We start from the raw sequence: 49,389 nt of genomic DNA on the forward strand, positions 1-49,389 counted from the left end.
AACAATCTTAGTCATGCTTGGGCATGTCGACACGGAACACCGTGCCCTTACCCTCTTCCGTTTCAAACGAAATGGCCCCACCCAACTGTTCGATCAATGTGCGCACGATGTTCAACCCAAGGCCAGAACTGCCCACGGTTTGATCATTGCCCCAGCTTGCTTTTGTGAATCGCTCAAACAGGTTGTCTCGCAGGTCAACCGGGATTCCGGCTCCGTGATCACGAACGAAAACCGCGACACTTCCATCTGACGCTTGCGCCCAAATTTCGACGGAATTACCGCGCTCGGATGCTTTCACAGCATTGGACAATAGATTGGACAGAATTTTTGTCAGTTGAGATGGAACAGCACAAACGGACAGCGCCGCATCCGTGGGGCGCATCTGAACATCAACACCGTGATAAGAGCCGTAACCTTGATGGGTGACGACAAGACTTTCCAGTAGCGGCGCAATTTTGATCACCTCGCTCTCACGAATGTCGCCAATTTGCGCGTTTTCACTCAGGTCAAGAATTTCCTGAATGAGATCAAGCATCCGGTCACTGTTAGATCCCGCGATATTTAGAAGCATTTGTGCTTTTTCTGTCAGCGGACCAACCAAGCCGGATTTCAACAGATCAAGCGCCCCTTTGATACTGGTCAATGGCGTGCGCAATTCGTGAGTGATAACCGCATTCATTTCTCTGCGAAGATATTCTATTCTCTCTTGATCCGTTTCAATATGAAATATGACGACCAAATACGCGTCGCCAACCTTATCTGAGGTGGTAAAAACATAACCATTGAAACGTTGCCCTTCGAATAGGGGATGGGTGCGAAATGCTGTGCGTCCAACGGCTTGCGCCACATTCAATACGGCCTCATCGGCCAAAAGGTTATGAAAAAAACCACTCTCATGAAGATGCAATGCCGCTGCTGTCGCAGATCCATTTCCAAAGGCAGCGCGCGCCGCCCAGTTTATATAAACCGGCTTTTCTAATGTGGTCTCAAATACGATTACATTCTCGGACATTCCTTCCCACAAAGCATTCTGAAAATCAGACTGTTCCTGAGTGAAGACCTCATCCCCGTTCTCTAATGAAAACGCCCGCACGTCATTATCGAAATTACCTACCATAATAGTTACCTACAATTTAAAAAATCTGCACTTTTACTATGTCGTCGCAGCATCATGTTTTTAAACAAATATCGTCTTGGACAGTAATATGATGCCACAAAACGGCGCGATTATGGTTGGTTTATGATGAAAATATGGTCACGCGCTGCGGCATTCTACCCAAGGTTAAATACTAACTATTCGCTTTCGTGCCAAAGGGGAATTGCGAAAATAAACGTGGTGCCAACACCGAGTTCACTTTCGACTTCGATCCAGCCATTTTGCAATCCCACAAGATCCTTACAGATGGTCAATCCAAGGCCGACCCCAGCGTTCGAGCGATTTGTACCTTGAGCCGCCTGAGCAAAACGATCGAAAACAATTCCCACGCGATCTTGCGAAATGCCTATACCTGTATCGATGACTTCAAAGACAACCATATTGTCTCGAATCCGACTGCGTACAGTGACTGTGCCTTCATCCGTAAACTTAAAGGCGTTGCCCAAAAGATTGGTCAGGATTTGTCGAAGCCTAATTTCATCAGCCCAGACATCCGCCGTTACGAGATCCAGCGGAATGCTAAGTCCTTTCTCATCGGCCATCGCATGCATCTGATCGACTACGGATTCGACGATCTTTTTACTGTTCAGCTTGGTCGGCGTCACATCAACGGTATTCGCCTCGATCCGGGCCAGATCCAGCATATCGTCGATCAATGATTTAAGCTGCGTTCCTGCAGCCTGAATACGTCGCGTAAACTGCGCAATATTGTCTTCAAATGCGCGGAATGCCTCTTTGATTTGCACAGGATCGCCATTTGTCATGGCCGTGTTCAGCGCAGTATAACTTGGCAGCTTTTCAAGATTCGCAATAAAGCTGTTAAAGCCCAAAACCGCAGACAAGGGCGTACGCAATTCATGGCTTATCACATTTAGGAATTGCGTTTTAGCCTCATCAGCCTGCTCAGCCTCGCGCAAAGCTGCATAGAATTTCGTCACATCCTCTGCAATGCCGATGTACCCCGTAAACTCACCAGTATCATCAAAACGCGGCTTACCGCTGATCCTAATCCAACTCAACACATCCGGACGGAAACGATGACTGTACACCACGTCACGAAACGGTTCATGCGCGCGCATTTTACAGTAAAGCACACTGCGCTCTCCGCCCAGTTCACGTTCGTCATTTGAAGAAAATCCCGTGCGTAACTTTCCGATATATTCACTAGGATCAACCCCCATTGTACGGGCAAATCCTTCCGAGACAAAAGTGATACGCATATCTGCGTCTTGTTCCCAAAACCACTCGGAACTCAAATCGCTCACGTCGTTCAAACGTGCTTCCGCTTCGTCGCGTTCACTTAACGCCGCGCGCAATTCAGTGTTGGAAGACACGAGTTCTTGTCGATGATGTTGCAGATCCGTGATTTCCACCCTGAACATCACAAGCCCACCTTCGGATGTTCGGCGAGAGAAATATTTAAACCAACGATTGTCTGCGTAGCGGACTTCAAGGTCCGAAGTTGATCCTAAAAGCGTGTTCACAGCCTTAACTATATCGTCAACAGGCTCACCGTTCAGATGCACCTCTGCTGCGGTTTCCATGCGCCGAGTGACCATATCTCTCAACTCTCGTCCCTTGACGAGGTTATGTTTCATGCCATCAAGTTTTTCCCCCGCCATAGCATTGAACATCACTAATTTATCATCACGGTCAAAAAGCCAAAACCCGACTGGTAGGGCGTCGATCGCATCGTTCAAGCGTTGTTCTGCAACTTTTGCCCGTTCCCGACTGGATAGAACAGCCGTCACATCGTTCAAAATTAAGACACGCCCGCCCTTTGGCGTCTCATGTTCCAACTGTTGCATCCAAGTTCCATTGCTCAGCGCGAGAACACGGCCTGTTTCTTGGGTGGATTCACGTGTCAGTTGGTCCGAGAGCCACGCTTTTTCATTACCGATTGCATCGATGTAAAGGCCCTCTTTAAGGCCTGCCTCGAGAATAGCTTTCAACGTTGTACCATGGGAAATTGACTCTGTTTCCATGCCGTGAAGTTCAATGTATCGTTGGTTGCATAACTCAAGCTTGTCTTCGACATCGAACATCGCAAACCCAGAGGGTGCGGCACTCAACGCGGCTTGCAATTGTGTGGCAGTGCGTCTTTGGCGACGCCTAAGCGCATGAAAGTTTCTCGCAGCCAGCAAGGCAATGATAGCCCCCGCCAGCGTTATTAAAAAACTTAAACCAAGTCTTTGATAGGGCACACTGGCTGTCTCACGGGGTGACATGGCAAGCGTCCACACCGCAGACGGAAAGGGCAACTCAACCTTCGTTTTTGCAGAGGAAAACGCCTCATCGTCCCCATAAAGTATCACATCTTTATCAAATGGCGTCTTGACTTGCAGTGACACAACGTAAGTATCTGCGAAACTGTTTAGACCGATTTCCTCTAAGAACGCCTCAGCCGCAAAGACGATAGACGAAATCCCCCAAAATGCGCCTTTATTCGCTCCGGACGAGACCTCATAAATCGGCTCCCGGATAACAAACCCCGAATAGCCTTGAAGCAAATCCGTCGGCCCTTCGACAACGGTCGCCCCGGTGCGCTCTACTTCTTGCAGAACACGAAGTCGCCCAGGCACCTTAGAAAGATCGCTTCCGATAAAGACACGGTTATCATCGAGTGGGTGCACATGTATGATAATGGCATCTTTGACCAAAGCCATATTCACCACAGATGGGTCTTTGACCTTGATCACGCTGCTCAGATTCGAGAATTCCGCCGCTGTAATGTCAGGGGAAATGGAGGCGGCCCCAGCAAGACCGCGCGCAAACAACAATTTCTTGTTCATTGATTGCTGGATACGCGTGGCGATGACAGATTGCGCACTATACATCGCGAGATTCTGCTCTTCTTCTGCTCTGATATAGTTGTTATAGGTGACACCAAGGAAGATAAGTGAACACAACCCGATGATCACGGCATAAGAAACGCGCTCGATCAACTGATCCATTGATTGGACGCGCTTTTTATTTGTCATACCGTTTTATCCTATTCACCACCTTCGACCATCGATCAGTTTCGAAAGCATTATATTTTTGCGTATTCTGCATATATGGGTTTCTTCTATCGCGCGAGCGAATAACTCGCTTTATACGTGTATTACATAGCCCGTGGCTATTATTTGTTCAGCTGACGTAGGGGCGCAAATAGCCAGATTGCTCCCCCACCTCAAACAATCACATCCCACGCACGACCTCTTGACCTTAAGTAAATATTTGACAACAGTGGGTTTCATTCAGCCAGAAACCGAAACAACGCTTTGATTTTCCTGAAGTCTGCTACAGACTGGTCAAAAGATTGAGACCACTTTTCACATTTAGTCCCGAGCCGACGCCGGCCAAATGGTGGTATCATCCAACGAAGAAGAGGGCTTAGGTAAAACAATGATGTCATGTTTTGAGGGCGTCTCGGCGAACCCTGTCTTTTGGTTCGTATCTGCGATCAGTGCTATCGCTGCTTTTGTTTTACTATGGGTCATTAAGTATCAGAACTTTAAAGGAAAAGTTTTTTACGCTTTAACCTTCATTGCCATGATATGGACCTTGATCATGGTCGGGCTTGAAGTCGTATCGGATAATTTCGCCTGCCAAATGCTGTGGGCAACCATGGCGTGGCTTGGCAATGCCTTACTACCAGTCGCTTGGTGTTTCTTTGTATTTGCTTATGTCGACAACGCGGCATGGCTCAAAACACGCGCGGCTGGTGCGACGTTGGCCGTTGTACCGATATCAGCTTTCGCGCTTGCTGCGACGAACCAATGGCACCACCTTGTCTATACAGATGCCTCGGCCATTTCGCTCGAAAATGGCAGCATTAATTACATTCACGGACACGGTTTTTATGTAATTATTGCATCTTTATACACCTTTGTGTTCGCGGCACTTCTCTGTCTTGCTAGGGCATTCACGCGTGCCAAACAGTCTGCATGGCCACTACTATCTGTGTTCATTGTTATCACTTTAACGCCTTTGACTGCCAATGCTGGCTATGTTGTCTTTGACCTGACCGTCTTCGGCCTTGATCCAACGGCCTTTATGTTCACGCTTGGCATACTCGCTTTCACATGGATTCTCGTTCGCAATAAAACCATGGATATGGCCTTTGTTGGCCAGTCAGGATTGGCAAATGCGATGAGCGAACCTGTCATTATGATCGATAGGAACAATAAAATATTTCGCATCAACAAGGCGGCAAAAGACAACTATTTCATTCAAAACTCTACTCATTTCGTGAATGAATTGCGCGCAAATATCGAAAATATAAACCTGCGCGAAACGCTTTCAAATTTGAACACAGGGTCACGCATCTATGAACCCCGTATTCAAGAAATCGAAAGTCCGCTTGACCCATCAAGGGCTATTCTTGGCTGGAGCATCACATTCGTTGATGTCACAGAAAATATTGCCATACGTGGGGCGCTGGAAGAGGCACTTCAGCGCGCCGACGAGGCCAGTCGCGCAAAAGACGAATTCATTTCCGTTGTCAGCCATGAATTGCGAACCCCCCTAACCTCTCTCATCGGAGGATTAAAACTGGCTCGTAGCGGAAAACTTGGAGAAACCACTGCATCGATTCAGTCCATGCTTGATATCGCGCATAGAAACAGCATTCGCCTCTCACGGTTGGTCGACAACATCCTGTTGGCACAGAAAATCGACATCAATGCCTTGGTTTTGGAACACGAACCTGTCGATCTCGGACAAATCCTCAAAGAAAGCTTCAAAGAAAACCAGATGTTTGCAGCGGAACAAGGCGTGCAATTTGCCCTAGACCAAATTGATAACGGCCCGACCATCACCGGGGATGCCTTTGCCATCCGTCAGGTGATCGACAACCTCATCTCGAACGCCATCAAGTTTTCGAATGATCACGGCACCGTCACAGGAGGGTTAACAACCTTGAACGGCCAAGCAAGACTTTCGATCACAAACTCCGGCCAAGGCATTCCCAAAGGGATGGAAAGTCAAATCTTTGGGCGCTTTGAGCAAGTCAAAAATAGCAACCAGCATTCCACCCAAGGATCTGGACTTGGTCTGCATATTTCCAAAAAGCTGGTCAACCAGATGGCGGGCGATATATTTTATCAAAGTGAGGAAGACCAAGTCACAACGTTTTATGTTACTTTCCCATTGACTGAGATTGAACAGATCTAGAGTTCGCACTGCCCCACCATCACTGTAACAAGATCAACTAAGTGGGTCTTCGCGCAGTTTCACACCCCACTCAATGTGTGGCCTGCTGAACGATACTAAAAACTGATGCGGTTAAAGTTCGAAGTTACCCACAGATCAGACCGCTGCTCGATTGGCGCATAAGCGTTCTCCCATTATGGTCGAGGTCATAGCAAACAAGATAACACACATGCGAGCCCTAGCCGAAAATGATGGAATACGCCACGCTGTAAAGGCTGACAAACAAATCAAAAAAGACTTGATTTGGAAGCAGGCGATATCTCAAATATCGAAATTCGACGGCAAAACGATCATATCGCGAATGGTCACATTGCGTGGACGCGTGAGCATATACATCATCGCATCTGAGACTTCGCGTGTTTCCATCAAAGCGCCCGCGTCTTTCATTTTCTGAAGACGCTCGGGTTCCCAATCGGACAGAAGCGCGGAAATGACAGGGCCCGGAGAGACCTGACCCACGCGAATACCATGCTGCATCAACTGGCGGCGCATTGTTTGCACAAAGCTGGTGATCGCCCATTTGGACGCCGAATAGACGGGTTCCACATGGATCGCCGAATGCCCTGCGATGGAACATGTCACAACAATATCGCCCGTGCTGCGCTTGATCATATGGGGCGCAACGCTTTGCACATTTTTCATCACAGCATTCACGTTGAGGTTCATCATACGGTCGATGGTGGCGGGCGTGGTATCGACGAGATCGCCGCCGATATAGCTGCCCGCGTTGCAAAGCAGGATATCAATATGGCCGACTTTTTCGAGGATTTCGGGCACCATTGCATCACAGCTTTGCGGATCAAGAAGGTCCGTCACCTGCGCCACGGCAGTCTGGCCCAACTCGCCTGCAAGTTTCAAGACCGCAGCTGCGTCGCGATCCACCATAACGACCGTCACACCCGCATCCAGCAGATCTTTCGTAATCGACAGGCCGATCCCTGAGGCCGCCCCTGTGACAACGGCAATCTTGCCCTCCAGTTCTACACCCATTTTCATTCTCCAGTATTATAGCCGCAACCCCGTTGCGCCATGTGTTGAAAGTTCAGTTGCAAGCGCTCGTTTTCATACGGCCCAGCGCTCGCGGCCTTGGTCAGACCGAGAGAAACCCGCCATCTACAGACAGCGCCGATCCCGTCACCATGTCCGCATCGTCCGACAGCATCAGCGCAATCGCCCGGGCGACATCCTCGGCCTGTGCAAAGCGGCCAATGGGATGTCGTGCCATCATCGGTTCGCTTTTCGCAGGATCGCTCCACGCCTCTGCCGCCAGTTCCGTCATTGTGACGGTTGGGGCTACCGCAACAACGCGGATACCGTGCGCGCCAAGTTCACGCGCCATCACACGAGTCGCGCCTTCCAAACCGGCTTTAGAGGCTGCATAGCAAACATGATCCTGAAATCCGCGATGTCCCGCGATGGAGGTCACGTTGACGATCACACCACCGCCGCCTGCGGCCACACGCGTACGGGCAAACTCCTGCGCACAGATCAGAGCGCTTTTCAGGTTGATACCCATGACCCGCTCGTAGCCCGCATCAGTCATGTCGAGAACGCTTTCGAGCACATTGGTTCCCGCGCAGTTGACCAACATATCGCAGGGGCCCGCCTCGGCTATCACCCGTCGCGCCTCGTCAACATTGGACAGATCGGCAATGAGACTGCGACCACCGATTTCGGCACGCAGACTGTCGAGGTCCGACTGCGTTCTGCTTATTGCCACGACTTCAGCGCCCCGTTGCCCAAGCAATTGCGCGGTCGAACGACCGATCCCCTTGCCAGCTCCCGTAATGATGACGGATTTTCCAGAAAACTGCATTGGCCTCTCTCTCATAAATTGGTCGGGCACGTTACGGCCCAAGTTTTGGTGGCTATCGCCCAACTGTTTCCGATCATGAACTGATGGTCTGTGTGGCGTTGCGAATTTCGCGCGCGGTGGCCTGAAGTTTCAAAAAGGCATCGAACCGCCTGTCGTGAAGTTGCCCGATTGAAGCGCCTGACGGTGCGAAAATATCCGCGATATGCGACATCACCGGCATGGCATCCCTGACCCCGTCAAACCGACAGGCCGCCACCGCGCCAAGAATGGCCGAGCCCAAAAGAACGGGTTCTGCACATACCGTTGCCTCAACAGGCAGTCCCGTCGCATCGGCCAGAAGTTGACGGATCAGCGGGTGCTGTCCCGCGCCGCCGCTAACCACGACGGTTTTCACATCTGCACCGTGTGCGGCCTGCGTCTCAATGATTTGGCGCAACCCGTAGCCCAAGCCACACAGGCCCGCGACGTAGAGGGCAATAAGAGACCGAATATCCGTCTCCATGCCCTGTCCCATAATCACGGCGCGGGCATGAGGGTCGGCAAAGGGCGCCCTGTTTCCCAAGAACTCGGGCACAACATGTAAATCCCCCGCCAAGGACACGGCCTTGGACGCATCATCACAAGCGGCAAGCGCGGCATCGGCCAACCAGACGGGCAACGGCTGCCCCGCAACCTGTGCCTGTGCTTTGGCCTCACTGTATGCGGGATGTAGAGTTATCAGGTGATTTATGGCCGCCCCCGCAGCAGATTGCCCGCCTTCGCACAACCAAGCGTTGGGCACCATGGCAGAGAAATATGGCCCCCATACGCCGGGAACGAAAGCAGGATCGTGGGTTGTGGTCATGGTGCACGACGACGTGCCAAACACGTAGGCAAGACAGGTCGTCGGATCTTCGGCCCCGCCCCCCGCGCAGACGGTTCCGACACCGCCCGCATGGGCGTCGATCAGACCCGCCGCGACCGCTGTTCCAGCGATCAAACCAAGTTGCGATGCGGCCTCGTTGGTCAGGCCCGCTCCCAAGGCCGTCCCTGGCGCGACAATATCTTGGCCAATACGGACAAAGTCCTCATCGGCCAGATCACCAAGGCCGATGACACGAAAATATTGCGCGTCCCAACGGCTCTCATGGGCTAGATAGGTCCATTTGCACGTGACTGTGCATAAGGACCGCGCCGTGCTCCCCGTGGCCTTCCAACCCAGAAAATCTGTCAGATCAAAGAAATGTCCCGCCGCCTTATAGGTTTCAGGACGGTTTTCTTTCAGCCACAAAAGTTTGGGAGTTTGCATTTCGGGTGAAATTACTCCACCGACATAGGCCAGCACGTCATGTTTATGGGCGTTAATACGTTCAGCTTGCTCAATCGCGCGGTGATCCATCCAGACGATAATATCCCGTTCGGGATGAGCCGGATCGCCAACAGCGAGCGCTTGCCCGTCCGTGCCACGCACAACCATCGAACAGGTGGCATCAAAGCCAATCCCGCGGACACTTGCAGGATCAATTGCAGCATCCGCCACGGCCTTGCGCGTCGCCTGACACACCGCGTCCCAGACCTGTGCGCTCGATTGCTCTACGATGCCATTGGGCGCGCGGAACATGTCGAGGTCGTGCTTCGCCGACATTAAGAGTGTGCCCGTTGCGTCAAAAACACCGGCCCGCGCAGACCCCGTGCCGACATCCACACCGATAAAGTGATCTGTCATCGTCTCAGTTCCTGTTCATAAGAGATAAGAAGCCCCGCGGACCCAAATGGCGGGAGGGACACTCCGGTCCGCGGACGTCAGTCATCACCATTCACGGCTAATGTAGATGGCAAGAAGTATGATGAAGCCCTTGATAACGTCCTGAAGATAGGGGTTGATCCCCATCAGGTTCAGGCCATTGTTGATGATCCCCAACAAGACAGCGCCGATCAAAGTCCCGAGGATGAGGCCCCGCCCACCTGCAATCGCCGTGCCGCCAAGGACAACCATTGCAATCGCATCAAGTTCAAAGGCCACGCCCGCACCGGGTTGGCCACTCATCAGGCGACCTGTGAGAATGATTGCAGCCATAGCTGAGGTGAAGCCAGAAAGCATAAAAACAATCAGCTTGACCCTCTTTGTATTGACGCCCGAAAGAGAGGCTGCGGTCTCGTTACCACCAATGGCATAGACATGACGCCCGAAAGATGTGCGCTGCAACAAAAGCCACGCCAAGGCATACAAAACGATCATGATAATGATCGGGACGGGGATGCCACCGATGCGGCCGATACCGAACCACGAAATCCAGCTTGGCAGACCGCTGATCGGGTAGCCGCCCGAGTAAACGAGCCCGAAGCCGCGCGCGATGAGCATGGTCGCGAGCGTTACGATGATCGCGGGCATCTTACCCCATGCCACCAATAGGCCGTTGAATATGCCAAAAAGGATGCCGGCAACGATCATCGTAAGCAGGCCAAGCCACGCTGGCAGGCCCATATTGACCATCACACCCGCTCCGAGCGTCCCACACAGGGCCATGACCGCACCCACCGACAGGTCAATACCACCCGTCAAAATGACGAATGTCATGCCGATCGCGAGAATACCGATAATGGACTGTTGACGCAAAACGTTAACGATATTGTCGACGCTAAAGAAATTGTCACTGGCAAAGGCCATAACGACCGACACGACAATTAAGCCAACCATCGGCAGCAATAACGGAGAGTGCTTGAGCCTATTGACCACCGACTGCGGAGCCGAAGACGAAGTTTGAGCAGGGGAGTTATGCGGCATATCTAAGTGTTCCTGTTGTGGCGTTTTTCATTATGTCTTCCGAGGTGATCTGCGTGCCGTCGAGGGTCGCCACGATAGCCCCACTTCGAAACACGCACACACGATCCGCCAGACCTGTAATCTCGGGCAACTCCGAAGAAATCATGATGATCGAGTATCCCTCCTCGGTCAGTTTGCGCATCATCTGATAGATCTCGGCCTTGGCCCCCACATCGATCCCGCGTGTTGGCTCATCAAAGATCAGGATTGGTGTGTTGTGATTCAGCCATCGGGCGATCACGACCTTTTGCTGGTTCCCGCCCGACAGCGTATTGCAAGGCACATCCGGACTGGGGGCTTTAACGCGCACATCCTTCATGACCTGTTTCGTGTGAAGTTGTTCAGCGGCCAGATCGAGGAAAGCCCCGAGACGGCGGTATTTTCCGTAGTTGTTGATCGAGATATTCTGCATGACCGAGAATGACGTGATCAGCCCCTGTTCCTTGCGACTTTCGGGCAAGAGGCCGATGCCTCTGGCGAGCGCCTCGCTTGGGTTCTTGGGGGGTGTAGAGTCGCCATAGATCTCGACCTTCACGCGCACGGCAGGGAACGCTCCCATTATCGACAGCGCCGTTTCGGTCCGCCCAGAGCCGACAAGACCGGCAAAGCCTAGAATTTCCCCCTGACGCAATTGAAAGGCGCTGACGGGGCCATTTTTGTGCAATTGAATTTCCGTAGCATCGATCACCACGCGCGCATGCGGGTTCGAAACGGGTTTGGGTGGAAAATTGCTTTCAATCCGACGCCCGACCATCATTTCGACCAACCGGTCCGTATCAATCGCGTCCACCTCGCAGGTATCGACATATTCGCCGTCACGCAGGACCGTGATACGATCGCAAATCTCGAAAATTTCTTCGAGGTGATGAGAGATAAAAACGATGGCAACGCCCTGCGAGCGCAGCTCCCGCATCACCCGAAACAGAAACTCCACCTCGCTCGGGGTCAAGGTCGCAGTCGGTTCGTCAAGGACCAGAACCCGCGCATCCAGCGATAAAGCCTTGGCAATTTCTACAAACTGCTGCTCGGCTACACTCAAATCGGCGACGGGCACATCAAGAGAAACCTCAACGCCGAGTTTGTCTAACACATCACTGGCACGCGCCCGCATAGCCTTTCGATCTAACAGGCCAAGACGGGTGCGCAGTTCACGCGCGAGAAAGATATTCTCAACCGCCGTCAGATACGGAATAAGACTGAATTCTTGAAACACGATGCCGATGCCAGCGGCAATCGCCTCATCGTAATGAGAAAAATGCCGCTCAATGCCATCGATGCGAATAGTGCCTTCATCCGCTTTGAGAATTCCGCACAAGATCTTCATCATCGTGGATTTACCCGCCCCGTTCTCACCCAATAGGGCGTGAACCTCGCCGGCACGGACCTCTAGATTCACACCGTGAAGCACCTTCACTGGCCCAAAAGCCTTTTGTATTCCCGTCATCTCGAGCATTCATTTTCTCCCGCAAATCGCTGCGCCCGAAGTTTTCGGACGCAGCTGTCGTTAATGGTTTACCAAGAGAACCCATCGGCGTTGTCGGCATCCACCACACGCACGTCGATTGGAACTTCGGAAGGCACCACACGCGCGCCCCAGTATTGAGCAAGCGCCATACCAAGACCAACACGAACCTGATCGCGTGGGAACTGAGCCGTGGTTTCAATAAAGGGCGTGCCCTGTGCAATCGCGGCAACCGCTTCCGGCGCACCATCAACCGAAGTCAGTTTGATGTCTTTGCCAGAGCCTTGGATCGCAGCCAATGCACCCATTGCGCCCCCGTCATTCACCGAGAAAATCCCGCCAAGGTTTGGATGTGCTTGGATCATGTTCTCGACCACCCCCAAGGCAACCGAGCGGTCTTGACGGCCGTTTTGGGTGTCGACCAGAGTGATACCAGGTGCTTCTTCGAGTGCCGCTTTACACCCTTCGACGCGCTGCAAAATCGGCACAACAGGGATACCGTCAAGGATCGCAACTTCGCCCTCGCCGCCCATAGCCTCAGCCATATATTGACACGACATATAGCCCGCATCGCGGTTCTTTGAGCCAACAAACGTATCGACGGGGCCGTTGGCATTTGCATCCACAGCAACCACAATCACGCCTGCCTCTTTGGCCATACGCACGGCAGCTTCGATGCCTGCGCTATCGGTTGGGTTGAGCAACAGAATGTCGATGTCTTGCTGAAGCATATCCTCGACATCAGAAATCTGCTTGGCCACGTCATGACCTGCATCGGTGACAACAACCTCGGCGCCGATTGCACCAGCAGCTTCCATTAGCGCCTCTTGCATGCTGACGAAGTAAGGGTTGTTCATCTCTTGAAAGGTCATGCCGATCTTGAGCTGATTATCTTGAGCAAAGGACGCACCAGCCGTTACGGCCAGTCCGAGTGCTGCTACGGAAACAGTTTTGAATAGATTTGTCATAGGTTCCTCCCTTGATTGACAGACAAAATCCCTCCTTGCCGCAAAACGGATGTCTGCGGTGTTTTTAAGTCCAAGAAGGGTCTTTGGTAATTAAGCGGGCATACGCACCGCCTCGTTCTCTGCAAAGATTTGTCGGAATTCCGACGGCGACTTACCTTTCACCCGCAGAAAATGACGATTGAAGTTAGATAGATTTGAAAACCCAACATCAAAGCAAATGTCAGACACTTTGGCATCGGGGTCCGCGACCAACATCTGACAAGCCAGATCGATCCGAAGCTGATTGCGAAACCGCACCAAACTCGTTCCGGTATGCCGCTTGAACGATCTGGAAAAGGCGCTCTGGCTCTGGCCAGTCATCTCTGCCAATTCGGTTTCACTTATCGGTTCAGTCAGATTTTCACGCAGATGGGCGATCACCCTGTTCATTTCGGATTCTTCTTGTTTTTCCAAATTCAACATATAGCTGAGACTGGAAAGTGTCTGGATGTTTGACGCTTTCAAAAGCCTGTCCAGAATCTCAAAGAACAGCCCTAACCGAAGAACCCCACGCGCATTGAGCAATCGCCGCATAAGCGGGCGCACCGCCTCTCCGGTTTCATAATCAAAAAGAATGCCACGCCGACTGCGCTCAAACAGCGATTGTGCGGCAGCGGCCTCTGGGAAAGCATCAAGAACCTTGTCGACAAAGCTCTGAGGGAACTGGATCACTTCTGTGCGCTGCGGCACGGCCTCGGCAGACCCAATGTCACTGATCCAGTTTTGCGGCAGGTTCGGGCCTGTCATAATAAGCTGACCTGGGGAGAATTCCCCAACGTGGTCGCCCACATAGAACTTGCCATGTGTCGCCGCCACGAGATGGATTTCGTATTCAGGATGATAGTGCCAACGCACGGTGCGAAACGGATAGCCGTGACGCCAAGCCGCAAACGACTCTCCCTCTCTGATATGCACCAACTCTAGGTCGAGCTGCATGTCATCCTCCCCATTTCCCCGAAGCTGTTCCGTCTCCCAACGTGGCCGCCCTCCTATTCGCCTTGATTCTTTTATATCAGTCTCGTCGGCCTCCAGCCACCACAACACAGCGCCAATAATGATACTTTTTTGACCTCCTTCTGGCCCACAGTGACGAGAACTCCACCTTCAGGCTCGACAATCAACACAAAGCATCGCAGCGCCATCTCGCTGCAGCGCAGAACCAATTGAAAGAAGATTAAGTGTAACATGCACCGAGGCAAAATCATAAACCCATGAAAATACGGCTCTGGCGAAAGCATGAGAGACTTTGAAAGTTCTGATACTTTTCCACGCAAGATACGGTCTAATTCGTATCAGTGACGTCCTCATTCAAACCACACTTCTGCCATTGCGGTGCAGAGTGATAGGGCACGTAGAATCAAACGGAGCACCAGAGATTTAAACCCCGATGCCCCTATTGTTATTCGGTCAGATCCGCGATGCGTTGCGGTCTCAGGCCCCTTGCAAATCAATCTGGATTTTAACATCCGTCTCGCGGGCCTCAACAGCGCGATCAAACGCCGCGATGCTGTCCTTGAACGGCAGTGTGGCTGAAATCAGCGGCTTGAGGTCCACTTTGCCCGCCGCGATCAATGCAATCGCCCGATCATATATATTGGCGTAGCGGAACACCGTTTCGACCCTGAGCTCCTTGGCCTGCATCCCGACGATGTCCACAGGCACAGGATCGACAGGCATCCCAACAAGAACCACAGCCCCACCGGGACGCGCAAGCGCAGGCAGTCCCAAAATAGCGGGCGCAGCACCAGAACATTCGAACACAACATCAGCCCCCCATCCGTCAGTAGCCTCGGCAATGGCTTCGGCTGCGGATTTCTGGCGAATGTTGATCGTCTCGATACCCTCATAGGCCCCAATGATGTCCAGTTTGGGTTGCGCGAGATCGGCGACATAAACTTTGGCACAGCCCCCCGCCAAGGCGGCCAAAGCCGTCATCATACCTATCGGCCCCGCACCGGTAACAACTGCAATATCACCGGGCTGGATACGCGCGCGCAGCGCACTTTGCATCCCGATTGCAAACGGCTCGACCATTGCTCCTTCGGCAAAGCTCACATGGTCAGGAATCCGGTAGGTGAAAGCGGCGGGATGGATAACTTCAGGCGTCAGACAGCCATGAACAGGCGGCGTGGCCCAAAAACTGACGGACGGATCAACGTTGTAAATACCCAGTTTTGAGGCGCGCGATGTCGCTTCGGGAATACCCGGCTCCATGCAGACCCGATCACCGACTTTCAAATGCGTCACGTCCGCGCCAATCTCAAGAACGACGCCCGCGGCTTCATGCCCTAGGATCATTGGCTCGTTTACAACGAAAGGTCCAATTTTCCCGTGTGTATAGTAATGTACATCAGACCCGCAGACACCGACAGTACGGATGCCGATACGAACATCGGCAGGACCAAAGGTCTGCGTCAGGGGAAAATCCCGAATGTTTAGTTTTCCCTTTTCTTCAAGAACAAGTGCTTTGACCAATGTTATGCCTCCCGTTTAGTGCAGCTTTTATCCGATTACCGCCAGAACTCCACGCTGCAATCCGTTTCGCGAGTATAGTGAGACAAGTCTCATACGTGTGAGACAGAATTTATAAGCGGTTAAAATTATATCAGGACCCGTCTCAATCCCTATCGAAGCAACGCAAATAGGGACACTCGCAACAGGAGTCTGCCGCATTTATGCGGGTCACAACTCAAATTGTCGCCTCGCAACCCTACATGAGAATCAATTACAAATGCTCCCCTTTTAAAGAGTGGCGGGCATGGAAGATCATATTGACACATGTCAAACGGATGGAGGCTGAGCAGCTTCATGCGCGACTTCGTTCAGGCATTGCACGGCTTTCTCGATAAATGTGCCCTCATACTCACGCAAAAATGACGCCGACAAAGCAAGTGGATTTGGCGCCCAGCCTGGGTCAAACCAGGTGACTCGCCCGCTTTCCATGCTTCTGTGCGACGTCATCTTGGGAAAGGCCCCTGCACCGATGCCCGCCGCGACCAATTCAAACCCCGTAGACAGCGCACTTGACGGGAAAACGCGCACACCCGATCCATGAAGCCGCGTTAAATTGGCATGAATTTCCTGAAATGGTCGCGACTTACGGTGAAATGTAATGACAGGCGTTTTTGAAAGATCAGGATCATCTGTGCCAGCCTGTTTAAACCATCCCATTTCAACGGACGGGAGAGCCACATTGGTGACCGTGTACTCCGAAATCGGGCCCATCAGCACCACAAGATCAAGAGAGCGATCCAACATTTGTTCGCGCAGATTTACAGAGATATCGACAGATACCTCAACCACAACCCGCGGATACAAACGGTGGAAGCGCGCGAGAAACTCAGCGAGCCAACTTTCTGCTGCCGTTTCAATAACGCCGAGGCGCAGAACAGATTCAAACAGTTCTGATGAAACAAGCTCAGAACGGATTCTGTTCATCGTCTGCTCTAACACTTCCGCATGAGGGATCAGAAGAATGCCCGCGCGGCTCAGTTGCATACCGCCCCCGCTGCGGTCAAATAGTGTGACATTCAGATCTTTTTCCAATGCCAAAATTCGATTTGAAACAGCGGGTTGCGAAAGGTTCAACGCCATTGCTGCCCGCCGAACCGCCCCCAGCCGCGCCACTGCCAGAAAGGTTTTAACTTGGTCAAAATTCATGGGGATCTCGCCTTAGGTGATAATCATATATTATCACTTTATATCAAAACATAAAATTTGACAAAATGTGCCTCGCCACAGAACCTTATTGCAAGGTCGCTGCCATTGCGTCCAGTCCAACAACAGAGGTCCTCCAATGAACAAAATTACATTCGCGCTTACCGCACTCTTGCTCGGCACCGCAGCCCACGCACAAGACAGTCTGTCCGTTGTCGGCAGCTGGAGTGGATTGCCCCTACACAAAAACTATGAAGCTCCATTTTGGACAACGGGCCTACCTGATGCCGTTGATGGCACGCTAGAGGTTGCCTTGACCACGCATGACCAAATGGGCATTTCCGGCGGCGATGTGTTCCGCATGATGTCCCAAGGCGTTTTCGATGTGGGCATGACGGCGGCTGACTATGCCGTTTCCGACAGTGCCGCGCTGGAAGGTCTGGACGTGCCATTGGTTGCCAGCGACGCCATTGAGGCAAAGGCCGCATTGGACGCAGCGCGCCCGATAATGAATGACATCTTTGAAACTGTCTTTAATGCGCATGTCATCGGTACAGCCCCCTACCCTGCACAAATCGTATTTTGTAACGCGCCCATCACGGGTCTTGCCGACCTTGAAGGTTTGAAAGTCCGCGCCTCGGGTCGTATGACCGCCAATGTCCTAGAAGGATTGGGGTCAGAAGCCGTAACAATGGCCTTCGGCGAAGTTCCTGGGGCCCTTCAGCGCGGCGTTATTGACTGTGCTGTCACGGGTGCTGGCTCTGGCTATAGTTCTGGTTGGTGGGAAGTGTCCACCCACCTGCTTCCGCTCGCACTTGGCGGTTGGGACCCTGTGGTCGCCGCGATCCGTTTGGATCGTTGGAACGCCATGGACGCAGGCATGCAAGAAGCTTTGACAACATCGTTCGTTGAACAAATTGAAGAACCTGCATGGGCTGAAGCACAGGCCAACATGTCCGCCGAAATCGCCTGTTTGACCGGCGGTGAGGAATGCCCCTTGGGCGAAACACGCGACATGACCTTGGTTGAAGCGACATCTGCCGACGAAGAGCTTGTCAAAGATCTGTTGATCACGACGATCTTGCCTGAATGGTCCGAACGTGCTGGCGGTGACTGGGGGCAACGTTGGAATGATACAGTCGGCGTCGCCACCGGCGTTTCCTTCGTCGCGAACTAAGGCCGACAGCATGCAAGGTCTTATCCAAACTCTAACACGTATCAACGGCTACATAGCCCTTGCTGCAGGTATAATGTTGCTGATCGCGGTGGTTGCAATCCTCGCAGATGTGGCGATGCGTGCCTTCGGGCATCCATTGGGTGGCACGGACGAAATGTCCGGTTACGTCATGGCCATAGCAACGGCATGGGGCGCCAGTTACGCCCTAACCGAGCGGGCACATGTGCGCATCGAATTGATCCGCAACAAATTTGTCCCTGCGGGGCGTGCTTGGATGGACCTTTTTGCACTTGCTGCACTTGCGGTGACTGCCGTGGTCATCGGATGGCGCGGGTGGGGGGTTTTGGCCTCCACCCTTGCCAACGACTCCCGTGCGAACACTGCGCTGGCCACACCTCTGGCATTGCCGCAAACCCTGTGGTTTGCAGGCTGGCTGTGGTTCGCGGTATCCGCCTTGATTTTATTGGTTTCTGTCATGGCCTTCATGATCAAACGCGACTGGTCCGCCGTTGATGATGCCGCCGGCTTTAAGGGGGAGCTATGATTTTATTTACAACAACAGGGCTGTTTGCGTTGCTCTTGGCCTCGATCCCTGTCGGGATCATCCTGATTTTATTGTCCATCGCACTTGATACATTTTTCTCTCCGTTCCCATTAATGCGTGGATTGGGTCAAGTCGTCTGGTCCTCATCCAATTCAGGCACCTTGATCGCGATCCCGTTCTTTGTGCTGCTTGGCGAAATACTTGTGCGCAGTGGCGTGGCAAGCCGCACATATAACGCGCTGAACAGCTGGTTATCTTGGCTGCCCGGCGGGTTGATCCACGCCAATATCGCCACATCTACCCTGTTTTCAGCAACCTCGGGCAGCTCGGTGGCTACTGCGGCAACCGTAGCCACCGTGGCCACACCGCAAGGCGACAGGCTTGGCTATGATCCGCGTCTGTTTACCGGTGCAATCGCGGCGGGTGGTACCCTCGGGATCATGATCCCGCCCTCGATCAATTTGATCGTTTACGGTTTTCTGACCGAAACATCGATCCCACGTTTGTTTTTGGCGGGCCTTCTTCCGGGCATCTTGTTGGCCCTATTGTTTATGGCTGTCGTCATTGCCTTGTGTGTTTGGAAACCCTCTCTTGGAGGACAACGCCCAGATTACACTTGGAGCGAACGGATGCGTGGGTTGCCTGACCTGTTGCCGGTGATGGGCCTATTCGCAACGATTGTTGTCACGATCTATGCTGGCATCGCCACACCGACCGAATCCGCAGCCCTTGGCGTCGTATTTGCGCTGGCCATTGCCGCGTTAAACCGCGCCTTGACGCTGCAAATGCTGAATGAAGCGCTGCGTGGCACGATCAAAACCACGTCAATGATTATGCTGGTCGTGATCGGCGCCTATGTTTTGAACTTCGCCCTCACCGCATTAGGCATCAGCCGCCAGTTGCAGCAATTGCTCGAAGGGCTTGGCCTTGGCGCTTATGGCACCTTGCTGGTGATCGTCTTGATTTACATCGTGTTGGGCTTTTTCATCGAAACCCTGTCTCTCATGGTCGCGACCATCCCGATTGTAGTGCCAATTATTGAAAGCTTCGGTTTCGACAAAATCTGGTTCGGCATTTTGATGATTGTGCTGATCGAAATGGCGCTGATCACGCCGCCCGTTGGCCTCAACCTTTATGTCGTACAGTCCGTCCGCAAACGCGGGAAAATGGGCGACGTTGTTGCAGGCGCGATCCCCTTTGTTCTCGTCATGCTGGGCATGGTTGGACTTCTAATTCTTATTCCCGGGTTGGCCCTTTGGCTGCCTGATACCCTTTAATTTCACAGGACACTTATGCAGTTTGAAACACCCAACGGGCCCGTTACATTTGACATCCATCACCTTGTGGTTGCCGGTTGGACCGGACGCGACCAAGACAAAGTTCAGCACCATATTGACGAACTTGCCGCGATTGGTGTGGCACCGCCGTCGCAGGTGCCACTATTCTATCGAACATCCGCGAACCTAGTACAACAAAGCGATCATCTTGAAGTTCTAGGGGCTGGAACATCGGGCGAAGTGGAGCCGCTGGTGATCCATGCCAAGGGTGCCTTGTGGTTGGGTCTGGGATCAGATCACACAGATCGCCCGCTTGAGGCCCATTCCGTAGCGGCCTCAAAACAGGCCTGCGCCAAGCCAGTGGCCGATATGCTGTGGCCTATGGATGAGGTCAAAGACCATCTGGATGATTTGGAGCTGCATTGCGACATTCGTGAAAACGGCGCTTGGGTGACCTATCAAACAGGTACGCTATCCAGCATCCGCCCTCTTGCGGACCTTGTCACTGCCTATGACTTGCCCGATGGCGGCGCGATGTTATGCGGAACACTAGGCGCAATTGGCGGCGTGCGCGAAGGCGAGGCCTACCGGATGCGCTTGACGGACCCTGTATTAAAGCGTGAAATCACACTGGAATACGCAATGACAACACTACCGGTGATCGCATGACACATCCTGACCAAGCCAACACCACAGACATCGAACGCATCGCACGCGCGCAAGCAAGTGCGCATGTATTCACGAAGCTGATGCCCGACGAATTTGCTCAGTCAGCCGGGAATGATGGCCCCCTGAAAGACAAAGTGCTGTCCGTCAAAGACTTGTTCGATATCAAAGGTCAAATCACACGCGCTGGTAGCCCTATTTTGGCAGATGCGAAGCCCGCTATCAAAGACGCGACGGCCGTCGAAAGACTTAAAGCCGCTGGGGCCCGCGTGATCGGGCGTACGACGATGACAGAACTGGCCTATTCCGGTTTGGGGCTCAACCCTCATGATGGCACGCCCGAAAACCCATTGTTTGCAGGGCGCATTCCGGGGGGGTCCACCTCTGGCGGGGCGGTCTCTGTTGCGACAGGTCTGGCCGATATTACGCTCGGCAGTGACACGGGCGGGTCTTTGCGCATTCCGGCGGCATTTTGCGGGCTTTGCGGATTCAAGCCAACCCAATCTAGTGTACCTATGGCGGGCGCGATGCCCTTGTCAGAAAGTCTAGATAGCGTCGGCCCAATGGCACGCGATGTCACCACCTGTGTGACTGCATGGCAGGTCATGGCAGGACATCCCGTTGAGGTTCTGCCCCAACAGCGTCCCGAATTGATAGTGCCTTTGAACTTTGGCCTAACCGATCTTGATCCTGCGGTTGCCGCTGGCTTTGACAAACTGCGTGAGACCTTGACAGCATCTGGCTGGAAAATCCGCGAAGTGACATTGCCGGTGCTCGACGCCTATGGAACTCTGCCTGTCTGGCAATTTAGCGCCTTCGAAAGCCTGCGCCGTTTTAAAGATAAGCTTGCCGAACATGGCGCAAAAATGGACCCTCGCGTGCGCATGCGCATGGAACGTGGATTGGAAATATCCGAGGCAGATTTTGCCGCAACTTTGGCACAGCGTGCCGATTTGATCACAGCATTTCGAGCTGAAATCGGCGATGCACTTGTGCTATTACCAACTGTCGCCATTCAGCCACCGCGCTTTGATGATGTTGCCACAGATGAGGGGTTTTCACGTCTCAACCTACTGGCCTTGCGCAACACCAGCCTCGCCAATGTTATGGACGGATGCAGCATCAGTCTGCCCTTCGGCCAAGGCGAAGCCTTGATAGGGGCCATGCTGACCGGCTTTGGCGGACAGGATGAAACAATACTAGGCGCAGCCTTGGCGATGGAAACCGATCTGGCTCATGGATGACCTGCCTCCCACCCTGCGCCGCAGCCACCCGACACGGCACGCAGCGCGGCGTGCGGCGCTGCTTAACCTGACAAAGGGGCGCCCCATTGTCGTATTCGGCATGGGCAGCGCACTCGGGGCAGGCACGCGATCACATGGGGGGATGCGGTTTTTAACAGGCTGGGACAGCCATGAATCAAGCGCAGTATTGTTGCTTGGACCACAAACATCCCGCCTTTTGCTAACAAGCCCGTTCATGGTCCCCTCTGCTATGGACGCAGTGCCAGAGTTATCACCTGAAAACCTCCCTCTCCCGCTCTGGCCGCAGGCGGTCGCAGACTTTCTGGCGGGTCAAGCACCTGCACTGATCGGCGTGGATGAAATGCCGATGGGACTGTACCGCACTCTCGCCTTACATTTGGGACACGGCGTTGATGTCACATCGCGCCTTGATGATCTGCGGCAGGTGAAAGACCCAGCAGCCCTAGATCTGCATCGGTTTGGGGCGTCGATCTGCGACACTGTGTTTGCAGCCTTGCCCGAGGCCATCAAAGAGAACCGCAGAGGGCGAGAAAGCCAGCGTATTCTCGAAGACCTCGCACGCCAACAGGGTGCCGAATATTGCCGCACATGGCTAACCTTGCGTCCACAAGCGGACCACCCGAGATACTGGCCAGAAGAAACGGAAAAGCCCGCCGAACAGGGCGACCAAATGTTGTTTGGTGTTGCGTTGACCGTCGATGGTCACTGGGCACATGGTTTACGAATGGGACATATCGGCCCTGTCCCCGTTGGGGTGGAAAAACTTCATAAACAGGTCGCAACGGCGCTCAATCTCGGCATGGATGCTCTGCGCCCTGGGCGCTCTGTTTCCGACGCCGTAAATGCAATGGCCGATGCCCTAGACACGCCCAAAGGCACCCCAAATAGTCGCAAGAGCAAAAGTTTTCGGGCGGGGCATGGTCTTGGCCTCACTTACGAAGAACCAGGACTGACAGCGGCGTTTGCGCAAACCTTCGGGGCACATCCCGAAAACATACCTACGCAGGCAGGGCCGGTCCTTGAGGCTGGTATGGTGCTTGAATTGCACCCGAATGTCTTCGTTGACGGGATTGGCGGTGCGGCACTGGGCCAGATGATAGAAATCACACAAACAGGCGCGAAACCCTTATTAAAAGCACCGACCGGGATGCTGTCTCTGCGATGAACACACGATTTTTAGAAACCTTCGTCGCCGTCGCCAATTTGGGCAGCTTTCGTGCGGCAGCAGAGCAGTTGAATGTTAGTCAGGCGACGGTGTCCAGTCGGATATCTGCGCTGGAAACCGAACTGCGGGTCAGATTGTTTGACCGTGAATTTCACGCAACACGCATCACAGTTGCCGGCGCGATGATTCTGAACAAAGCCCAAGAGATGCTGGCGACCGAACGCACTTTGCGCAACACACTGTCCGATCCAACCGAGTCTGTGGGTCGAGTGCGTCTTGGATTGGTGTCTTCGGTTGTTCACACATGGCTGTGCGATCTTATCGAAGAGGTGGCCCGCTGTTATCCCCGTCTGGAACTGGAATTGACGGTCAAACCCACACCCAACATTGCCGCCGCGTTCGAGCGCGGGGCGCTAGATATGTTGCTGACAACCGATGACCGCCACGATGAGACCTGTGTTTGCGCGGATTTGCCGCCTCTCGCCATGGGCTGGTTTGGCCCAGAGGGGATGCGCGGCGAAACCTTGACGCTTGCCGATGTGGTCAGCAGCCCGCTCATCACCTTCACCCGAAATTCTCGTCCCCATACCAATGTCTTAGCTCTCTTTAGTGAACGCGGGCTTAGGCCCTCTATAGTACATTGCATCACCTCAATGGCAGCGATCGCAAGGCTGACCCAGCGCGGACTTGGCATAGCAACACTGCCATTGGCGAGTGACCTGTCTGGACCTGAAGTGTTCCCCATCAACGTGGATGCGCAATTGCCGCCGCTGCCCCTTTATTGCATCTGGCGGCGGAGTTCGGACGCCGCCACTTATAAGGCAATTGCCGATCTGGCACGGGCCTGCGCCGAGCGCCATCAACGCCTTTTGCAACCACCTATATGACATCATCACCAAACCCGATCACCCCCCCCTAAATTATTCCGTTTGTGGAAAGGTCGCATTGTGGCGAAGCTGTCTTAACAGAAATCGACATGACTGACCCATCAAGACGTAGGCAGGCACAGCCCGCTACGAACGGGAGAGTTTTGTTCAAACATCAGGATGCAGAATGAACAAGATCCGTACGACAGATCAGGCGCAACTTTTCGTCTGGAGCGATATCGACCCAGACCATGAGGCCGATTTCAACCTTTGGTATGACCGCGAGCACATGGAAGAACGGGTCCGGATCAAAGGGTTTACCGGTGCGCGTCGTTACCGCGCCATTTCAGGTTCTGCGCGTCGCTACTTAGCACTTTATCGCGCCACAGCCCTCGCTGATTTCACGACCGAGGCCTATCGCAAGGCGTTTACGAAGCAAACCCAGTGGTCTGTCACAAATTTTGGCCGCATGTCCAACACGCGTCGCCGTGTGATGCACGTGGCGCAAGAGGGCGGTTTTGGCTGGGGGGGCGCGCTCGTACTAATAGAACTGGTCCCAGGTGCAACAGCATCCGACGACATAACCGCCATCTTGTCGGACATGATGGCAAAGGACGGCGTTTTGCGTGTGCATTACATGGTCCCCGACGAAACCCTTTCGACACCGTTGCCCTCCGAAAACACCGAAGGTCGCGTTTTGGCCCCTTGCATTGCGGTGGACGTATCATCGGAACCCATTGCCGAAGCCACGTTGCGCCAGTTGCGTGAACAGCTTGGCGGGGCCGTGCGAGAATCCGAAACCTTCGGCCTCATGTGGTCGCTGGACGAAAACGATCTGCCCCCGTTGGAAGATTGAATAGAACCATCCCGTCTCGCGCTGGGTGCGAGACGGGCATAAAAAAACGAACAAAACAACAAGGAGAGACTTCAAATGAAACATTTTCTTATCGGAACAGCTATCGCAGCTCTAACAGCAAGCCTTGCCCATGCTGAAACGTGGCAAATGTCGGCTGACGCCCCTGACGGCAACTACCTGACTCAAAACATCCGCGCCTTCGCCGATGATGTCGCCCGCCTGTCAAACGGCGAATTGGAAATCGACGTTGTGTCCAACTCTGTGCTGTTGGCACGTCCTGAACTGAAACGTGGCGTTCAACGCGGCATCGTACCCATCGGCGAAGTGCTCATTTCTGCCCTCGGCAACGAAGACCCCGTCTATTCCGCCGATGCCGTTCCTCTTATGGCGACAACATTCGACGAGGCCCGCGCACTATGGGCAGCGTCTCGCCCTATCTATGAGGAAAAACTGGCCGAAGACGGGCTTGTCCTGCTCTATGCTGCGCCTTGGCCTCCGCAGGGTATTTACATGAACAACGAGGTGACCGACGCGACATCTTTTGACGGCGTAAAGTTCCGCGCCTACAACCCATCAACAGCCCGTCTGGCCGAACTTTTGGGCGCGGTGCCTGCCACCATCGCCACGTCAGAAATCAGCCAAGCGTTTTCGACAGGCGTTATCAACGGCATGATCACGTCGCCGTCAACGGGTGTGGACAGCCAAGCGTGGGATTTCGTAGACTATTACTATGATGTACAGGCCTTCTTGCCCAAGAACATGGTGATCGTGAACCAAGACGCCTATGACGGCTTGTCCGATGACACCAAAGCCGCATTGCAAGAGGCCGCCTCATTGGCCGAGGACCGTGGATTTGAAATGGCAGAGGTCGCCACCACCGAAGCCACTCAAACTATGGCCGACAACGGCATGACCGTATTGCCGACACCAGAAGGTCTGGCAACAGACTTTGAGGCGATTGCAGCGACGATGAGTGCCGAATGGCTGGAACAGGCTGGAGAGAACGGGCAAAAAATCGTCGATGCGATGAACTAAGCCTAAACGAGGCCTGGGCTGTTAAACGTCCGGGCCTTTTTTTTCTTTATTTGTTCAGGTGCCCGTCAGCGCCCCCCCCCCAATTCTTTGGAGCCCGAAGCCATGTTACTTTCACGCCATATCTTCAACTTCTGTGGCGCCTTGGCCGCGCTGTCCCTTATGGGGATTGCTGTTTTGATCCTATCGCAGATCGGACTTCGCCTGATGGGCAGCCAGATACCGTCCGCCGATGATTTCGCCGCTTGGGCGTTAAGTGCGTCAATCTTCCTTGCGCTGCCCGCAACGCTGATCCACGGCGACCATATTCGCGTGACCTCTTTACGCCAGCTTTTGTCCCCCAAAATAGGCCACATCGCTGACATTCTGGCGGCAGGCTTTGCGACCGTGATGATGGGCTGGGTTGCATGGGCGATCTTTGGCTACGTGTCAGAAAGCTGGACCTATAATGAACTCAGCCAAGGAGTGGTCGCCGTGCCGCTTTGGATTCCACAATCCGCGATGGTGCTAGGGTCCGCCCTTTTCACCGTGGCTTTTGCGGAACGCACTGTGCGATTGATCCTTGGACGACCCGTCGAAATCCAAAAACCTGACGCCCTCTTGGGAGGAGAATAATCATGGATATCCTTCTGCAATCGAGCGTACTTGTCGTTACTTTGCTTGTGCTTTTGGGCTTGGGGATTTGGGTCGGCCTTGCGCTTATCGCCTCTGGCTTTGTCATTTTTTCAATCTTCACCTCGACACCCGTTGACGCCATTCTTGGCACCGTCATGTGGGTCCATTCAGCAAGCTGGACACTGACCGCGCTGCCGCTGTTCATCTGGATGGGTGAAATCCTGTATCGGACACGTTTGGCCGAAAACCTTTTTTCCGGCCTCGCCCCGTTGGTCGGACGCCTGCCGGGCGGCTTGGCTCATGTGAATGTTGTCGGTTGCGGAATTTTTGCCGCAGTCTCCGGCTCATCTGCTGCGACCACGGCCACCGTAGGACGCATTTCTTTGCCAGAACTTAAATCGCGCGGCTATGCCGACCGCCTCGCCATCGGATCTTTGGCCGGATCAGGCACGCTAGGCTTGTTGATCCCGCCTTCTATTGTGATGATCGTTTATGGCGTTGCGGCGCAGGTATCTATCAACCGTTTGTTCATTGCAGGTGTTATCCCCGGATTGATGCTGATGGCGCTGTTTTCAACCTATATCGCGATCTGGTCAAAGATGAACCCGGATGGCGTGCCAGCCCCCGAACCGCGTGTTTCCATAGGGGAACGTCTGCGCCGCTTGCGCATGCTGTTGCCCGTGGTCGGGTTGATTATCGGGGTCATCGGGTCGATCTACGCAGGCGTCGCCACAGCAACCGAAGCCGCAGCCATCGGTGTTTTGGGCGCGCTGATCATCGCCGCCTTTGGCCGATCTCTTTCCCTCAAAGCATTTATCGCATCCTTGATGGGGGCCACCCGCACCTCTGCCATGATCGGGCTCATCCTGTTGGGCGCAGCCTTTCTAACCTCAGCGATGAGCTTTTCCGGTTTGCCCGGACAGTTGGCCGAACTCATATCTGCCAGCGGACTTGGGACGGCTGGGTTGATCGCAGTGCTGACTGTGTTTTTCGTTTTACTCGGATGTTTCCTCGATGGGATTTCAATTGTCGTACTAACAACCTCAGTCGTCATGCCTGCGGTGGTCGCCGTGGGAATCGACCCGATCTGGTTTGGCATCTATTTGATCATCGTTGTGGAAATGGCCCAGATCACACCGCCGTTGGGGTTCAACCTATTTGTGATCCAGAACCTGACCGGAAAATCGATCTTCGAAATCACCCGCATGGTGGTCCCCTATTTCTTGATCCTGGTTCTGGCTGTGATCCTGCTCACCGCATTCCCCGGAATAGCGACTTGGCTGGTAGAGCAAACCTACTGATGCCGCAGCTTAACACAAACACCGCACGGCCCACCGCCTACGTCACTTTAGGCCCGCAACGCTATCGCGTGACCCATATCGTTGATCCCGCTCTAACAGGGGTCAGCGATGTTGCGATACTGGACGACAAGGTCATTGTGCTAAGGCGGCAATCACCGGAACTGGTTGTGCTTGGGCTGGACGGCATGCTGTTGGATCGAAGTGTCGCCTTGCCCGATTTTGTGTGCGGCCACGGGATGCGCAACATCGGTTCTGGTCAATTGGCGATTACGGATATGGACGGGCATAAGGTCATCATAGTTGACGCGACTCTGCGAGAACGCGCACGTATGCACTGCGACGATCACCCGCAATTGGGGCACCCGTTCAACCATCCCTGTGATTGCGTGCGGGGGCCAGATGGCCGATTTTATATCGCCGATGGTTATGGCAACAGCACCGTTCATATTTTCAGCCCCGAACTGCGACACCTAAAAACATTTGGTGTACCGGGCACCTCCGCCGGCGCATTTTCAACCCCTCATAGCGTTCTGTTTGATATGCAAGGTCGGCTTTGTGTTGCGGATCGTGAGAATGATCGCGTTCAGATATTCGACGCGGAGGGCAACTGGTTAACGCAAATCAATGGGCTTCACAAACCCATGGCGCTCGCTTTAACGCCCGATGGTATGCTGTTGGTGACGGATCAAACCCCAAGACTGTCGGCTTATGATGCTACGGGACAGCTTATTGGGCGCTGTCGGACTTTTTCGACCTATGGGCACGGGTTAGCCGTGCAGCAGGCCGGAACAATTGTAATCGCAGATATGAATCCCGACCGCCTGACATTTCTGATCCCCACAGAATCTGTGCGGTAATCCCCAATGTTAATGGGGCCAGTCGCAGAATCTACACAGTTGCTTTCAAATTCATAGAGGATGAAATACGACGTTTACCTAGACCATCACCATAAAGCGACAAGTTGTCCGTCCATCTTCATGGTGTACTGGCTGAGCTGACTTTGGGGACATTAAACCCTGAGTGCCTGAGCCATACATCAGGATGCGAGATATCTACGTCACGCAAGAGATCGCTAAATCGCCGCGTTCTGTGGGTGGTCTTGCGCCGTTTTGGTTCCGGTCTCTTTCGACTTTGAGCAAATGGGTTCCACAGCATCAGCATAACGACCTGATGTCAGGTCCCCACAAGGACGTCGAAAACAAGAATGCACGCCTTCGCAAGGAAGTCCGGCTGCTGCGCAAAGAGAGGGAAGTGCCAAACCGAAGAGGATCAGGAAAGGCCCCAGTGGGGCGTTTCCCCGATGAAGGCGGCATCCACTGTCCGGTAGGGTTGTGCGAAGCGCGCATAGTGGACCTTGGTCGAGACCACAGCATTGCAGGACAACCAGATGAAGCCGAGCGAGACTTTCCGGACCTTCTATTGGATATTGTGAACGGCTGGCTTAACGTAGAATACGGCGGACGAGCCGAGGGCTAACGCGGGAGAGGAGTGGTAATAACGCCGACTTTCCTATCCAGATTTCTGACTTGCCTGCGAAAACGCCTTTTAATATGGCGGCGGCGGCATCGTGACTCGACATTTTTCGCTTACCTCGCCCCGATGTCATGTCCGTATCAACCAAAGTCATGATTGCCTCGATCACTTGAATTTGCGGCGCTGAGGTCTGGCACTGGTAACGCAGTGATTGCGTGAAGGATCTTAGTCCGGCTTTTGTTGCGCAATAGATCGGTGACGCTTCCTTCGGCGAAATCGCGAGGCCCGTCGTAATATTGACGACAATCGCTTCGGGCTGCGCCCTCAGAACTGGAATGAGTTGCCATGTCAAAGCTATCGGCGCCAGTAGATTTAGATCGATCTCATTGCACACAGACTTTGCGACGGAAGTATAGGTTTCGTCGAACAGGTCCATTTCAGTCTGTATGCCGGCGTTATTGATGAGGACTGAAAGCTCAGGGTGGTCCGATGTAACACGTTCGACAAATTTGGTGACGTCATGCGGATGCGTTAGGTCAAGTTGGTAAGTGGTCACTTGATCACCCAATTCAGCACGAACTGCGCTGAGATCTGATTGATTTCGGCCAACAGCGATAACATGAGCTCCTGAAGTCACGAGCTGCGACGTCAGTGCACGCCCTATCCCTCGCGCCCCGCCAGTCACCAAGACTGTTCGTCCCTCAAAGAAAGTTTGAGTCATTTCCAGTTAATCCAGTGTTTATTTCTTATTGGCCGCATTATAAGAGCTATTGCTCACATTAAATACTCGCATTGGAATGATGGATGACGCAGGCAATCAATAAACGCAAAAGTCCACGCCAAGAACGCGCTCAGGCCACCGTTGCTTTCATCTTGGAAGCTTCTGCTCACATTTTGGTGGAACGTGGTCACGGAGCGTTGAACACCAACCAAATAGCAATGCGTGCTGGGGTGAGTGTTGGATCGCTCTATCAATATTTTCCCAATAAAGAAGCCATTATGACGGAACTTATCCGTCAAAAACGAGAGCGAATGCTAACAGGGGTGGACATGGCTTTAGCCGACACCGAGGCAGATCTGTTTGAGGCGGCTTTAAATGCGGTTCTGGAGGTGATTATTCAACTGCATCTTCACTGGCCAAATTTGGCTTTGGCGCTGGATCAGGCAGAGGCGTTCCTGCCGCTCAACGATGAAACGATACAGTTCAAAGATGCACTGAAGGCTAAAATTGAACATTTGTTGTGTCGAAGTGAATTTACAGTTTCCGAACAAACCACTCAAGATGTCATCGCAATATCCAAGGGGATGATTGAGCATGCCGGTTTGGCTGGAGAAACGGATGAAGTCGCGCTTAGACGACGCGTTATAAGGGCAGTTATGGGGTATTTAAGCAATTGAATTTTGGAAGGTGCCCAATCTATCCTTTCTCAGGGTTCGATCAAACAGCTCACGTCACATCATTTTCCGCAAAGCAGCCATTCGAACAATCCGCAGCATCAGGAGAAGTGGGCTCTGAGCGATCATCGGATGCGCCACTGCAGTGCAGCGTCCGGAGAGCGGACATCTTAAATATGCCTAAAATAAGACTGACGTAGCGTGATTTCTTGAGGCCAAGCTTTGCTCGGAATCGTTATACATGCTGAAAGAGCGCCCGAAAGGCTCAGCCTATGTTAATGAGCCGCAACCAATCCAGAAAAGCGCCCAGCCGTCGCAACCCCGACACGCGGGTGAGGTAAAGTGCTGAGATATCCAGCGGTTCAACCTCAAGCTGACCAGGGAACAGCTCAACCAAGCGGCCCGCACTTACGTCATCTGCGATCATGAAATCGGAGAACCGCGCTATACCCAGACCGCCTAATACCATCTGGCGCACGGCCTCTCCATTGCCCGCGGTCACGGAGGGCGGCACCGATATTGGAGTGGCCAGTCCGGCGAAGCGCAGCGTATTGATATGATCTGGTGCAGCGAACCGAACCTGCTCCAATTTTGCGAGGTCGGTTGGTGTTTTTGGCCACCCGTTGCGATCAAGATAGTCCGGCGCAGCCACTAATTTCCACGCCGTGCGCCCCAAGGGGCGGTGCAGCATGTCGCTATCGGGCAGCTTTCCCAGCCGAATGGCAACATCCGCGTGACTGCCGATCAGATCCACCAGCGAGTCTGTCATGTCGATAGTCAACTGGATGTTGGGGTATTGCGCGTGAAACTCGGCCAGACGCGGTGCGAGGACGTGTAAAACATACGGCACAGGCGCGTTTATGCGAAGCGGTCCTGCGGGGGCCTGTCCGCTGGTTGCGATTTCCTGCAGGGCTTCGCTGCGATCCAGAATTTCACGCGCCTCGGCCAGAACGGCCGCGCCTTCGGGAGTGATTTCGATGGACCGCGTGGTGCGGCGTAGCAATGTGACTTTCAACTGCTCTTCCAGCCGCGTGACCGACCGGCTGAGCGTAGAGGCAGATACCCCCCTGCGCCGCGCAGATTCAGCAAAGCCCCCATCATCGACGATCCCGACAAAGGCGGCCAAGTCTCCCATGCGCAGCAATTCGTGCAGTTTTTGCAATGATCCATTCCAAACTTGTCTGTTCTCGCAATAGATAGCGGCTGGCATATACGTCGTCGACATCAAATTTATTGGAGAACACCGATGCCCCTAGCCCTTTGGGCGCTGACCATCAGCGCTTTCGCCGTCGGAACGACCGAGTTCGTTATCGTCGGCTTACTTCCCACCATCGCCGCCGATCTTGGCGTTTCGATTCCTTCGGCTGGCCTGCTCGTTAGCCTTTATGCGCTTGGCGTGACCATTGGCGCGCCTGTGCTGACCGCCATGGCCGACCGCGTGCCGCGCAAAACGCTGTTACTTCTCTTGCTGGCGCTGTTCACGCTCGGCAATGCTTATGCCGCCTTTGCGCCGGATTACGGCAGCCTTGTCGCTGCGCGCTTTATTACTGGTCTGGCTCACGGCGTGTTCTTTGCCATCGCCTCGACGATCGCGACCGATCTTGTGGAACCTGAAAAGGAAAGCTCGGCCATTGCGTTGGTGTTCCTTGGCTTGACTGTCGCGCTTGTGACGGGTGTGCCTTTGGGGACGTTCATCGGTCAAAACTTTGGCTGGCAATCGACTTTCCTTGGCGTTGTCGCTTTGGGGGTGATCGGCTTCATTACTTCGGCCATCTTAGTGCCCGCTAATCTGACCAAGACAGCCTCGGCAGGGATAAAAGCCCAGCTACAAGTGCTGACCTCGCCGCGTCTTTTGCTGGTCTATCTGATCACGGCTGTCGGCTATGGCGGCAACTTCATTGCCTTTACCTTCCTTGCGCCGATGCTGAACGAAGTCACTGGCCTTTCCGCAGGTGCCATCAGCCTCGTAATGCTGCTCTATGGGGCTTCTGTTGCCGTGGGCAACATCGCGGGTGGTAAACTGGCCGACCGTATCGGTGCAGTAGCGTCCCTGACGGTGATCTTTGCTGGTCTTGCGATATCACTGGTCGCACTTGGTGCGTTCCTTACACACCCGATTGCAGCCATCGCGGTTGCGGCTTTCTGGGGCGGTTTTGCCTTCGCCAACGTGCCGCCGCTGCAATCTTACGTCGTGCAAATCGCACGCGAAGTCTCGCCCGGTGCGGTTGATGTGGCGTCCGGTCTGAACATTGGCGCATTCAACCTCGGCATCGCCGGCGGCGCATGGGCTGGAGGACTTGTGGTCGAAGGCATCGGCCTTGCCGCGGCCCCCTACATCGCCGCAGGTGTGGTGGCTGTCGGGATTGTTCTGGTGCGCCTGTCGGGTCGCCTGAACGCGACAATGCCCCAGACTGTTGCTGCCGAATAAGCTCACTTGCCTCGCCGTATCTAGCGTGCGGCGGGGCAGACCAATGCAAAAACGTCAGCACCGCGGCCCCATAAACGCCCCGCTGGAGTGTTTTCCAGCGAGAACCCACTTTGCGACCCCAGCCGTCTGTCGATGTGACAGCCAAGGGCACGAAGATCAGGAAGGAAAGCCAGCCCGTCCAGATGTAGACTTTGGACATTTCGTGTGCCGTGAAGGCGACCGCGCTTTCGTCAACAAGGTACAAGGTGAATTGAAGAACGATTTTATTAAGGACATTGAAGTTACTTTCATCTCGTGGCGTTTGGCTGAATAGGGCACTCAAGCTGCACCGCAAAAAAGGGGTTCTCAACCTGCGAGCGATCCGAAATAGTCGGGCCAGCTTTGGTGGGGTCGGCCTGCGGCGGCTGCAAAGTCACTGGGCACGTCGTAAATGCCAAGACGAATACCCTCATATATACCGCCGATGATTGGGCCTATGAAATCGCCTAGTTCGGCTGTTCGATCCGCGACGTATTCTTGTGGTGTCATTTCGCGATAGGTCAACGACGTGCCGAATGCGGCATTCAAATGGTCTGCAAGCTCGCCTTGGGTGATTGGCGCGCCCCACAGGTTAAACGTCTGGCCGTTTAAGGTGTCGTTTCTTAACAAGCAAGCGTAGGCATGGGCCAGCTCAGTACGGGTTGTGTAGCCGCATTTGCCCGCACTGGCGCTGTTGGCGATTTCGCCTTTGGCTTTGTAGCTGTCGATATACGCCACGTCCGGTTCGATATAGATGCCGTTGCGCCCGATAGCATAGGCAAGCCCGCTATCGCGCACATCGGCCTCGGTCTGGCGGTTGCTTTGCACGACGGGCGAAAAGGCTGTGCCTTCTTCGGCGCCTTGAATGCTGGTATAAACAATCTTCCTCACACCTGCGGCCTTTGCGGCCTCAATGACGTTGCGGTGCTGCTGAGTGCGGGCGTCGGGGGCATCCATACCGGACACGAGCAACAAGGTATCAACGCCGTTCAGGGATGCTTGTAACTGCTCTGGTTGGCCATAATCCCCAGGGCGAACTTCAATGCCAAGTCCCTTTGCGTTTTCCGGTGTGCGGGCAAGGCCGATGATGGTCTCGCCATCTGCTGTTTCGATCAGATTTCGGGCAATTGCTCCGCCAAGTTGGCCTGATACGGCTGTAATCGCGATTGTCATTGTGGAGTTCTTTCATTGCGGCAGATGGGCGCAGGATGCACCCATCTGAGTGATTTCTTAACCGTGGTAGGCTTGGCTGATCGCAAAGCTGTCTTCAAACCAGTTCCACAGAACCACCTGACCATCGCGCACCTTAGCACGCAGGGCGAATGTGAATTCACCGATTTCTTTACCGCTGTGGGGCGTGATGCCATTCATACGGCCAAACACGGCAACCGTATCTCCAGAGGCGAACGCGTCGGTGTTTTCCCATTTGGTTGTCTGAAAGTTGGCCGCAAAAACGCCAAGGAATTCAAAGATGGCTTCTTTGCCAACAGTCTCGCCAATCCAAGGCAATGATGTGTCGCCTTCGGTGTGCCAGACCATATCATCAGCCATTAGGCTACCCATGGTTTCCATGTCTCCGCTGCCCATCGCGCCCATAAAGGCCATGACAGTGTCAAAGCTGGCTTGTGTTGTTTCATCCATGTTCTGTGCTTCTGCCTGTGTCCCAAGCATCAGCGCAAGCGCCGCGCCAAGGGACGTTGTGAGTAAAGTTCTACGGTGCATAATGTCCTCCTGTGGGGTGTTGGCCCAGACTTCTCTGGGCCGCTACCGTTTGATTTATTGACCGGAAAGCTGTTGCAGCGCGCCTGCCCAGTCTTCGACGTGGTAAGTTTGTGTGATGACGCCATCTTCCAATTCGTGGATGTCGATGGTCATGATGTCAAAGCTGCGGCCTTCACCATCAACACCAAAGAATGGCGCGACAGGTGTGCCGGTTGCACGGCTGCGCACTACGAAGGTGTCGCCGTCTTGGTACATGTCTTGAATGGCCCAGTTCAGGTCTGGCATCAGTTGCGCAAAGCCACCCATTTGACCGAGAAACGCTTCGCGGGTTTTGTTGTTGCCTGAATAATCACCCATGCTGGTCCACGCTTCAGAAGTCGCAGCTTCGAAGGCGGCGACGTGTTCTGCGGACCCCGGATTGCTAAGCAGATCGTAGAACGTTGTCACTGTGGCTTTGTCATCGGCGAATACACCTGTGGCGAGAGTTGCGAGGGCGGCGGACGCGAAGAGGGTTTTAAATGTCATGGTATTTTCCAGTTTTTGATGGGGGTTGATATTTAGGTTTGGCGCTATGTCGCAGCGACAGTTTGCCAGTCTATTTTTGGATTTTCGCGGAAGGCGAACCGTTCAAGATGGCTGCCGATCACACGGCATGCTTTTGTGAGGTCGCTTTGGGTTTCAGCCGTGACCGTCAGGTCTAGAACACCATTGTTGGCATTCAAATTGCACTGGCCAAACGGGAACTTGATCAGACCAGCCTCAGGATCAAACTGCACCTCGATCTTGTGCGCGAAGTGCTTGCAGAGTTGCTGCAAGTAGCCGCTGGCCCGTTCGGTTGTGAATTTTGCATTGCTTGTGAACATTGCTGTCTCCTGTGTGTTGAAGACAGAAATAGACAGAACGCACCTTTATGATTATCCCACATGTTAAGAAATCACTTTTACAGGAATTAGAAAGATGATCGAAGACTATCGTAGCCTCGCCGTTTTTGTCGCGATTGCCGATGCGGGAAGCCTGAGTGCGGCGGGACGTCGATTGAAGCTTTCTACTTCTGTGATCAGCCACCACCTGTCACGGCTGGAGGAACGTCAGGGCGTGACGCTGTTCTTTCGCTCGACGCGGTCCATGTCATTAACACCCGAAGGCCAAATCGCCCTTGATCCGGCCCGCCGTATGGTCGCCGCGGGCGAAGAGGCCTTGGACGCAATCCATACCGGCAATGAGGAACCCGTCGGGGCCCTTCATGTGGCGATGCCTGCCTTTGGCGAGCAAAGCAAATTACATCAGGCTTTGTGGGGGTTTGCGCAATTGCACCCGATGGTTGCGATATCCCTACAGTGCAGCGATACGCCGACCGATTTGGTCAAGGACGGGTTTGATCTGGCGATCCGGTTGGGCTCATTGCGCAGCAGCAGCCTGAAAAACCGTCGCATTGCCGACTTCGAGCGCGTTCTGGTCGCCGCGCCAGAGTATCTGTCTGCACGCGCGCCAATTGAGAAACCACAAGATCTCGAGGCGCATGACTTCATCGCGGTAACGCAAATTCCATCCTTGATGACGTTGGAACGCAAAGACCAATCCGTGAGCATTTCACCGACCAACATGCGTATTGAGGTGAACACCGTAAATGCCGCCAAGGCCGCCGTGCTGGCCGGACTTGGTATCTGGCACCTGCCACGAAGCGCAATCGAACACGAAATGGAAAGTGGGCAATTGCAGCGCGTTCTACCAGATTGGAACTTGCCCACATTGGGCATCTACGCAGTTTGGCCGGACATCGGGCCGCAAAAAGCCCTGACCCGACGGCTGATTGATCACTTCATCGCGCATCGTTCTGATTTGATGTTGTAAAACATTCACATCAAACTCGTCATTGTCGCTTGCCGGATGCTCGAGTGGCCTCAAAGCACCTTGCATCACCTCCCCAAACCGAGAATTCATGCCTGATCGCTGTAATTCTTTCAGTCCATTGCAAAGCTGACATTGGCGCAGCCGTAGCGAATAACCGCAATCCGCCCGTCTGTCGATCAACACAAACGGCCCTAAAGCTGTCATTCGCCGAGGACGCATAAATCTTAGGCGTGGCCGAAAGGTACATGGGTTAAGCTGCCATTAGACGTCTAATCGTTTTCTGGAGACCACCGCGCACTATTGCGCCTCTTCCTGTTCACGCCCCAACACATTTGGTGTGTCGCACGTTCATCGAGAGCCGGTGTGCGACCTCACACACGTTGCGGCCTAAGTATTTTCAGAATTATGTGCAAACACGCATTAGTTGATTTTACTTTGGGCCCAAAATATCCTAACTAAGTCGTGAAAACATTTAGGATATTTACTGATGAATGCTCGAATTTGGATTGTAGGATGTACGGCTTTGTTGGTTTCAGCCTGCACAGATATGCAAGGCACGAGCAGCGATCCTTCAGAGCGGTTCTTCAAAGAGCTACCTGAGGGCGTTCTTGCTATCGTAGCCGATAATCAAGATTTGACCGCCGTGCGCATAGATCCTGCTGATGGATGTTATGTCTATCGTTATGCTGGCCCTGTCGAAACAACATTTCTGCCACTGCGCGCGAAAAGCGGCGGCCCTATTTGCAGCCGTCCAGCAGAGGCCGCAGACCCAGCAGTTGCAGGGTGATGAGGTAAGGCACTTAATGCCTTACTTAACTTTTTGGGCCTCATCTAAGTGACCAGCTCTTCTCGATGGTCAATTGTTACGGCAGTTACGGCGCATACAAGAACGCTGTAGAGCCAGTGTTAACCTGCTCATAGAGATCGTTTATGTGCGGCATAATCATCCGCACACAGCCCGAACTTGCTCTGCCACCAATTGAACGCGGGTTGGGTGATCCATGGATGCGCAGGTAGGTGTCTCGGTTCCCAACATATAAATACAAGGCGCGTGATCCAAGCGGGTTTGACGGCCCCGCATCCATACCATCTGCATGTGGTTCATACACTGCAGGTTCACGTTTGATCATCGCTTGAGTTGGCGTCCATGTTGGCCACTTTGCTTTGCGCTTGATTGTGTAGGTTCCAGGTTCGTACAGGTTACCCTTAGCGATGGCGACGCCATATCTCATCGCGGTACCGTTGTCGCGGATGTGATACAGATAGCGGGCAATGGCATCGACATGGATGTCACCCGGAATCAAATTTGGGTTTGCTTCAACCACACGCGGCAGAAACCGCGATGCGATCCCCCATGGATTGCTTGTGCTCGGATCGTATCCCGCAGGTGTCACCTGTGCGTCCCAAGCGCTCCATTTCGACCGATCCGATGTGGCGGCAGCGGCGGATGAAACTGAAAGCGGTGCGGAAAACAACGCGGCGGCAGAAAGGATAAAATGGCGTTTGGTTAACATGTGTATGCTCCTGATCTCTTTCTGACTTATCAGAGTTTTGCCAGAATGTAATTACCGCTCGTCCGGCTGTCGGTCAAATGTCGGTGTGCCATATTCAGGGCTAGGAACGTTTGCTATTTGCCATAGGCTGCCCCCGCTTGCAGAACTCTATGTAAAGCGCAGAGAAAGTCCGCGTCTCATTTAGGAGATGCAGTGCCTTGTGACGGCAATGTGTACCTTGGCTTCTGGAACACGCTCCGACGCGACTTGGGTTAGCGGCGAAAATCTTTCGCCGATTGAAACCCTGTAAAGAATGCGGCGGCCATGCGTTCAAGCGTGTCATCTGGACCGGCGGGGCGCGGTAAAGGTTGAGGGTCGGGCACTCGGTTTGATACCATGCCGATAGCAACCGCAACACCGCCAAAGCCGACATAGACGCAGCCAATCACCAAAGCGGCGAACTGTGCGTCCCGAAGAGCGCTGAGCACCATCCAAGCCGCCGAGGTTAAGAACGCGAGGCCCACCACCAACATCAATGTACCCGCAGTGGCCCAAGCCGCGCGTCGCGCGCCTTGAGCCAGTTGTCTTTGAAAAGATTTTATCATGCTACACCTCAACGACGCGTGGCCAGAATGCCTGCGAGAAAACCAACGCCTGCGGCAATACCGACAGATGCTCCAGGATTTGCACGAACGGTTTTCTCTGCCGATGCAATAGCATCACGCGTTTGCAAGCGAGCTTGCTCTGCCGCTTCGATGCCTTTTTGGCGTGCGAGATCCAATGTTTCTGATGCCGCCTCACCCAATTGGGCTTTTTGCGCCTGTCCGTAGTCGGACAGTGTAGACGTCAACGTAGCAACATCTGATTTCAGCGTTGCGATTTGAGCCTCTAGCTCTGCGGTTGTTTTTTCAACGGGTTTAGATGCTTGAGTACGTGCCATGATGGCTCTCCTTTGTTTCAGGTTTCGCTTACTCAACGCAGCGCCCTGCAAAAATGTTCCAAAAAATTAGTATTTAAAACTTCGGAACAAATTCCCATATCGGCGCGTTGGTCCACCAGAAAGCGTCACATTGGCGCGTAAATGACTTAAAGGAGTGCAGCTATGTTAGGTTGGGCAATTACGTTTCTTATCGTTGCGATTATCGCCGGCGTGTTCGGTTTCGGTGGCATCGCAAGCGCATCTGTCGGGATCGCGCAATTCTTGTTTTTTGTGTTTGTCGTGTTGTTTGTCATCGCAATGGTGGCGCGTGCCGTGCGTGGTAAGCCGCCAGTATAAAGCAATCATTCCGATCAACAGGTATGGCGCGGGTCTGCCTCTCATCCCCCGTAATAGACCTGCGCCCAAGAGGTTGCGCATAGCGTGCCTCGAACAGCGCCCCGCACGGTTTTCCGGCGGGGCGTTTTTTATGAGTGGAAAATCAATCGCCTTGGCTCTTTGTTTCATTTTAACCCGTGATGTCAGGGATATCTTTGTCCTCTCAACATGATGCGCACACGATAGGATCCATTATGACGACCAATTCAAACCCCACCGACACAGTGAGTGGCATTATAGAAAAAAGTGTTGAAGTCGCGCATGGGCGTGACACGATTTGTGTGTCCGAGGTCGTAGACTCATTGGGTACACAGGTTCTTTTGTCGATGCTCCTACTGCCCGCTTTGGCAGTCGTCACCCCGTTGAGCGGCATTCCGGGCCTATCATCACTGTGCGGCATCATCATTGCCTTGGTCGGCTTGCAGCTGTTGTGGGGGCGCGAGACTATATGGCTACCCGCCTGGATCATGCGCCGCGAATTGCCCGCAGCGCGATTGGAAAAAACCGTGAAATGGCTCGATGGATTGGCCAAATGGTGTGATAAAATCAGCCGGCAACGCCTGCTGTTCTTAGTGCAAAAACCAGGTGCCATCCTTGCGCAATTGATATGCATTTTATCGGGGGCGGCGATGCCATTTCTTGAACTTGTCCCCTTTAGCTCTTCCATGCTGGGCTCTGCGGTCTGCCTGTTTGCAGTGGGGCTGGTCATACGTGACGGACTGTTTGTTTTTGTTGGATTTTTGGTGTGTTTTGGCGCGGGCGCTGTGGTGGTTTCTGTGGCAGGGCATGTATTTTAATTGAATAAAATGGGAACAACTTGCGACGTTGCTGCGTTGTTATTGCAACCGAGCGGGACAAACCCGGCGGATGTGAAAATGACAAAAGGAGACACCAAATGCGTACCCTTATGACTTCCAGCGCTCTCGTACTTATGCTTGCAAACCCTGCCCTTGCGACCTCTGATGACACGGCTCAAAAGACGGCTCCCTTGAGTGCGACAGCAACAGCCAGCGCCACAACTCCGATCGCTATAGAGACAGAAATCTTTGTGAAACAAGCCGATGTGAACGATATGTTTGGCAGTAATTTGATCGGCAAACCCCTGTACGCATCAGAGCGAGACGCAACAGGCCTAGACAAAACAGCACTGGATCAAGACTGGGACAATGTCGGTGAAATCAATGATTTGCTGCTGGGCGCTGACGGCGAAGTAAAGGCCGTTATGCTCGATATTGGCGGTTTCCTTGGTATCGGTGAAAAAACAGTTGCTGTGGATATGTCAGAACTGAGTTTCATTTCTGATGGCGAGAACCCTGACGATTACTTTGTCACTGTGGCTCTGTCGACAACCATGCTTGAAAACGCCCCAGAGTTCATACGTGCGAGCGCTGATGAGACCACAGCACAGGCAACAGACACGATGATGACCAGCGATATGTGGACCCGCCCCACCACCGCGCGGGATGGTTATATGATGATTTCTGACGCCGATGTGACCGCAGATAATTTGCTGAACGCCCCTATTTATGGCGCAGGTGACGCACAGTTGGGTGAAATCGAAGAGCTGGTCATTGAAGACAATGGCACTGTAAAAGCTGCTTTGGTTGATGTTGGGGGGTTCTTAGGCCTTGGCGAGAAGCGTATCGAAATTTCGTATGACGAATTGCAAATCATGCGTGAAGACGATGGTGACGCCCTGCGTATTTTTGTGAGTGCGACCCAAGACCAATTGGAAGAGCGCCCTGAGATCGAGACGAACCAAGGCTAATCTAATCTCTAGGAAACTATACGATAACGATCAGGCCGCCCCTTTTTGGGCGGCCTTTTGTGTACAGCTTTTGTGTTTGCAAAAATGGTGTGTGGTTGCGGGGTCTATTGTCGAACAGACTTGTGATCAAAGCGCCTCGCAGTAGGGCCATGTGACAATGATTGTCACATCAAACCATAGGTTCAGGCACGCCAAAAATACGACGCCCAAACTTGCGCGCAGGAGTCACAGCATAGGGCACGATAAAGCCGCGATGATCTTGCGGCGCTCGGTCTTCATTTTGTGCCGCCCATTCGGCCCAAGCCTGCTGTGCTGATTGCGGCGCGAAAAATTTGTCTTGCGCCTCTTCTGGCAACCAATGCCCCAAAACCCGACGCGTCACTTGTGCGACATCCTCGGGGTGTTGCAGTACAATTCCAGCCTCGGCATCCCAATTGAGACTGCGCCCGTTCAAATTTGCAGACGATACAATCGCGGCGGTCTCGTCAAAAATAGACACTTTGGCATGAACATAAATGAGCGGCGCGTCAGACAATTGCGCGCGCTTTGTGTCCACGTCTGCGTCAGACACAGAACGCGATTGCACAGGTGAGCCCACAAACACCCCTGCCCCAAACGCGCTGCGCAGGCGGGTGATGCAGCGTGCTTGTAGGTATTCGCCAAAACGCGCCTCGAGCGTGCCAGAACCATGAAACGCCACATCTTCAGGCGCGCCGGGCAAGATTACGATCAATCGCAAGTCGGGATTGCGCTTGGCCGCATGGCAAAGGGCGCGCGTGATGCTACGGTCACGCAGAAACTGTGTTTCCAAATAGATCAGCTGTTCAGCCCGTTTGATGTGTTCGATATGCGTCGCACGAATTTCACGCAAGCTTGCACGCGGTGAAATGAAAGCCCCAGCGAACCGGCGGCGCTGTGACAGACTGCGCACGAACCCTTCGGATGCAGGCGGCGGGGAGGCGCCCCCGACGGTGTCATTCAAGCGTAAAAGATAGTCCTGTCCCGCGCGTGCCAAATCGGTATCTGTCAACATAAGCTGCACATCGTGCCATGTGTGCTGTGTGGCACGTTCATGTTCTGGGCTGTCATAACGGCGATTGTTCAAGTCTAGACCACCAATGTACAGACGGGTGCCGTCAAAGACCGCAAGCTTGTGGTGATGGCTGGCTGGATGCTGATGCGGTATCGCGCTGGGGCGCATGACGGCCGTGCCATCCTTCATCTGCACCCATGGCCGCAATCGCGGTGCCGTGGCCAAAATATCTTCGCCCGATTGCGCAGCTTTTTGTAAAATATCGCGTAATTTTCGCCGAGCAACAGGGGCAAATAAGAGCCGTGCTGCGGGACCAATCTTCGCGGGATGCAACAGCGCTTGATAGGTCAGTGTCCCCGACCCTGCCTCAAGGTTTTCCGCAAGCGCCCTAAGGTGCTGTAACGATGCGGTTGTGCCCCGATGCAAATCGGTGGCGTTGATGGGGTCGAAATCTCCAATAAAAATTGTAACATCCACCCCTCGGCACAACGTATGTTTTATAAGATCTGCCCATGTCGCCCCAATGGTTTGTGCCCGTGCTGATTGCAACTTGGTGCACGGATCAAAAATTCGAAACCCCAAAACGATCTGCTTTTGCGCATCTAAAAACGCAGCCTCTAAGACGGGGAATGCCTCTTGAGCGGTGATCAACACCTTAAGGTCGCCACGTTTTTTGTGAGAATGTTCCGTCTTCATCGTCAGGTCCATCCGAGTCAACTGAGTGCAGAGTAATCGCTGTCAGTTTGCGTTTCATCAAAATGCGCAATGGGGAATTCGACGATGATTTCATACACGTTAGCATCATCCACCACCTCAAGGGTGCCCCCGATTTGACGCGCGAAAGCGCCGATCAATCCACGCCCAAGGCCCGTACCATGCGCTTGATCTGGCGGTATGATTGGCGTGCCTTTGCTGTTTTGAATCGTCAAACGCGCTTTATCTGACGCGAGTTTGTCAAGGGTCACCGAAATGTGCAGGTGCCCCTGCTCGGGACGTCCAATATATTTCAAAGCGTTGGTGATGCTTTCTGACGCCATGAGCGACAAGGGCACGGCTTGATCAGGATAAAGAGTGATCGGATCATAGTGTTGTTCCGATTTTATCCGCACGTCCTTGGACAGCCCCGCAGACATCAAAGTTCCAATGATACCACGCAACAATTCGTCAGCCCGCACCCGTCCTTCGGTACTTGTTTCATATAAGCTGCGGTGCACCATAGCGATGCTCATCACGCGTCCTTGAACTTCCTTCAACGCGATGCGAGCCTCTGGACTGCGCGCTTTGCGCATCTTCATGCTCACGATAGATGCAATCAGTTGTAGATTGTTTTTAACGCGATGATGCACCTCTTTGAGCAGCACAGTTTTGTCATGGATGGTGCCTTCAAGTTCGGCTTCATCGCGAACGATTTTTTCGGCCAAATCGCGCCATGCATAGTCAATTTCGCGCAATTCATAGGGCGCATTTTCATCAACAAGACTGTCGTTGTGGCGCCGTGTTTGGGTGAAACGGCGCATATCGCGCCCCAAGCGGCGAATGTGTTTGATCACCAACCTGTGTACCGCGAAATACGCGACACCAAGACTGGTCAACCACATCACGATTGGAAAAATCATCGGCGTGGCCATGGCCAAACCAGGAGCGACTGACAGGTTGGTACGAGACCAACTGCCGATAGCATAGATCTGATTGGTCAGGATCGGGACAACAGCAAAAACGCGATCTTCGCCACCTTTGGTCTTTCCTGAAAAGGCGACGCGATGCTTCAAAGCAAGGTCGACCAACGGTGCGCCTGCAGGCAAGTCCATTTCTACATTTCGCAATCCGCTCTCAGCACTTAAAACGTCACCGTCACTGTTGAAGGTAACGAGCGTCACAGGACGATCCTGCGGCGCGTTTTCTTTGCCAAAGCTCATTTCCCGATGCGGCAGAGAGACAGCCACATAGCCCTGAAAGATCGCATCTATAAATACAGGAGTCGACAGCACGATAACGGTGGTTTTACTGATTGGGGCGAACCGAACAAGGTCGCTTCGAATGGCAGGATCATCAACCATCGCTTTGTAAACCTCGTTGTCGGTAAAATCGAACCCATCCATCGTAGAGCCGCATTTCAAAATACCATCGGCACCGACAAAACCAGCGAAAGAGAAGTCAGAGTTATTGGCAACGAAGTTTACAAAAATTGTGTTGCAAGTGTCAGGGGTTTCCAGAACAGAACCGACTACGGCTGCCAGCGCATTGGAACTGCCAACGCCTGTGCGGATCAAAGAGTCTTCGCGCTGAGCGGCTTGAGAGGTCAGAGCCAAAAGAGCGGCTTCGGCGCGCTTTTCTGTCGCTTGTGCAAACTGATGCGTCAGGGAAACGGAAATAAGCCCAATCGGAAAAAGAGCCAGTGACAACAGGGCCGCGATGCGAAACCACAATCGATGAATAACGCCACTGCGGCGACCTGAGCTCATGCGGCGTCTCCGCGCACGGGGCGCTCTGCCCCCAGAACGGCCTTGGTTTGCGAATCGGTCAAATCCAATGGTTCACCTTCTTTAAGCTCCAGCAGTTCGCTTAATCTCAGACGGGCGCGGTTGACGCGGCTCTTAACTGTGCCCAATGCAACGCCACAAGTGAGTGCGGCCTCCTCATAGGAAAACCCCATAGCGCCCACCAACATGAGAGCCTCGCGCTGCTCGGTTTTCAGCTGAACAAAAGCCTGCTCAAACTCCGCCATCGCAAGGCGGCCATCGTGGTCTGGTTTCTCGCTCAGGGTCGCGGCAAAGGTGCCATCGCTGTCTTGGACTTCGCGTTTGCGTTTGCGTTGGTCGGAATAAAACGTGTTGCGCAAAATCGTAAACAACCACGCCCGCATATTTGTTCCCGCCTGAAAACTGTGCAGATTTTCCCAAGCTTTCATAATTGCGTCCTGAACCAAATCATCTGCGTGACTGGAACTGCGCGTCAAACTCAACGCAAAAGCGCGCATCGCAGGCAAGTGCTGAACGATTTCCTGAGATGGATCAATCAATGTTTGATCGGCATCGGCGATATCACCCATGTTTTTCATCTTGCTGGCGCAACTTTTCAAGCAGGTCCATGAAACGATCTGGCACCTGCTCTTCTAGCGTCCTTTGATACACTTTACGTAAATTTTCCTCGATTTGCTCTTCGAGAGAAGTTTTTGGTCCATCTTGATCCATTATTCAGCCTAAATCCTACGTCTATCTGAGATTTTTTTCACATATTACGGAACCTAACGCATAAGCTCTGCGTTAGGTTCCCGATAAAGTAAAAAAAAGGACTAAAAAATGTCGACAGCTCCAACGCAGACGTCTTTGGCCATCGTGGTGGCAAACCTGCTGCCGTATTTGCGTCGGTACGCACGCGCCCTCACTGGGGATCAAGAAACGGGCGACAAATACGCGGCCATCACGCTGGAAGCACTCTTGAGTGATCGCACTGTGTTTAATGAAATCGAAGACCCAAAGGTGGCGCTATTTCATACCTTTCACCTGATTTGGGCCAGCGCGGGTGCCCCAACGGGCGAAGACGAAACAGGGATCGCCAAGCGCGCTCAGGCGCATTTACGTCGCTTGACCCAAAACACACGCGAGGCACTTTTGCTGCGTACAATCGAGGGGTTTACTCTGGATGACATCGCTTTGATCATGGCGGCTGATGTGGATGATGTGGAACACCTTTTGTCAGTTGCGCAGGAAGAAATGTCTGAAAGTGTGTGCGGGCGTGTGATGGTAATCGAAGACGAAGCCATTATCGCACTCGATTTGCAGGGCATTGTTTCAGACATGGGCCACAAGATCACAGGGGTTGCGACAACACGCACAGAGGCGCAAGCGCTGTTTGCACAAGAAACCCCGGATTTGATTTTGTCCGACATTCAATTGGCCGATGGCTCCAGTGGCGTTGATGCCGTTAATGATATCCTTAAGGCAAACGCGGATATTCCAGTGATCTTCATCACGGCCTTCCCTGAGCGACTGTTGACGGGAGAACGCCCAGAACCCGCCTTCGTCATCACAAAGCCATACAGCGAGGACCAAGTGACCTCAGCCGTAAGCCAAGCCATGTTCTTTGCCAGCACGGAAACCTTGATGGCCTAACTGATGGAATGTTTTCAAGTTGGACATGTCGTGTAGGTGGTTAGCGTTGCTTCAACCATAAAATGCTGTGTGTTTGCACCGCTTAAGGGTTGGCCTTTACCTTGATGATAAATTTTAGCTCTCAATTTGAAGTGCTAATCGAAGCCCAGACGTTGCATTAGAACCGCGTTAGTCCAACAGGGTCTTCTTACATTGCGGCAAAGACGTTGAAACCTAAATGGCAACGATTGGAGGTCATAAGCGTTTGAACGCGATATAGAAAACGCGTTCAAACCTTATCAATGTGGTCTAGTGGATTGGATTGCACTCACGCCAACTGCGCCAGAGGGCAAGCTGTCCGTCCACCTTCATGGCGCTCTTGCTGATCTGTTGTCGCTGAGTTTGGAAGTAAAACACAAAAAGACCAGAGTGATAAAACCCAAGCCGCTGATTATATTAGTGAATTAGTATTGATTGCGGAAGGGCGCTATCGTCGTAACCTACCTCGTCTCATCTGTGCAATTTAGCAAAGCACCCAAGAAGTAACCCCGTAGTGCTCTGTCTGATGACAAAAACACCTCGGTCAGGCCATCGATTCCCTGCTTCTTCCACGTCGTCACTTGCTTCGCCTCTCGGGACGTTGCTACGCAATTGTCCTCACAGTCATGGGAAAACCTTGTGCTTCGCTGCAATCTCTTGCGCTGCCGTATCCCCTTGAAGCGATACCGTAGCTTTAAACTTATCTGAAAAACTTCGCCTCTTCGTCATTTGTGTATCCTGTCTTCATCGTAGGATTGACCTTAGCACACTGTCAGAATTTGTCAGACCAATTCAATACTCGCAACAGTCAAAATCTAATCAGAAACGAGACCCGACATCTTGTTTAATCACCCTCTTACTTACAGTGATACGCTTTGATAGCGAATTTTTCGACTTGCGCCCAATCCAGAGCCAAGCCGGCCCCTGGTTCTTCATCGATCGTCAGGATGCCCCCCTCAATGGATGCCGGACGCTCAAGCAAATCAAACATTGGACATGCTCCACACTCTGGCGGGATGACTTCAACAGCTTCGATGGCTTTATACGCGCCAGCTAATTGCGCATGAACAGGTAGGAACACATGTGGCAGCACCGTATGGCCGATAAGTCCGGTCGCTTCTGTCACAGCAATGGCAGAGGTAATGCCGCCACAGGTTGTCGCATCAAGCCGCAAGATACGGGATTTTTGAGCCAGCTCGAAAAGGGCCACGGCATCTGCGGCATCCTCACCACAGGCGGTGGGCGTTCTAAGGGATGACTGCAATTCGTGCGTTTGGCGCGCCCGATAAGGACCGAATGGATCCTCGATAAACCGAAGCCCAAGATCGTCCAGACGGCGACAGGTGTAATATGCCTCGTCAATGGAATTCCATGCCCAATGCGCGTCAACACATAACCGCGAGCCTGCAATTTTTTGCATCGCATCGACAAAACGCAAATCGAAATCCAGATCATTGCCAAGGATCATCACTTTGACCCTCTCATAGCCTTCATCCACAAGTTCTTGAACCTCTTGTCCCACATCCTCGATAGAGCGCTGGTCCAGATAATATCCAGCCACAACCATCACTGGCACTTTGGTCCGCGCGGCTCCCAACATCCGAAAAACAGGCTGTTTAATTTCTTTGCTGGCAATATCCCACAGTGCGATATCCAAAAGACTGGCAGCTTTGGTATACGTTGGCCGGCCATTGATGAAATTTTGCATGAAATCATCAACAATTGCACGGCGGTTACTGGTATCAAGACCAATGACGGCATTGCCCATCCTGACCAAAGATTCCGCAAGGGCCGTACCACGCGGATAGCCCAAAGCGTCCCCCCATATCCCCGCATCGGTTTCGACACGGACCGCAACAAAATCACGGGTCAGAATTTCGACGGGGCCCAATCTGATCGGGCGTGGAAGTGGTAACTTGCACTCGGCAATTTTGATATCTGTAATTCTCATTGGGGTCCCTAAACAGGTTCATATAAGAGGATAATAAACGTTTTGAATGGCGAACAGGCCGATTTAGCCACCCATATAAAACCCTCCGTTCACGTGAATTGCCTCTCCGGTAATAAACCCCGAAGCATCGCTACATAAAAACGCGACGACCGAGGCAATTTCATGCGCTTGACCAAACCTTTGTAAAGGCGTTTGTTTGAGAATTTCTGCGCCACGCACATCCACCATATCCTGCACCATCGCTGTTTCAATCACGCCGGGCGAGACTGCATTTGCTCGGATGTTAGGGCCGAGCTCTCGCGCAAGACTACGCGTAAACGTCAAGACGCCTCCCTTGGCGGCACCATAATGCCCGTGCCCCATACTTCCCCCCATATGAGCGGCAATAGACGTGATATTGACGACCGCCCCGCCGGAGCGCAAAACAGGGATCGCCCGCCGACAGATATAAAATATCCCGTCCAGATTGACGCCTATAGTTTCACGCCATTGATCATCCGACATATCGGCAATGGGCATGTCACGATAAATCCCAGCAGCAGGGATCAAGAAATCCAAACCACCAAATACAGTGCTGCACGTTTCAATCGCGCGATCAGCGTCCTCAGGCTTGGCTGCATCGTAAGTGATACATGTCGATCGGCCCAAAGACCCTAAATCCAGACGACATTTCTCAAGAGCTTGTGCATTGATATCTGCGAGCACAACGGATGCCCCATTTGCCAGCAATTGCGCTGCGGTGGCTTTGCCAATGCCTCCACATGCGCCTGTTACAAGCGCAACTTTTCCGTTAAAATCATAGTTTGCCATAAAGCCCTCAAATATGAATCGCACGCCCATAAGCATCCAGCACGGATTCATGCATCATTTCTGACATGGTTGGATGCGGGAAAACGGTTTGCATCAGGTCTTCTTCGGTGGTCTCAAGCTGACGTCCGATGACGTAGCCTT

The 49,389-nt window shown here is 53.2% G+C and carries 47 protein-coding genes; 21 read left to right on the forward strand and 26 right to left on the reverse strand.

Annotated elements, in window-relative coordinates; genetic code table 11:
• Positions 1 to 7 precede the first annotated feature (7 nt).
• Both KO497_RS12230 and KO497_RS12235 read right to left on the reverse strand, forming a co-directional pair.
• Positions 8 to 1,117: a sensor histidine kinase gene (locus tag KO497_RS12230; protein ID WP_215944257.1), complete on the reverse strand. Its 1,110-nt coding sequence runs from the start codon at positions 1,115 to 1,117 to the stop codon at positions 8 to 10.
• A 176-nt stretch (positions 1,118 to 1,293) separates the two neighbouring features.
• Positions 1,294 to 4,137: a sensor histidine kinase gene (locus tag KO497_RS12235; protein ID WP_215944258.1), complete on the reverse strand. Its 2,844-nt coding sequence runs from the start codon at positions 4,135 to 4,137 to the stop codon at positions 1,294 to 1,296.
• A 409-nt stretch (positions 4,138 to 4,546) separates the two neighbouring features.
• Here KO497_RS12235 and KO497_RS12240 point away from each other — a divergent pair, with 409 nt between their 5' ends.
• Positions 4,547 to 6,313, forward strand: a complete 1,767-nt coding sequence (locus KO497_RS12240; RefSeq protein ID WP_215944341.1) for a sensor histidine kinase — start codon at positions 4,547 to 4,549, stop codon at positions 6,311 to 6,313.
• Between the two features lie 300 nt (positions 6,314 to 6,613).
• Here KO497_RS12240 and KO497_RS12245 read toward each other — a convergent pair whose 3' ends face one another.
• The 9 genes from KO497_RS12245 to KO497_RS12285 all read right to left on the reverse strand — a co-directional run bounded on the left by KO497_RS12245 (position 6,614) and on the right by KO497_RS12285 (position 17,100).
• Positions 6,614 to 7,342 carry an SDR family oxidoreductase gene (locus KO497_RS12245; RefSeq protein WP_215944259.1) on the reverse strand — a complete coding sequence of 243 codons (729 nt, stop codon included), beginning with the start codon at positions 7,340 to 7,342 and terminating at the stop codon, positions 6,614 to 6,616.
• Between the two features lie 100 nt (positions 7,343 to 7,442).
• Complete coding sequence (locus KO497_RS12250) at positions 7,443 to 8,168, reverse strand: SDR family oxidoreductase (RefSeq protein WP_215944260.1); 726 nt, start codon at positions 8,166 to 8,168, stop codon at positions 7,443 to 7,445.
• 73 nt (positions 8,169 to 8,241) lie between these two features.
• Positions 8,242 to 9,873, reverse strand: a complete 1,632-nt coding sequence (locus KO497_RS12255; protein ID WP_215944261.1) for an FGGY-family carbohydrate kinase — start codon at positions 9,871 to 9,873, stop codon at positions 8,242 to 8,244.
• Between the two features lie 84 nt (positions 9,874 to 9,957).
• Positions 9,958 to 10,932, reverse strand: a complete 975-nt coding sequence (locus tag KO497_RS12260) for an ABC transporter permease (RefSeq protein WP_215944262.1) — start codon at positions 10,930 to 10,932, stop codon at positions 9,958 to 9,960.
• The gene (locus KO497_RS12265; RefSeq protein ID WP_215944263.1) at positions 10,922 to 12,424 is read right to left on the reverse strand and encodes a sugar ABC transporter ATP-binding protein; all 1,503 of its coding nucleotides are present in this window, start codon (positions 12,422 to 12,424) and stop codon (positions 10,922 to 10,924) included. The genes KO497_RS12260 and KO497_RS12265 overlap by 11 nt, the downstream gene beginning before the upstream one ends.
• Positions 12,425 to 12,483: 59 nt before the next feature.
• Entirely contained in the window at positions 12,484 to 13,401 is a 918-nt protein-coding gene (locus KO497_RS12270) for an ABC transporter substrate-binding protein (protein WP_215944264.1), read from the reverse strand.
• 90 nt (positions 13,402 to 13,491) lie between these two features.
• Positions 13,492 to 14,376 (reverse strand): helix-turn-helix domain-containing protein, encoded by an 885-nt coding sequence (locus KO497_RS12275; RefSeq protein WP_215944265.1) that lies wholly within the window; start codon positions 14,374 to 14,376, stop codon positions 13,492 to 13,494.
• A gap of 495 nt (positions 14,377 to 14,871) precedes the next feature.
• Positions 14,872 to 15,915: an NAD(P)-dependent alcohol dehydrogenase gene (locus tag KO497_RS12280; protein ID WP_215944266.1), complete on the reverse strand. Its 1,044-nt coding sequence runs from the start codon at positions 15,913 to 15,915 to the stop codon at positions 14,872 to 14,874.
• Between the two features lie 306 nt (positions 15,916 to 16,221).
• On the reverse strand, positions 16,222 to 17,100 hold the full coding sequence (locus KO497_RS12285) for a LysR family transcriptional regulator (protein ID WP_215944267.1): 879 nt from the start codon (positions 17,098 to 17,100) through the stop codon (positions 16,222 to 16,224).
• A 136-nt stretch (positions 17,101 to 17,236) separates the two neighbouring features.
• Between KO497_RS12285 and KO497_RS12290 the strand changes: the two genes are divergently transcribed.
• From KO497_RS12290 to KO497_RS12345, 12 genes are all read left to right on the forward strand, one after another.
• On the forward strand, positions 17,237 to 18,274 hold the full coding sequence (locus KO497_RS12290; protein WP_215944268.1) for a TRAP transporter substrate-binding protein: 1,038 nt from the start codon (positions 17,237 to 17,239) through the stop codon (positions 18,272 to 18,274).
• 10 nt (positions 18,275 to 18,284) lie between these two features.
• Positions 18,285 to 18,818, forward strand: a complete 534-nt coding sequence (locus tag KO497_RS12295; RefSeq protein WP_215944269.1) for a TRAP transporter small permease subunit — start codon at positions 18,285 to 18,287, stop codon at positions 18,816 to 18,818.
• Positions 18,815 to 20,095 carry a TRAP transporter large permease gene (locus tag KO497_RS12300; protein ID WP_215944270.1) on the forward strand — a complete coding sequence of 427 codons (1,281 nt, stop codon included), beginning with the start codon at positions 18,815 to 18,817 and terminating at the stop codon, positions 20,093 to 20,095. Before KO497_RS12295 ends, KO497_RS12300 begins: the two co-directional genes overlap by 4 nt.
• Positions 20,096 to 20,110: 15 nt before the next feature.
• A complete protein-coding gene (locus tag KO497_RS12305) occupies positions 20,111 to 20,764 on the forward strand; it encodes a DUF2848 domain-containing protein (RefSeq protein WP_215944271.1) in 654 nt (217 codons plus the stop codon).
• Positions 20,761 to 22,005: an amidase family protein gene (locus KO497_RS12310; RefSeq protein WP_252729646.1), complete on the forward strand. Its 1,245-nt coding sequence runs from the start codon at positions 20,761 to 20,763 to the stop codon at positions 22,003 to 22,005. The genes KO497_RS12305 and KO497_RS12310 overlap by 4 nt, the downstream gene beginning before the upstream one ends.
• A complete protein-coding gene (locus KO497_RS12315) occupies positions 21,998 to 23,191 on the forward strand; it encodes a M24 family metallopeptidase (RefSeq protein WP_215944272.1) in 1,194 nt (397 codons plus the stop codon). The genes KO497_RS12310 and KO497_RS12315 overlap by 8 nt, the downstream gene beginning before the upstream one ends.
• Complete coding sequence (locus KO497_RS12320) at positions 23,188 to 24,078, forward strand: LysR family transcriptional regulator (protein ID WP_215944273.1); 891 nt, start codon at positions 23,188 to 23,190, stop codon at positions 24,076 to 24,078. Before KO497_RS12315 ends, KO497_RS12320 begins: the two co-directional genes overlap by 4 nt.
• A gap of 166 nt (positions 24,079 to 24,244) precedes the next feature.
• Complete coding sequence (locus KO497_RS12325; RefSeq protein WP_215944274.1) at positions 24,245 to 24,913, forward strand: DUF4286 family protein; 669 nt, start codon at positions 24,245 to 24,247, stop codon at positions 24,911 to 24,913.
• Positions 24,914 to 24,988: 75 nt separating this feature from the next.
• A complete protein-coding gene (locus tag KO497_RS12330; RefSeq protein WP_215944275.1) occupies positions 24,989 to 25,948 on the forward strand; it encodes a TRAP transporter substrate-binding protein in 960 nt (319 codons plus the stop codon).
• A 102-nt stretch (positions 25,949 to 26,050) separates the two neighbouring features.
• A complete protein-coding gene (locus KO497_RS12335; RefSeq protein WP_215944276.1) occupies positions 26,051 to 26,560 on the forward strand; it encodes a TRAP transporter small permease in 510 nt (169 codons plus the stop codon).
• Between the two features lie 2 nt (positions 26,561 to 26,562).
• Entirely contained in the window at positions 26,563 to 27,861 is a 1,299-nt protein-coding gene (locus KO497_RS12340; protein WP_215944277.1) for a TRAP transporter large permease, read from the forward strand.
• Entirely contained in the window at positions 27,861 to 28,718 is an 858-nt protein-coding gene (locus tag KO497_RS12345; protein WP_215944278.1) for a hypothetical protein, read from the forward strand. The genes KO497_RS12340 and KO497_RS12345 overlap by 1 nt, the downstream gene beginning before the upstream one ends.
• A gap of 584 nt (positions 28,719 to 29,302) precedes the next feature.
• Here KO497_RS12345 and KO497_RS12350 read toward each other — a convergent pair.
• The gene (locus tag KO497_RS12350; protein ID WP_215944279.1) at positions 29,303 to 30,055 is read right to left on the reverse strand and encodes an SDR family oxidoreductase; all 753 of its coding nucleotides are present in this window, start codon (positions 30,053 to 30,055) and stop codon (positions 29,303 to 29,305) included.
• A gap of 83 nt (positions 30,056 to 30,138) precedes the next feature.
• Between KO497_RS12350 and KO497_RS12355 the strand changes: the two genes are divergently transcribed.
• Positions 30,139 to 30,732 (forward strand): TetR/AcrR family transcriptional regulator, encoded by a 594-nt coding sequence (locus tag KO497_RS12355; protein ID WP_215944280.1) that lies wholly within the window; start codon positions 30,139 to 30,141, stop codon positions 30,730 to 30,732.
• Between the two features lie 262 nt (positions 30,733 to 30,994).
• Here KO497_RS12355 and KO497_RS12360 read toward each other — a convergent pair whose 3' ends face one another.
• Positions 30,995 to 31,891: a LysR family transcriptional regulator gene (locus KO497_RS12360; protein WP_215944281.1), complete on the reverse strand. Its 897-nt coding sequence runs from the start codon at positions 31,889 to 31,891 to the stop codon at positions 30,995 to 30,997.
• An 84-nt stretch (positions 31,892 to 31,975) separates the two neighbouring features.
• On the opposite strand from KO497_RS12360, the gene KO497_RS12365 reads away from it, so the two are divergent.
• On the forward strand, positions 31,976 to 33,157 hold the full coding sequence (locus tag KO497_RS12365; RefSeq protein WP_215944282.1) for an MFS transporter: 1,182 nt from the start codon (positions 31,976 to 31,978) through the stop codon (positions 33,155 to 33,157).
• Between the two features lie 345 nt (positions 33,158 to 33,502).
• On the opposite strand, the gene KO497_RS12370 is transcribed toward KO497_RS12365, so the two are convergent.
• From KO497_RS12370 to KO497_RS12385, 4 genes are read right to left on the reverse strand one after another with little or no spacing between them, the layout of a single operon-like run.
• Positions 33,503 to 34,348 (reverse strand): NAD(P)H-binding protein, encoded by an 846-nt coding sequence (locus KO497_RS12370; protein ID WP_215944283.1) that lies wholly within the window; start codon positions 34,346 to 34,348, stop codon positions 33,503 to 33,505.
• 57 nt (positions 34,349 to 34,405) lie between these two features.
• Positions 34,406 to 34,897 (reverse strand): nuclear transport factor 2 family protein, encoded by a 492-nt coding sequence (locus KO497_RS12375; protein WP_252729647.1) that lies wholly within the window; start codon positions 34,895 to 34,897, stop codon positions 34,406 to 34,408.
• A 54-nt stretch (positions 34,898 to 34,951) separates the two neighbouring features.
• Positions 34,952 to 35,422 (reverse strand): ester cyclase, encoded by a 471-nt coding sequence (locus KO497_RS12380; protein ID WP_215944284.1) that lies wholly within the window; start codon positions 35,420 to 35,422, stop codon positions 34,952 to 34,954.
• A 44-nt stretch (positions 35,423 to 35,466) separates the two neighbouring features.
• Positions 35,467 to 35,760: a DUF2218 domain-containing protein gene (locus KO497_RS12385; protein WP_215944285.1), complete on the reverse strand. Its 294-nt coding sequence runs from the start codon at positions 35,758 to 35,760 to the stop codon at positions 35,467 to 35,469.
• Positions 35,761 to 35,854: 94 nt separating this feature from the next.
• Between KO497_RS12385 and KO497_RS12390 the strand changes: the two genes are divergently transcribed.
• Both KO497_RS12390 and KO497_RS12395 read left to right on the forward strand, forming a co-directional pair.
• A complete protein-coding gene (locus KO497_RS12390) occupies positions 35,855 to 36,748 on the forward strand; it encodes a LysR family transcriptional regulator (RefSeq protein ID WP_215944286.1) in 894 nt (297 codons plus the stop codon).
• Between the two features lie 487 nt (positions 36,749 to 37,235).
• Positions 37,236 to 37,535, forward strand: a complete 300-nt coding sequence (locus tag KO497_RS12395; protein ID WP_215944287.1) for a hypothetical protein — start codon at positions 37,236 to 37,238, stop codon at positions 37,533 to 37,535.
• Positions 37,536 to 37,620: 85 nt separating this feature from the next.
• On the opposite strand, the gene KO497_RS12400 is transcribed toward KO497_RS12395, so the two are convergent.
• The 3 genes from KO497_RS12400 to KO497_RS12410 form a co-directional block, all read right to left on the reverse strand.
• Positions 37,621 to 38,262 carry a L,D-transpeptidase gene (locus KO497_RS12400; protein WP_215944288.1) on the reverse strand — a complete coding sequence of 214 codons (642 nt, stop codon included), beginning with the start codon at positions 38,260 to 38,262 and terminating at the stop codon, positions 37,621 to 37,623.
• A 251-nt stretch (positions 38,263 to 38,513) separates the two neighbouring features.
• Entirely contained in the window at positions 38,514 to 38,846 is a 333-nt protein-coding gene (locus tag KO497_RS12405; protein WP_215944289.1) for a phage holin family protein, read from the reverse strand.
• A gap of 8 nt (positions 38,847 to 38,854) precedes the next feature.
• Positions 38,855 to 39,181: a DUF883 family protein gene (locus tag KO497_RS12410; protein WP_215944290.1), complete on the reverse strand. Its 327-nt coding sequence runs from the start codon at positions 39,179 to 39,181 to the stop codon at positions 38,855 to 38,857.
• Positions 39,182 to 39,343: 162 nt separating this feature from the next.
• Here KO497_RS12410 and KO497_RS12415 point away from each other — a divergent pair, with 162 nt between their 5' ends.
• The 3 genes from KO497_RS12415 (at position 39,344) to KO497_RS12425 (ending at position 41,324) form a co-directional block, all read left to right on the forward strand.
• Positions 39,344 to 39,517: a DUF1328 domain-containing protein gene (locus KO497_RS12415; protein WP_215944291.1), complete on the forward strand. Its 174-nt coding sequence runs from the start codon at positions 39,344 to 39,346 to the stop codon at positions 39,515 to 39,517.
• Positions 39,518 to 39,750: 233 nt separating this feature from the next.
• Positions 39,751 to 40,353 (forward strand): exopolysaccharide biosynthesis protein, encoded by a 603-nt coding sequence (locus tag KO497_RS12420; RefSeq protein WP_215944292.1) that lies wholly within the window; start codon positions 39,751 to 39,753, stop codon positions 40,351 to 40,353.
• Positions 40,354 to 40,451: 98 nt separating this feature from the next.
• The gene (locus KO497_RS12425; protein ID WP_215944293.1) at positions 40,452 to 41,324 is read left to right on the forward strand and encodes a PRC-barrel domain-containing protein; all 873 of its coding nucleotides are present in this window, start codon (positions 40,452 to 40,454) and stop codon (positions 41,322 to 41,324) included.
• Positions 41,325 to 41,493: 169 nt separating this feature from the next.
• Here KO497_RS12425 and KO497_RS12430 read toward each other — a convergent pair whose 3' ends face one another.
• Genes KO497_RS12430 through KO497_RS12445 form a run of 4 tightly spaced genes read right to left on the reverse strand, consistent with a single transcriptional unit; the run spans position 41,494 to position 45,548 of the window.
• Complete coding sequence (locus KO497_RS12430) at positions 41,494 to 43,053, reverse strand: phospholipase D family protein (RefSeq protein ID WP_215944294.1); 1,560 nt, start codon at positions 43,051 to 43,053, stop codon at positions 41,494 to 41,496.
• Positions 43,054 to 43,070: 17 nt separating this feature from the next.
• Entirely contained in the window at positions 43,071 to 44,819 is a 1,749-nt protein-coding gene (locus KO497_RS12435; protein ID WP_215944295.1) for a sensor histidine kinase, read from the reverse strand.
• Complete coding sequence (locus KO497_RS12440) at positions 44,816 to 45,406, reverse strand: RNA polymerase sigma factor (RefSeq protein WP_215944296.1); 591 nt, start codon at positions 45,404 to 45,406, stop codon at positions 44,816 to 44,818. Before KO497_RS12440 ends, KO497_RS12435 begins: the two co-directional genes overlap by 4 nt.
• The gene (locus tag KO497_RS12445; RefSeq protein ID WP_215944297.1) at positions 45,399 to 45,548 is read right to left on the reverse strand and encodes a NepR family anti-sigma factor; all 150 of its coding nucleotides are present in this window, start codon (positions 45,546 to 45,548) and stop codon (positions 45,399 to 45,401) included. Before KO497_RS12445 ends, KO497_RS12440 begins: the two co-directional genes overlap by 8 nt.
• 108 nt (positions 45,549 to 45,656) lie before the next feature.
• Between KO497_RS12445 and KO497_RS12450 the strand changes: the two genes are divergently transcribed.
• Entirely contained in the window at positions 45,657 to 46,469 is an 813-nt protein-coding gene (locus KO497_RS12450) for a response regulator (protein WP_215944298.1), read from the forward strand.
• Positions 46,470 to 47,343: 874 nt separating this feature from the next.
• On the opposite strand, the gene KO497_RS12455 is transcribed toward KO497_RS12450, so the two are convergent.
• A complete protein-coding gene (locus KO497_RS12455) occupies positions 47,344 to 48,438 on the reverse strand; it encodes a mandelate racemase/muconate lactonizing enzyme family protein (RefSeq protein ID WP_215944299.1) in 1,095 nt (364 codons plus the stop codon).
• Positions 48,439 to 48,501: 63 nt separating this feature from the next.
• Positions 48,502 to 49,248: an SDR family NAD(P)-dependent oxidoreductase gene (locus KO497_RS12460; RefSeq protein ID WP_215944300.1), complete on the reverse strand. Its 747-nt coding sequence runs from the start codon at positions 49,246 to 49,248 to the stop codon at positions 48,502 to 48,504.
• Positions 49,249 to 49,389: the final 141 nt, after the last annotated feature.

It is taken from the genome of Pacificibacter marinus (assembly GCF_018860665.1).
Taxonomy (GTDB): Bacteria; Pseudomonadota; Alphaproteobacteria; order Rhodobacterales; family Rhodobacteraceae; genus Celeribacter; species Celeribacter marinus_A.

Coding starts and splice junctions, on each gene's coding strand:
- KO497_RS12230 (WP_215944257.1), bottom strand. CDS start 1,117: ATGGTAGGTAATTTCGATAATGACGTGCGGGCGTTTTCATTAGAGAAC.
- KO497_RS12235 (WP_215944258.1), bottom strand. CDS start 4,137: ATGACAAATAAAAAGCGCGTCCAATCAATGGATCAGTTGATCGAGCGC.
- KO497_RS12240 (WP_215944341.1), top strand. CDS start 4,547: ATGTCATGTTTTGAGGGCGTCTCGGCGAACCCTGTCTTTTGGTTCGTA.
- KO497_RS12245 (WP_215944259.1), bottom strand. CDS start 7,342: ATGGGTGTAGAACTGGAGGGCAAGATTGCCGTTGTCACAGGGGCGGCC.
- KO497_RS12250 (WP_215944260.1), bottom strand. CDS start 8,168: ATGCAGTTTTCTGGAAAATCCGTCATCATTACGGGAGCTGGCAAGGGG.
- KO497_RS12255 (WP_215944261.1), bottom strand. CDS start 9,873: ATGACAGATCACTTTATCGGTGTGGATGTCGGCACGGGGTCTGCGCGG.
- KO497_RS12260 (WP_215944262.1), bottom strand. CDS start 10,932: ATGCCGCATAACTCCCCTGCTCAAACTTCGTCTTCGGCTCCGCAGTCG.
- KO497_RS12265 (WP_215944263.1), bottom strand. CDS start 12,424: ATGCTCGAGATGACGGGAATACAAAAGGCTTTTGGGCCAGTGAAGGTG.
- KO497_RS12270 (WP_215944264.1), bottom strand. CDS start 13,401: ATGACAAATCTATTCAAAACTGTTTCCGTAGCAGCACTCGGACTGGCC.
- KO497_RS12275 (WP_215944265.1), bottom strand. CDS start 14,376: ATGCAGCTCGACCTAGAGTTGGTGCATATCAGAGAGGGAGAGTCGTTT.
- KO497_RS12285 (WP_215944267.1), bottom strand. CDS start 17,100: ATGAATTTTGACCAAGTTAAAACCTTTCTGGCAGTGGCGCGGCTGGGG.
- KO497_RS12290 (WP_215944268.1), top strand. CDS start 17,237: ATGAACAAAATTACATTCGCGCTTACCGCACTCTTGCTCGGCACCGCA.
- KO497_RS12295 (WP_215944269.1), top strand. CDS start 18,285: ATGCAAGGTCTTATCCAAACTCTAACACGTATCAACGGCTACATAGCC.
- KO497_RS12300 (WP_215944270.1), top strand. CDS start 18,815: ATGATTTTATTTACAACAACAGGGCTGTTTGCGTTGCTCTTGGCCTCG.
- KO497_RS12305 (WP_215944271.1), top strand. CDS start 20,111: ATGCAGTTTGAAACACCCAACGGGCCCGTTACATTTGACATCCATCAC.
- KO497_RS12310 (WP_252729646.1), top strand. CDS start 20,761: ATGACACATCCTGACCAAGCCAACACCACAGACATCGAACGCATCGCA.
- KO497_RS12315 (WP_215944272.1), top strand. CDS start 21,998: ATGGATGACCTGCCTCCCACCCTGCGCCGCAGCCACCCGACACGGCAC.
- KO497_RS12320 (WP_215944273.1), top strand. CDS start 23,188: ATGAACACACGATTTTTAGAAACCTTCGTCGCCGTCGCCAATTTGGGC.
- KO497_RS12325 (WP_215944274.1), top strand. CDS start 24,245: ATGAACAAGATCCGTACGACAGATCAGGCGCAACTTTTCGTCTGGAGC.
- KO497_RS12330 (WP_215944275.1), top strand. CDS start 24,989: ATGAAACATTTTCTTATCGGAACAGCTATCGCAGCTCTAACAGCAAGC.
- KO497_RS12335 (WP_215944276.1), top strand. CDS start 26,051: ATGTTACTTTCACGCCATATCTTCAACTTCTGTGGCGCCTTGGCCGCG.
- KO497_RS12340 (WP_215944277.1), top strand. CDS start 26,563: ATGGATATCCTTCTGCAATCGAGCGTACTTGTCGTTACTTTGCTTGTG.
- KO497_RS12345 (WP_215944278.1), top strand. CDS start 27,861: ATGCCGCAGCTTAACACAAACACCGCACGGCCCACCGCCTACGTCACT.
- KO497_RS12350 (WP_215944279.1), bottom strand. CDS start 30,055: ATGACTCAAACTTTCTTTGAGGGACGAACAGTCTTGGTGACTGGCGGG.
- KO497_RS12355 (WP_215944280.1), top strand. CDS start 30,139: ATGACGCAGGCAATCAATAAACGCAAAAGTCCACGCCAAGAACGCGCT.
- KO497_RS12365 (WP_215944282.1), top strand. CDS start 31,976: ATGCCCCTAGCCCTTTGGGCGCTGACCATCAGCGCTTTCGCCGTCGGA.
- KO497_RS12370 (WP_215944283.1), bottom strand. CDS start 34,348: ATGACAATCGCGATTACAGCCGTATCAGGCCAACTTGGCGGAGCAATT.
- KO497_RS12375 (WP_252729647.1), bottom strand. CDS start 34,897: ATGCACCGTAGAACTTTACTCACAACGTCCCTTGGCGCGGCGCTTGCG.
- KO497_RS12380 (WP_215944284.1), bottom strand. CDS start 35,422: ATGACATTTAAAACCCTCTTCGCGTCCGCCGCCCTCGCAACTCTCGCC.
- KO497_RS12385 (WP_215944285.1), bottom strand. CDS start 35,760: ATGTTCACAAGCAATGCAAAATTCACAACCGAACGGGCCAGCGGCTAC.
- KO497_RS12390 (WP_215944286.1), top strand. CDS start 35,855: ATGATCGAAGACTATCGTAGCCTCGCCGTTTTTGTCGCGATTGCCGAT.
- KO497_RS12395 (WP_215944287.1), top strand. CDS start 37,236: ATGAATGCTCGAATTTGGATTGTAGGATGTACGGCTTTGTTGGTTTCA.
- KO497_RS12400 (WP_215944288.1), bottom strand. CDS start 38,262: ATGTTAACCAAACGCCATTTTATCCTTTCTGCCGCCGCGTTGTTTTCC.
- KO497_RS12405 (WP_215944289.1), bottom strand. CDS start 38,846: ATGATAAAATCTTTTCAAAGACAACTGGCTCAAGGCGCGCGACGCGCG.
- KO497_RS12410 (WP_215944290.1), bottom strand. CDS start 39,181: ATGGCACGTACTCAAGCATCTAAACCCGTTGAAAAAACAACCGCAGAG.
- KO497_RS12415 (WP_215944291.1), top strand. CDS start 39,344: ATGTTAGGTTGGGCAATTACGTTTCTTATCGTTGCGATTATCGCCGGC.
- KO497_RS12420 (WP_215944292.1), top strand. CDS start 39,751: ATGACGACCAATTCAAACCCCACCGACACAGTGAGTGGCATTATAGAA.
- KO497_RS12425 (WP_215944293.1), top strand. CDS start 40,452: ATGCGTACCCTTATGACTTCCAGCGCTCTCGTACTTATGCTTGCAAAC.
- KO497_RS12430 (WP_215944294.1), bottom strand. CDS start 43,053: ATGAAGACGGAACATTCTCACAAAAAACGTGGCGACCTTAAGGTGTTG.
- KO497_RS12435 (WP_215944295.1), bottom strand. CDS start 44,819: ATGAGCTCAGGTCGCCGCAGTGGCGTTATTCATCGATTGTGGTTTCGC.
- KO497_RS12440 (WP_215944296.1), bottom strand. CDS start 45,406: ATGGGTGATATCGCCGATGCCGATCAAACATTGATTGATCCATCTCAG.
- KO497_RS12445 (WP_215944297.1), bottom strand. CDS start 45,548: ATGGATCAAGATGGACCAAAAACTTCTCTCGAAGAGCAAATCGAGGAA.
- KO497_RS12450 (WP_215944298.1), top strand. CDS start 45,657: ATGTCGACAGCTCCAACGCAGACGTCTTTGGCCATCGTGGTGGCAAAC.
- KO497_RS12455 (WP_215944299.1), bottom strand. CDS start 48,438: ATGAGAATTACAGATATCAAAATTGCCGAGTGCAAGTTACCACTTCCA.
- KO497_RS12460 (WP_215944300.1), bottom strand. CDS start 49,248: ATGGCAAACTATGATTTTAACGGAAAAGTTGCGCTTGTAACAGGCGCA.